The 57,671-nt window shown below is 52.0% G+C and carries 43 protein-coding genes (1 of these 43 running past the window's edge); 24 read left to right on the plus strand and 19 right to left on the minus strand.

Annotation, left to right across the window (positions count from 1 at the left end):
* Positions 1 to 402 precede the first annotated feature (402 nt).
* From JOD20_RS20905 to JOD20_RS20920, 4 genes are all read left to right on the plus strand, one after another.
* Entirely contained in the window at positions 403 to 4,503 is a 4,101-nt protein-coding gene (locus JOD20_RS20905) for an Eco57I restriction-modification methylase domain-containing protein (protein WP_204757138.1), read from the plus strand.
* A 16-nt stretch (positions 4,504 to 4,519) separates the two neighbouring features.
* Positions 4,520 to 5,170, plus strand: coding sequence for a hypothetical protein (locus tag JOD20_RS20910; protein ID WP_204757139.1), 651 nt, complete (start codon positions 4,520 to 4,522; stop codon positions 5,168 to 5,170).
* A 22-nt stretch (positions 5,171 to 5,192) separates the two neighbouring features.
* Positions 5,193 to 5,792, plus strand: coding sequence for a hypothetical protein (locus JOD20_RS20915; RefSeq protein WP_204757140.1), 600 nt, complete (start codon positions 5,193 to 5,195; stop codon positions 5,790 to 5,792).
* Between the two features lie 75 nt (positions 5,793 to 5,867).
* Positions 5,868 to 7,622, plus strand: a complete 1,755-nt coding sequence (locus tag JOD20_RS20920) for a DUF4268 domain-containing protein (RefSeq protein ID WP_204757141.1) — start codon at positions 5,868 to 5,870, stop codon at positions 7,620 to 7,622.
* A gap of 47 nt (positions 7,623 to 7,669) precedes the next feature.
* Here JOD20_RS20920 and JOD20_RS20925 read toward each other — a convergent pair whose 3' ends face one another.
* Positions 7,670 to 8,269: an RloB family protein gene (locus tag JOD20_RS20925; RefSeq protein ID WP_204757142.1), complete on the minus strand. Its 600-nt coding sequence runs from the start codon at positions 8,267 to 8,269 to the stop codon at positions 7,670 to 7,672.
* Positions 8,262 to 9,560, minus strand: a complete 1,299-nt coding sequence (locus tag JOD20_RS20930; RefSeq protein ID WP_204757143.1) for an AAA family ATPase — start codon at positions 9,558 to 9,560, stop codon at positions 8,262 to 8,264. Before JOD20_RS20930 ends, JOD20_RS20925 begins: the two co-directional genes overlap by 8 nt.
* A 175-nt stretch (positions 9,561 to 9,735) precedes the next feature.
* Between JOD20_RS20930 and JOD20_RS20935 the strand changes: the two genes are divergently transcribed.
* Both JOD20_RS20935 and JOD20_RS20940 read left to right on the plus strand, forming a co-directional pair.
* Entirely contained in the window at positions 9,736 to 10,344 is a 609-nt protein-coding gene (locus JOD20_RS20935; RefSeq protein WP_204757144.1) for a hypothetical protein, read from the plus strand.
* A gap of 33 nt (positions 10,345 to 10,377) precedes the next feature.
* Positions 10,378 to 11,580: a PD-(D/E)XK nuclease family protein gene (locus JOD20_RS20940; protein WP_204757145.1), complete on the plus strand. Its 1,203-nt coding sequence runs from the start codon at positions 10,378 to 10,380 to the stop codon at positions 11,578 to 11,580.
* A 317-nt stretch (positions 11,581 to 11,897) separates the two neighbouring features.
* Here the strand turns inward: JOD20_RS20940 and JOD20_RS20945 are convergent, their stop codons facing one another.
* The gene (locus JOD20_RS20945) at positions 11,898 to 12,089 is read right to left on the minus strand and encodes a hypothetical protein (protein ID WP_204757146.1); all 192 of its coding nucleotides are present in this window, start codon (positions 12,087 to 12,089) and stop codon (positions 11,898 to 11,900) included.
* Between JOD20_RS20945 and JOD20_RS20950 the strand changes: the two genes are divergently transcribed.
* Genes JOD20_RS20950 through drmC form a run of 4 tightly spaced genes read left to right on the plus strand, consistent with a single transcriptional unit; the run spans position 12,080 to position 18,618 of the window.
* On the plus strand, positions 12,080 to 12,478 hold the full coding sequence (locus JOD20_RS20950) for a hypothetical protein (protein ID WP_204757147.1): 399 nt from the start codon (positions 12,080 to 12,082) through the stop codon (positions 12,476 to 12,478). The genes JOD20_RS20945 and JOD20_RS20950 overlap by 10 nt on opposite strands.
* A gap of 33 nt (positions 12,479 to 12,511) precedes the next feature.
* Positions 12,512 to 15,958, plus strand: a complete 3,447-nt coding sequence (gene drmA, locus JOD20_RS20955) for a DISARM system helicase DrmA (RefSeq protein WP_204757148.1) — start codon at positions 12,512 to 12,514, stop codon at positions 15,956 to 15,958.
* Entirely contained in the window at positions 15,955 to 17,811 is a 1,857-nt protein-coding gene (gene drmB, locus JOD20_RS20960; RefSeq protein ID WP_204757149.1) for a DUF1998 domain-containing protein, read from the plus strand. Before drmA ends, drmB begins: the two co-directional genes overlap by 4 nt.
* A gap of 3 nt (positions 17,812 to 17,814) precedes the next feature.
* Entirely contained in the window at positions 17,815 to 18,618 is an 804-nt protein-coding gene (gene drmC, locus JOD20_RS20965) for a DISARM system phospholipase D-like protein DrmC (RefSeq protein ID WP_204757150.1), read from the plus strand.
* Positions 18,619 to 18,721: 103 nt separating this feature from the next.
* Here the strand turns inward: drmC and JOD20_RS20970 are convergent, their stop codons facing one another.
* Positions 18,722 to 19,921, minus strand: a complete 1,200-nt coding sequence (locus JOD20_RS20970) for a hypothetical protein (protein ID WP_204757151.1) — start codon at positions 19,919 to 19,921, stop codon at positions 18,722 to 18,724.
* A gap of 239 nt (positions 19,922 to 20,160) precedes the next feature.
* On the opposite strand from JOD20_RS20970, the gene JOD20_RS20975 reads away from it, so the two are divergent.
* Together JOD20_RS20975 and JOD20_RS20980 are read left to right on the plus strand one after the other, a co-directional pair.
* Entirely contained in the window at positions 20,161 to 20,649 is a 489-nt protein-coding gene (locus JOD20_RS20975) for a DUF1579 domain-containing protein (protein WP_204757152.1), read from the plus strand.
* 96 nt (positions 20,650 to 20,745) lie between these two features.
* A complete protein-coding gene (locus tag JOD20_RS20980; RefSeq protein ID WP_204757153.1) occupies positions 20,746 to 21,321 on the plus strand; it encodes a dihydrofolate reductase family protein in 576 nt (191 codons plus the stop codon).
* A gap of 64 nt (positions 21,322 to 21,385) precedes the next feature.
* Here the strand turns inward: JOD20_RS20980 and JOD20_RS20985 are convergent, their stop codons facing one another.
* Together JOD20_RS20985 and JOD20_RS20990 are read right to left on the minus strand one after the other, a co-directional pair.
* Complete coding sequence (locus JOD20_RS20985; protein ID WP_204757154.1) at positions 21,386 to 33,634, minus strand: non-ribosomal peptide synthetase/type I polyketide synthase; 12,249 nt, start codon at positions 33,632 to 33,634, stop codon at positions 21,386 to 21,388.
* Positions 33,635 to 33,797: 163 nt separating this feature from the next.
* Entirely contained in the window at positions 33,798 to 34,220 is a 423-nt protein-coding gene (locus JOD20_RS20990; RefSeq protein WP_204757155.1) for a hypothetical protein, read from the minus strand.
* Between the two features lie 193 nt (positions 34,221 to 34,413).
* Here JOD20_RS20990 and JOD20_RS20995 point away from each other — a divergent pair, with 193 nt between their 5' ends.
* Entirely contained in the window at positions 34,414 to 35,706 is a 1,293-nt protein-coding gene (locus tag JOD20_RS20995; RefSeq protein WP_204757156.1) for an NAD(P)/FAD-dependent oxidoreductase, read from the plus strand.
* A 242-nt stretch (positions 35,707 to 35,948) separates the two neighbouring features.
* Here the strand turns inward: JOD20_RS20995 and JOD20_RS21000 are convergent, their stop codons facing one another.
* Complete coding sequence (locus tag JOD20_RS21000) at positions 35,949 to 36,275, minus strand: hypothetical protein (protein ID WP_204757157.1); 327 nt, start codon at positions 36,273 to 36,275, stop codon at positions 35,949 to 35,951.
* 139 nt (positions 36,276 to 36,414) lie between these two features.
* Here JOD20_RS21000 and JOD20_RS21005 point away from each other — a divergent pair, with 139 nt between their 5' ends.
* Both JOD20_RS21005 and JOD20_RS21010 read left to right on the plus strand, forming a co-directional pair.
* Positions 36,415 to 36,894, plus strand: coding sequence for a MarR family winged helix-turn-helix transcriptional regulator (locus tag JOD20_RS21005; RefSeq protein WP_204757158.1), 480 nt, complete (start codon positions 36,415 to 36,417; stop codon positions 36,892 to 36,894).
* Positions 36,863 to 37,216 carry a VOC family protein gene (locus JOD20_RS21010; RefSeq protein ID WP_204757159.1) on the plus strand — a complete coding sequence of 118 codons (354 nt, stop codon included), beginning with the start codon at positions 36,863 to 36,865 and terminating at the stop codon, positions 37,214 to 37,216. Before JOD20_RS21005 ends, JOD20_RS21010 begins: the two co-directional genes overlap by 32 nt.
* A 32-nt stretch (positions 37,217 to 37,248) precedes the next feature.
* On the opposite strand, the gene JOD20_RS21015 is transcribed toward JOD20_RS21010, so the two are convergent.
* The gene (locus tag JOD20_RS21015) at positions 37,249 to 37,692 is read right to left on the minus strand and encodes a hypothetical protein (RefSeq protein WP_204757160.1); all 444 of its coding nucleotides are present in this window, start codon (positions 37,690 to 37,692) and stop codon (positions 37,249 to 37,251) included.
* A 19-nt stretch (positions 37,693 to 37,711) separates the two neighbouring features.
* Positions 37,712 to 38,140, minus strand: coding sequence for a hypothetical protein (locus tag JOD20_RS21020; protein ID WP_204757161.1), 429 nt, complete (start codon positions 38,138 to 38,140; stop codon positions 37,712 to 37,714).
* 382 nt (positions 38,141 to 38,522) lie between these two features.
* On the opposite strand from JOD20_RS21020, the gene JOD20_RS21025 reads away from it, so the two are divergent.
* Both JOD20_RS21025 and JOD20_RS21030 read left to right on the plus strand, forming a co-directional pair.
* Positions 38,523 to 39,239, plus strand: a complete 717-nt coding sequence (locus JOD20_RS21025; protein ID WP_204757162.1) for a sigma-70 family RNA polymerase sigma factor — start codon at positions 38,523 to 38,525, stop codon at positions 39,237 to 39,239.
* Positions 39,240 to 39,297: 58 nt separating this feature from the next.
* Positions 39,298 to 39,972, plus strand: coding sequence for a hypothetical protein (locus JOD20_RS21030; RefSeq protein WP_204757163.1), 675 nt, complete (start codon positions 39,298 to 39,300; stop codon positions 39,970 to 39,972).
* A 30-nt stretch (positions 39,973 to 40,002) separates the two neighbouring features.
* Here JOD20_RS21030 and JOD20_RS21035 read toward each other — a convergent pair whose 3' ends face one another.
* On the minus strand, positions 40,003 to 41,901 hold the full coding sequence (locus JOD20_RS21035) for a CHAT domain-containing protein (protein WP_204757164.1): 1,899 nt from the start codon (positions 41,899 to 41,901) through the stop codon (positions 40,003 to 40,005).
* 3 nt (positions 41,902 to 41,904) lie between these two features.
* Complete coding sequence (locus JOD20_RS21040; RefSeq protein ID WP_204757165.1) at positions 41,905 to 43,287, minus strand: hypothetical protein; 1,383 nt, start codon at positions 43,285 to 43,287, stop codon at positions 41,905 to 41,907.
* Between the two features lie 193 nt (positions 43,288 to 43,480).
* Here JOD20_RS21040 and JOD20_RS21045 point away from each other — a divergent pair, with 193 nt between their 5' ends.
* The 3 genes from JOD20_RS21045 (at position 43,481) to JOD20_RS21055 (ending at position 48,043) form a co-directional block, all read left to right on the plus strand.
* Positions 43,481 to 44,281 carry a sigma-70 family RNA polymerase sigma factor gene (locus tag JOD20_RS21045; protein ID WP_204757166.1) on the plus strand — a complete coding sequence of 267 codons (801 nt, stop codon included), beginning with the start codon at positions 43,481 to 43,483 and terminating at the stop codon, positions 44,279 to 44,281.
* 79 nt (positions 44,282 to 44,360) lie between these two features.
* Complete coding sequence (locus tag JOD20_RS21050; RefSeq protein ID WP_204757167.1) at positions 44,361 to 45,179, plus strand: hypothetical protein; 819 nt, start codon at positions 44,361 to 44,363, stop codon at positions 45,177 to 45,179.
* A gap of 23 nt (positions 45,180 to 45,202) precedes the next feature.
* Entirely contained in the window at positions 45,203 to 48,043 is a 2,841-nt protein-coding gene (locus JOD20_RS21055) for a CHAT domain-containing protein (protein ID WP_204757168.1), read from the plus strand.
* Between the two features lie 69 nt (positions 48,044 to 48,112).
* Here JOD20_RS21055 and JOD20_RS21060 read toward each other — a convergent pair whose 3' ends face one another.
* On the minus strand, positions 48,113 to 48,301 hold the full coding sequence (locus JOD20_RS21060; protein WP_204757169.1) for a hypothetical protein: 189 nt from the start codon (positions 48,299 to 48,301) through the stop codon (positions 48,113 to 48,115).
* A gap of 233 nt (positions 48,302 to 48,534) precedes the next feature.
* Here JOD20_RS21060 and JOD20_RS21065 point away from each other — a divergent pair, with 233 nt between their 5' ends.
* Both JOD20_RS21065 and JOD20_RS21070 read left to right on the plus strand, forming a co-directional pair.
* Positions 48,535 to 49,101, plus strand: a complete 567-nt coding sequence (locus JOD20_RS21065) for an RNA polymerase sigma factor (protein WP_204757170.1) — start codon at positions 48,535 to 48,537, stop codon at positions 49,099 to 49,101.
* A complete protein-coding gene (locus JOD20_RS21070) occupies positions 49,091 to 49,831 on the plus strand; it encodes a hypothetical protein (protein WP_204757171.1) in 741 nt (246 codons plus the stop codon). The genes JOD20_RS21065 and JOD20_RS21070 overlap by 11 nt, the downstream gene beginning before the upstream one ends.
* Before the next feature lie 124 nt (positions 49,832 to 49,955).
* On the opposite strand, the gene JOD20_RS21075 is transcribed toward JOD20_RS21070, so the two are convergent.
* The 4 genes from JOD20_RS21075 to JOD20_RS21090 form a co-directional block, all read right to left on the minus strand.
* On the minus strand, positions 49,956 to 50,624 hold the full coding sequence (locus tag JOD20_RS21075) for a Type 1 glutamine amidotransferase-like domain-containing protein (RefSeq protein ID WP_204757196.1): 669 nt from the start codon (positions 50,622 to 50,624) through the stop codon (positions 49,956 to 49,958).
* Between the two features lie 365 nt (positions 50,625 to 50,989).
* Complete coding sequence (locus tag JOD20_RS21080; RefSeq protein ID WP_204757172.1) at positions 50,990 to 51,817, minus strand: hypothetical protein; 828 nt, start codon at positions 51,815 to 51,817, stop codon at positions 50,990 to 50,992.
* 32 nt (positions 51,818 to 51,849) lie between these two features.
* Entirely contained in the window at positions 51,850 to 52,920 is a 1,071-nt protein-coding gene (locus JOD20_RS21085; RefSeq protein WP_204757173.1) for an anti-sigma factor family protein, read from the minus strand.
* The gene (locus tag JOD20_RS21090) at positions 52,917 to 53,429 is read right to left on the minus strand and encodes an RNA polymerase sigma factor (protein WP_110514504.1); all 513 of its coding nucleotides are present in this window, start codon (positions 53,427 to 53,429) and stop codon (positions 52,917 to 52,919) included. The genes JOD20_RS21085 and JOD20_RS21090 overlap by 4 nt, the downstream gene beginning before the upstream one ends.
* A 230-nt stretch (positions 53,430 to 53,659) precedes the next feature.
* On the opposite strand from JOD20_RS21090, the gene JOD20_RS21095 reads away from it, so the two are divergent.
* Positions 53,660 to 54,061: a hypothetical protein gene (locus JOD20_RS21095; RefSeq protein ID WP_204757174.1), complete on the plus strand. Its 402-nt coding sequence runs from the start codon at positions 53,660 to 53,662 to the stop codon at positions 54,059 to 54,061.
* A 65-nt stretch (positions 54,062 to 54,126) separates the two neighbouring features.
* Here JOD20_RS21095 and JOD20_RS21100 read toward each other — a convergent pair whose 3' ends face one another.
* The gene (locus JOD20_RS21100) at positions 54,127 to 54,606 is read right to left on the minus strand and encodes a PRC-barrel domain-containing protein (protein WP_204757175.1); all 480 of its coding nucleotides are present in this window, start codon (positions 54,604 to 54,606) and stop codon (positions 54,127 to 54,129) included.
* Positions 54,607 to 54,853: 247 nt separating this feature from the next.
* Between JOD20_RS21100 and JOD20_RS21105 the strand changes: the two genes are divergently transcribed.
* On the plus strand, positions 54,854 to 56,014 hold the full coding sequence (locus JOD20_RS21105; protein ID WP_204757176.1) for a metallophosphoesterase: 1,161 nt from the start codon (positions 54,854 to 54,856) through the stop codon (positions 56,012 to 56,014).
* Between the two features lie 207 nt (positions 56,015 to 56,221).
* Here JOD20_RS21105 and JOD20_RS21110 read toward each other — a convergent pair whose 3' ends face one another.
* Together JOD20_RS21110 and JOD20_RS21115 are read right to left on the minus strand one after the other, a co-directional pair.
* The gene (locus JOD20_RS21110; protein WP_204757177.1) at positions 56,222 to 57,385 is read right to left on the minus strand and encodes a vWA domain-containing protein; all 1,164 of its coding nucleotides are present in this window, start codon (positions 57,383 to 57,385) and stop codon (positions 56,222 to 56,224) included.
* Positions 57,382 to 57,671, minus strand: the end of a protein-coding gene (locus JOD20_RS21115) for an AAA family ATPase (protein ID WP_204757178.1). 709 nt of this gene lie beyond the right edge of the window; only the last 290 of its 999 coding nucleotides appear in the window; its start codon lies off the right edge, out of view; it ends in the stop codon at positions 57,382 to 57,384. Before JOD20_RS21115 ends, JOD20_RS21110 begins: the two co-directional genes overlap by 4 nt.

The raw sequence follows: 57,671 nt of genomic DNA on the forward strand, positions 1-57,671 counted from the left end.
AGAATTCCTCGGATCACTGGCTGCTGACACGTCCAGTATACGCGGATTCTCTGCCGTTTGTACATCGCATCGATTAACTACCTACCCTTGTAAGCCAGCCCCCTCTCCCACTGAACGCGGGCGAGGGGGAGCACCCGTTAGGGTAGGTTTTGATCGATTGGTCGGCGGTGGAGCATGCCCTCACCTCCCAGCCCCCTCTCCCACTTGAACGCGGGAGAGGGGAGCACTAACTCCGTGGTTCCCCCTCGCCTGTTCGACGGACGAGGAGGCTGGGGGGTGAGGGGATCAGTCCATGGTTAACGCAATGAACCAGTACATATAGCCTTCATCATTCATCATTCATAATTCATCCTTTACATATAGCCTTCATCCTTCATAATTCATCCTTTGCAAAGAGGTTCTATGTCAATTGCTCGTGATCATGCCGAATGGCTTTCGTTGGTTGAGGTATCGGGGCCGTTTCTCTCGATGCCGGTTTTGTTGCGCACCTTTCCGCATGGCCTCGATGCCGATGATAGTGGCCTGCGCCAAACTCTGCGCTTGGCCTACGAGGAATGGCGCGATAATCAGCAGGGCTTAGCACCCGACCCAGCCTTGCATACCGCATGGTGGCGCTATGTGGTTCAGGCGGTGCTTGGCATCGAACGCGATTTTTTGCATGTCGATCAGGCAATTACGCCAAATTTGCAAACCACCGTCGCCGAATATGGCGAGACGCTGCGCCCAACCTGGGTGCTGCACGATCAGCAGCGCGATGCTCAGCCGCGCTTATTGGGCATGGTTGTGCCCGCCAATCAGGCGCTAGAAAAAGCGTTTATCGGCAGTCGCTGGAAGGCCTCGCCCGTGATGCGCATGCTCGATTTGCTGCGCGCAACCAATGTGCCGCTCGGCTTGTTGACCAATGGCGAGCATTGGATGTTGGTCGTTGCTCCCAAAGGCGCAACCAGCAGTTTTATTAGTTGGTATGCAGAGCTGTGGCTCGATGAGCCATTAACCCTGCGCGCATTTCGCTCGTTGCTAGGCGTGCGGCGCTTTTTTGGGGTGGTCGAGGCCGAAACCTTGCCCGAACTCCTGCGCGCAAGTGCCGATAATCAGCAGGAAGTGACCGATCAGCTGGGGGCGCAGGTGCGTGCCGCTGTCTCGGTGTTGGTGCAAACCCTCGATCAAATTGACCTCGATCAGCAACGCCGCTTGTTGCAGGGCATTAGCGAGGCCAAAATTTACGAAGCAGCCTTAACCGTGATGATGCGCTTGGTCTTTTTGCTTTCGGCAGAGGAGCGTGGCTTGTTGTTGCTCGGCGATCAGCTTTACGATCAAGCGTATGCGGTTTCAACCTTGCGCGCCCAGTTACGCCAGCACGCCGACCAAGCAGGCGAGGAGGTGCTGGCCCGTCGTAGCGATGCTTGGTGCCGCTTGTTGGCAACCTTCCGCATGATTTATGCTGGGGTCTATCACGATTTGCTGCGCTTGCCTGCCTATGGTGGCACGCTGTTCGACCCCGATCGCTTTGCTTTTTTGGAGGGTCGCAGCGCTGGTAGTTCGTGGCAAACCAGCCCAGCTCAGCCCTTGCCAGTCGATAATCGCACGGTATTGCACTTGCTCGATGCGTTGCAGATGCTGCAAGTGCCTGTGCCTGGCGGTGGTTCCGAGCCGCGCCGCTTGTCGTTTCGGGCTTTGGATATTGAGCAAATTGGCCATGTCTATGAGGGCTTGTTGGACCATACAGCCAGCCGCGCCAGCGAGCCAATGCTGGGCTTGAAAGGTGCCAAAGGGCTGGAGCCAGAAGTTGCGCTCAGTCAGTTGGAGGCTTTGCGCCAACCAAATGGCCTCGATTGGGCCGCGCTCAGCGAGCTAACCGGACGCGCTACGAAAGCCATGCAACGCGAGTTTGCCCAGCAACCAGATTTAATGCAAAATGCCAAATTGTATTCTGCTACCCAGAACAACGAGGCGCTGTTGCAGCGGGTGTTGCCATGGCAGGGGTTGTTGCGCGAGGATAGTTTTGGCAATCCGGTCGTGATTCCCGCTGGCAGTTTGTTTGTAACCAGCGGCAGCGATCGCCGCGCCACCGGAACTCACTACACGCCGCGCAGCCTGACCGAGCCAATGGTGCAGCATGCCTTGGAACCCTTGGTTTTTGCTGGCGTGGTCGAGGGCTTGCCGCCAGAACAATGGCAGCTCCACAGCGCCGAGACCATTTTGAGCCTCAAGGTCTGCGACATGGCCATGGGTTCGGGGGCGTTTTTGGTGCAGGCCTGCCGCTATTTGGCCGAACGGGTGGTTGAAGCGTGGGAACAAGCAGAACAACGCCAGCCCAAATTGATATTAACCGCTCCAAGCGCCGACCCCAGCAGCGGGGCCTTGCAGGAGCAGCCCTTGCCCAGCGATGTTGATGAGCGGCTGGCGCTGGCCCGCCGCTTGGTGGCCGACCGCTGTTTGTATGGCGTAGACCGCAATCCGCTGGCGGTCGAGATGGCGAAATTGTCATTGTGGCTGGTGACGCTGCAAAAAGACCGCCCATTTACCTTTCTCGACCACGCGCTGCGCTGCGGCGATTCGTTGCTCGGGGTCGATCTTGCGCAGCTTGGGGTTTGGTCGCTGGCTGGCGCGGGCAATATTCCATTGTTTATTGGCAGGCTGGATCAGGCGCGACGTAAAGCCAGCGCTGCTCGCCAAAAGCTGCAACACTTGCCAGAGCTTGATATTCGCGATTTGCAGCACAAAACGGCGCTGTTGGCCGAGGCCGATGCAGCCATGCAGCGTTTGAAGCTGGCGGCAGATGTTTTGGCGGCTACGGCCTTGGTTCCGCCGCAGTTGCGCGCTGGGCTGAGCATCGAATGGTTGCAGCGCCTTGATGCCAACTTTGAGCGCGCCGATGACCAGCCGTTGCGCGAATTGCACGCCGAGGCCAGCAGCTACCTTGGCCCAAACAAACCCTTGCACTGGCCGCTGGAGTTTCCCGAGGTGTTCGATAGCGAGCAGCAAGCCCACCCCAGCCTTGAGACGCTGTTGGATAAAGTGAAGCACGATCAGCCAATTGCGCCGATTCGGCCAACCGGCTTTGATGCGATTATTGGCAACCCGCCGTTTATGGGCGGCCAGAAGATTACAGGCGCACTTGGTACGCCCTATAGAAATTATTTAATAGAGGTCATTGCTGAGGGCAAAAAAGGACTTGTTGATTTATGTGCCTACTTCTTTTTACGCGCCGCGCCACTGCTGGCGATCAATGGCATGCTTGGCTTGATTGCCACCAACACAATTGCCCAAGGCGATACCCGCGAAGTTGGCTTGGATCAACTGCTGAGCCAAACAATGAGCATCGTGCGGGCGATTCCTAGCCAGCCATGGCCAGGCACAGCAGCCTTAGAAGTAGCACACCTCTGGTTGCATCGCGGTCTCTGGCAAGGCTCGTATTATTTAGATGATCGGTTGGTAAGTGGCATCAATGCCTACTTAGCTGAACCAAGCGCCGTCAGTGGCAAGCCCAATCGCTTAGCGGCCAATGCTGCTAAATCCTTTATTGGATCGTATGTATTAGGCATGGGCTTTGTGCTTGAACCAAGCGAAGCCCATGCCATGATTGAGCGTGATTCGCGTAATCGTGAGGTGCTGTTTCCCTACCTCAATGGCGAAGATTTGAATACCAACCCTGATCAGTCACCTAGCCGCTGGGTGATTAACTTTCACGATTGGCCGCTTGAAAAGGCCCAAACCTATCCTGATCCATATAATATTGTATTGGAAAAGGTAAAATCACAACGTCTTGCTCAAAATGATCAATATGGTAGAAATAACTGGTGGAAATTTATGCGAACAAGGCCTGAACTCTACCAAACCATTGCAGGGATGGGGCGGGTTTTAGTTTTATCTCGTGTAAGCCAGCATTTTTGTCCTTGTTATGTGAAAAATAATCAAATTTATAATGAGAGACTAACAGTTTTTGCTATTAACCCTGAACTTTATTGTTTTGTACAATCATCTTTACATGAAAAATGGATGTTATTATATGGTTCTACTTTAGAAACGAGACCTATGTATACTCCATCCGATTGCTTCGAAACCTTCCCCTTTCCCGAAGCAATTGACGGGCTAGAGGCGATTGGCGAGCAGTATCACCAGTTGCGCCAACAGATTATGCTGGCCCACAACGAAGGCCTGACCAAAACCTACAATCGTTTTCACAACCCCGCTGAGAGCAGCGAATCGATTGTGGCCTTGCGGCAAGCGCATGTGGCCATGGACGAAGCGGTGCGCAACGCCTACGGCTGGGATGATTTGGCCTTAGAGCACGATTTTCATCAAACCAAACAAGGCTTGCGCTACACCATCAGCGAGGCAGCGCGGCGCAACGTGCTTGATCGCTTGTTGGCGCTCAATCATCAACGCTATGCAGCAGAAGTTGCCGCAGGCTTGCACGACAAAACGCCGAAAAAAGCCAAATCCAGCAAAAAGGCCAAGGCCGCCGCAGCCAATGACCAGCAACAGGGCATGGAATTTTAGCACGGGAGCAACAACGATGGCAGGCTATCTGATCTATCATCCCAAGCGCCAAATAATGGAGCATGCAGGCAAACTGATTCATCATGATTCGCTGGAGGGCAACCAAGACCCGTATATTTGGCAGGCGCAATTTCTGCACAGCTACTGCCATATTACCCAAATGCGTCCGCAGGTGGGTGACATCAATTTTTGGGTGGCTGGCGATACCTTTCCGCACTTCCAGCAGCTCTTTTGCGATTTAGTGTTTGTGGTTGCCAGCAAGCACTACTGGCCTGAGGCCAACCAGATCGCGCCCGATGAGCCGCTTGTCGATTCAGCGGCGGCCTATGCTGACCATTATCAATGGGCGCAATGGCAACATCAATTCAAACGCCGGCGGCGCTTCACGCTCAAAGCTGATCCTGCGCGCAGCTTTCAAGGCCTGAACCACGATTGGTCGCTGATTGATATTGTGCCTGGGTTGGCCGAAGCAGGGCTTGATCTTGAGCGATTGCGCAGCAAACTGCGGGCTGGCTTCAACTCGCAACCAATGGCGCTCAGCGCTGAACAGGCCACGGCGCTCTATCAATGGCTCGACGAACAAGCGGCGCAACGCTGGTCTGGTGCAGAACTAGCTGCGATTCGCAACCCAGCGCCTGCCAGCGACCCAAGCAAAGCCCGCTGTTGATCGCACGAACGAGGAATAAGCGATGGTCTACCCAACCCTTGATTACGCAACGATCACCACAATCCAGCCGTATTCGCTCTATCCATTGACCATGCTTGATCTGCTGACCGATGATCTTTTAGCGCTAGCCGAGCGCCTGCGGGCAGATGGCTATCATTGCGTTGTGCTAGATGGAACCGAGCTGAATAGCAAACTCGAATGCCATTTGGCCTTTGCCTACGGCTACGATTTTGAAGGTCACAACGACTATCATGGCATCCGCAACCCATCATGGGACGCGTTTATTAGTGAAATGCGCTGTGCGGGGAGTGTGATTGAGCATAACCAACTGCGCCAGCGATACCGTGGTTTTGTGTTGGTCTACTTACACCCTGAACGCTTTTTCAAGGCCGATGTGGTGAACTTTGCCATGCTGCTTGATATTCTAATTGGAACCGTTGCCGAACACTATCGCGCCAAAGGCATTCCCTTTAATGTAGTTCTTTCGCCGATCAATAAACGCATGTATCAATTTCTTAACACCCTTAAGATTAGCGACCGAACATCAGCAGCATTTAATCCCTTTCTAGAAGTATTTTTTGATCCAGCGACGTTTGATCCCTTTTCAGACGAAGATTTTTAAGCTTCAACGTGGAGCGGTGAGGGATTGCAATCCCCTATATGACTGATAAACGGTATGTGCCAAGGAGCAGGCCCAATGCGATTTAGTGTGCAACAACTTCTCAATGATCGTCCGCCACCGGTAACTGTTTCGCTGGCTGATACCATGGATACCGCCATCGATTTGATGCGGGAATATGATTATAGCCAACTGCCAGTGGTCGATGCGCAAGGCAAACCGATTGGATTAGTTTTTAGCGATGGGATTGTCCAAGTAGTCCATCATTTTCAAGTTAAGCCCCAGACTCTGCGGATTTCCGATGTTATGCAAAAACCTATGATTACGCGTGATGATCAAGAGCTATTTGATTTGCTAGATACGGTGCAAGCCAAAGGTTCTGTATTGATTGTCGACAACCAAGGTTTGTTAACGGGAATCGTGACGAGCTATGACACAACTGAGTATTTTCGTCGTCAAACCCAAGATCTAATGTATGTTCAAGATATTGAATTTCGGTTGCGCGATTTTATTCTTTCATTCTTGTTGCAGTCGAATCCAGAGCTTGAAGGAGGATCGGATACCCCGACAGTCGTGATTCCACGCGGCCAAGCACAGCGAGCTGATTTTATCAAAGCTGTTAAGGCGCTGATGGCAGACTCACAAGCTCCAACAATTAGTGATCGGCGCATTCTGAATGTCTTCGAAACCCACTTCGAGCAAACGTCTGATCCTCAGCCAATCGATCAATTAACGCTTGCGGAGATTATCCAACTCTTTCTCTCAAGGGACTATTGGCGTTATTATGGCCATGTATTTAGCGTAAAGCCAGAAGATATTCGCACGATCTTCGAAATTATTCGGAAAACCCGCAACGATTTAGCTCATCTGCGTGAAATTACAAACTATCAGCGCGAGCGATTGCGTTTTTGCAAAGATTGGCTGGCCCGTCATCAACCGCCACAGCTCGATACCTCCGCAATTGCTGTAATTGATGATGTAGCACCAATACAAGCGACCGATACAACGGAACCAGTTATTATCGAGTCAGTCCAGACACCTAGCGAATTTGAAGATCCTCCGTTGCCCAATGCTAGCCGCTACGATCGTCTTGCCCACTGGCTACGTAGCCAAAACCGAACAATCAGCCAAATTCAACTGAGTTTTGCGCAAATTGAAGATATTCTTGCGTTTCCGCTCCCTCCATCAGCACGAACCCATCGCGCATGGTGGGCTAACGATACCTATGGCCATGCACATTCAAAGAGTTGGTTAGCCGCCGATTGGAAAGTCAGTTCTATTAATATGGATCAAGAGAAGGTGAGCTTTAGCCAGATTCATGAGCGCCAGCAAGCCTATATTGATTTCTTCAGCCGGTTTGTGGCAGAACTGAGATCACGAGACAAGCGCTTTTTGCCAATGTCACCCGATGGCACCTCGTGGATTACAGTGGCACGGATAAAAGCACAACAGCGGTCAATTGCCGCCTTGAATGCCCAATTTACGCGCACCGGCTTCTTTCGGCTTGAATTGTATATTGATACCGGAAACGAAGCCCTGAATACCGCGATCTATGAAGCCTTGTGGCAGCTCTATTTGCCAAAGATGGCCAAATTGACAAGTCGGATTGGGACTGCCCCTGAGTGGGACACCATGCCACGCCGTCGCGCTTCACGGGTGACTGTTTCCCATCAGGGGGCAATTACCGCTAGCAAAGAGGAGCTTGCCGCCATCCGCCAGTGGGGAGTCGAGACGATGGTGATGTTTCATCAACTGTTTGCTGACGCAGGCCAACTCCTCGAACAGCACTATACCACTGGTGCTGCGCCGGAGCTAGCCGCCTTGTTTGCATAATGTCGTAACGCGGTCAATCCCTCAGCCATTCAATCGGTTGGGGGGCCTCACTCGCGTTCTAATTTGTTCAGCGCTTCGACCAAGCGAAAAACTGTGGTCGATGGGTTATCTTTTTCAGGGTTGACTGGCTGATACAGCTGAAGCAAGCGCTTGGCATGCTGAATGGCTTTGGTTTGGCGTGATTCAAGCAGTGCGTACATATCTGGCCTTGATTTGCGATAGTCGAAGCCAAGTGCTTCGCTCAGCAACCTAGGATATTCAGCCCGTTCAATCGCGGTTTGATAAAAATGAAAATGCAGCAGATACCAGAGTTCAAAGCATTCATTTGAATACGCTACCTTGATGCCATGCTGTTCTGCCTGTTGAAGCGCCGTATTAAACTGACCAGGCGGCACCGAATCGCGATCAAAGACACACCAAACCTGATCATACGTATGCGCTTGTTGTTCCTCACGGGCTTTTTTGACTAGATTTAATGGGCTATCACCTTCGCCAAGGACATGGATTTTTTTCGAGACGCGAAAACTACGAAAATAATTTGGTTCGGTCTTCTCACCTTCACAAACAATCAAAACAACTGCTTCTTCATCACGCTGATTGATGGGCCGGCGCAAATAGTCAATTCTACGACGCGCATGCTTATTCATCAGGAGCACCCATGATCCCCGCAATATCGCCTAAGAAGGGAATTGCCCCATAGCGACCCTCGATATAATTTTTCTCCAATGAGCCAGTATTGCCAACTTTATACTCAACCAGCGAATACAGTTTGGTTGCGCCATGGCGGGTTTTCTCGGTAAACCAAATCTGATCGCGCCGAAACAAATCGTGACTGAGCAAATTGGTATCATGCGTTGTAAAAATCAATTGCGCGTGATGCGGATTACTCGCTGCCGTATTAAACAGCTTGATAATCTCCCATGTAATTAAAGGATGAATCCGCGCATCTAGCTCATCAATCACCAAAATATAGCCATGTTTTAAGGCTTGAACAATCGGGAAGGCAAGCGCTAATAATTTTTTTGTACCATCAGATTCATGGGTTTCAATATCAAAATCTTCTACACCGACGAGGTTTCCATTCGCATCAAATTGCTCATGCAAGGTTTTGAGTTTTGAATAGGTAGTACGACTATGCCGCACAATAATTGTGCTGCCAGTCGGAGGTTTAGTTTGGGAGACGGGATAGTCATCGGGATTCAGATCCTCCACGATTCGCTCAACCTGAATATCAGCAATGCCCACATCAAGCGCTTTGACGAAATGAATAATGGCGGCTTGATCATCAGATTGTTCAAATTGCCCAAGGACATTTGTCCGACCCTGACGGTCATTAATGCTTAAATCGATTTGGAGTTGGGTAAACCACTTTAAAATTGTTTTGGCAATCTCACCATTAAACTGGGCAATGACTGAAAGAAATAAGGCATTATTGCGGGTAAATTGGCGCAGTTGATGAAATTCCTTAAACGGCTCAGCAAGCTCAATTTGCTCCCCTTCGCGCTCAAAAACCAGCGTTTCAGCGTCATTTTGGCTATGATAGAGCCATTCGCTGACCACTGCCTGAGGTGTAACCTCAAAGCCATAGCGATATTGGGTTGGCTCAATGATGAACGAGAGTTCAAAAAACGAGGGCTGATCGATTGTTGCGGTGCTCAACCGAAAACGCTCGACCTTAATTGGATCATCAATTTGCATACTGCGGGCAGAATTGATCACAAAATCGCGAATAAAGCGTAGCGCGCTGATAAAATTACTCTTGCCACTTGCATTGGCACCATAAATCGCTGCACTGGTAAGCAATGATAGCTTGGCAGCCTCAAAAACTGTCTGTTGATCAAGCGTTTTATTGCGCGAAGTAATGTTCGTGGCAGCCATCGAGAAGGTTACCACCTCATTAAATGATCGATAATTGCCAATACTCATTCCAATGAGCATATCGTACTACTTTCTGCCTAGAACATTTAATTGTTTGTATTTTTTATCCATAGATTAGTGTATTTGTTGGCTTTGCGCTTGTCAAATAGGCTGTTAATCAATGCTTGAGTTACCATTAAAGCTATGGTATAACAAACGATACCATTCATATCGTGCAGGATAATAAGGATCGTTCATGCCACACACTCCCAAAGCATGCATTACCAATTTGGCTATTCCCACGTCACTTAGCGAGTTTGAAGGGATGTTGGAGAAAAATACCAACGCTCAGGGGCAGCCTTGGACGGATCTGGAAACAGTGCTGTATCCTGGAACAGGAATACCATTAATGTGGTCTGGTTTATCGCAGATGCACGCCAGAGATTTCTTGTTCTTTTATCATGGGGTATCTTCGGTTGCACGGCTGCGAACGTTACTCCGAACCGCCCAGCGCCAAAGGTCTGATCCAAGTTTAATTGCGATTCTTGAACGCTCCCTCGTCTTAGCGCAGCGCTATGGGGGAACAATCTTTGGCTGTGGATTGGTGGGCGGAACAACCGAATTTCATGCTCAGCCACCGCAAGGGGAGTTTCATTTTTATAATCGTCAGTTTGCCCCAATCGAGCGTGTTAATTTGTTCGATAATCCTTTACCCTATGCTCAATTCAAGCATAGCGTGCCTATTAGTCGCTTTCAAGCGGTAACGCGCTTGACTACTGAGCGACTAGCAGCGTTGAAAGCAGCGTTTCACGCATCCCAAGAAGTATTACCAGCCTATATCCGTGAGACGACCATCTTGGGATAATTGCCGCCTATTGATGATGAACGAGGTGCTGTTATGGCGAAGAATTCAGCCGACTACTTAACTGCCATCTTATCGTTAATCCACGATCCACGCTTCGTTCAATTTGAAGCAGAACAAACGGCCCCCACTATTTTTAATGCAGTAGGGCGAACCCATACCGAAACATGGCACAGTGCGCTTTTGGGCTGGCTTCTTGATCCCATAGCCAGCCACCAGCTGGGGGTCTACCCGCTGCAACGCTTTTTATTGCTGCTGGCCAACAATCAGGTCACCAATCATGCGGCAGCATTTGATCTGCAATGGTTATTGACATTTGTGAAGCTTGCCGAGGCCAATGTTCGGCCCAATGAGCGTGATCCAAACGAAGTTCGGGTCAATGATACAGGGCGGTTTGATGTGTTTATTGATCGTCTCAAATTTGAAACAGATCTTCCGCCACCATGGAAGGAAGTCCAGATTTTGGTTGAGATGAAAGTCGGTGCAGCGATTGATATTGGTCAGTGTACGCGCTATATGGCGCATATTTATCGCCTTATGCAGCAGGGTATTTTCACGATTCCTGTGTATCTTGCTCCGAGTCATGCATTTGTCAAAGATACAGCATCGTTGCTGGGTGATGATCGTTGGATTAGGATTGATTTTCAAGACCTCTATGAAGAGGTGATTGAACCGTGTTTGCATGCGCCAACCGTGTCGCCCTTTGGCTTAACCATGCTGAATGAGTATGTCAAAACTCTGCGCTATCGCTTGAAAGGTGGCTCACCATTGATTATTACCCAACGCGATCAGGATCTGGTTCGTCAATTATTTGCTCAACATGAATCAGCGATTACTATGCTCTACCAAATTTTATCGGAACAATTCACCAGTGATTCGGCTGATTTGGCAGAGAAAAAATCGCCAATTCAGGCACTTAGTGCTGGCACGCAACCAGTCAAAATTACCATTCAGATTGAACAAACCATCTTTCAGGCGAAATCTATGCGTGATTTATACCAACAAGTCTTAGGGTATCTTGATCAGCATGAATTGCTTGCAACATTACCGCTTCCGATTGCTTCTGGATCGAAGCGCTATTTACTCGCCACTGAACCAATTCATCCCACAGGGAATGCGTTTATCTTACCAGCTCGGTATCGTGATTATTATATGGAAGCGAATAAAAGCCGCGATGGTGGGCTGAATGATCTTGGGAAGCTCTTGGGTTTTTGTGGATTACATTTTGCGGTGCTCTAAATTAGCCTCTTAGCTGACCCATGCTACTACTCCAAGAATGGAGGATGATCGTGAGTAAGCGTCGTACAGTTCCTGCGCCAAAAATGGTTTATTGCCCTCTTTGCAAGGAAGCAATTCAACATAATCGTTTTCACTTGCATATTGAGCGGTATTGCGGATTTATTGTCAATGCGTCTCAGCATACAAATGCTGTTGCTTGCCCCTATTGCCAACAAGCTTTTCCGGCGCAACGGCTTCGTGCCCACTTTTAGCGGGCTGTGGCAAAACCACTGCCGAATTGCGTCCTGTAGATTCAATCCAATGTCCCGATTGTGGGGTCAGTATTCTTCAAAAGCGCTTAGCGAAACATCAGCGCAAATGTCCAGCCCGCCGACCAGATAAACCTGCTCTTCAGCCTGAACAAGCTGAGGCGCGTTCGCTGATTTGCCCTGACTGTCAAACAACCATTCTTCGGAAGCATTTTGATCGACATCGGCACGAGCGTTGCCCGCGACGAGCAATGCAAGCAACAGCAACGCTGACTGAGGAAACAAGAACCCTCGAGAAGTGTCCAGATTGTGGTCTGATCATGAGTTCGCATTTAGTAGCGAATCACCGACAGCAGCATGCGCGTAGTCGTAAGGGGCAATCGGTTGAACTTGTAACCTTGCCGCCGACACCTGCGATTGCTGGTGATACCCGCCCACGCACCAAAGAAGGGTACGTCATTGAAACCTGTTCGACATGCAGGAGGCGGGTTTGTGTGGTTGAAGGCCCAAATACGTGGTACGAATTTAATATTGTTGCTAATATGAGAGCCGATCGGCATGTGTGTGATGGTGAATATTATGGCTATCGTGAATTTATTTTCGGGACGCGCCATGCCAATTACGATCGCAAAAACCGTAAAAAACGTTAAGCTCGGCTGTTAGTTGATAGTTGAGGAGCAATGATGGCTGAATCTGTGCTGCCCCCACCCCATCCATTTACCATTCGTGATGAGCTTGAAAGCCTTATTCTGCGCGATTTGCTTGGCCCTGCGGGCGGCGAGCAGGAAGAAGTGCATGAAATTAGCGTGCGTGATCGCTATTTGGTTGGCATGTTAGCCCCGCGTAAACAGCAAATTCTGCCAGAATTACACGACGATCTTGAGCGTAGCGCCCTAACCAGCGACGAGCCACCGCTTGATGTTGGCACAACCCAAGCGCCATCGATGTTTCCTTCGTCGATGGGCTTAACTTGCTCGGTCAGCCCGCACGCTGAAACCCTCTTGGTAAGCATGACGTGGGGGAAATATCAACGGATTAGCCAAGAAACTGCCGATGGCAACAGCACGCGAATCTGGCAACGCGAACCACGCGGCGGTAGTTGCCAGCTTGCGCTTCAGCCAGGCACTCATACTTGGCAACCAGACCCAGACGAACCGCATGTCCAAGGTCGGGCGGTTGTGCGCCAACGGGCTGAAGGCTGGAGCGTTAGTCTTTTTTTACATAATATGCAAGATGAGCCACAGCGCATGCGTGATAGCGCTTGGATTTTTCAACCACAGATTCGGGTAACTGATCCTGCTGGTGCGCCAATTTTCCGCCAACGGATGCGAGCTACGCTGCCAAGCGATCGCGAGGCGCAAACGGTGGCCATGCGCTATCGCAGCGTGGTTGAGTTTGCGGTTGGGCATGGCGTGAGCGTGCAAGCTACCCGTGATTCGGCGCAGCCGCTGTGGGCAACCATGCTTGAAACGACAGTTATTCCCTCTGCTGATGTCCCAGTCACCACCGAGCCAAGTCATGCAGAAGCGCCCGAACTTGCCCACTTGGTCGTTGATATGGATACGTTGAGCCGCACATCGATGGGCCAGTTTGCAGCAGCTTTGCAACCACTGTGTCAGGCCTATGCGCGTTGGATTACAACCCAAACTGGGCGCTTAACCACTGACCCAAGCCTTGCACCATGGGATGATGTTGCGGCTGATACGGTTCGCCAGTGGCAGCAAGCCTTAACCCGCATGCAAGCGGGCATCGAGCTGCTTGATCGTGATCCGCAGGCTGCTGAGGCGTTTCAATTTGCCAATCAGGCCATGGCGCGGCAACGCATGCAAAGCTTGTATGCAGAGGCGCGGCGGCGGGGCCAAACGGTCACCAGAGAAACCTTTGATCAGCCGCACTATCGCTCGTGGCGCGCCTTTCAACTTGGCTTTTTCTTGCTCAACTTGCCGGGATTAACCGTCCTGACCCATCCTGATCGGGCTGCAAGCTCTGAAGCCTTGGCGGATTTATTGTGGTATCCGACTGGTGGCGGTAAGACCGAGGCCTACCTTGGCTTGACCGCCTATACCTTGGCAATTCGGCGCTTGCAAGGCGTGGTTGCTGGCCGTTCGGGTATGGATGGCGTAGCGGTGATTATGCGCTACACGTTGCGCTTGCTGACCTTGCAACAGTTCCAACGCGCCAGTGCCTTGATTTGTGCCTGCGAGACCTTGCGGCGCGAAGCGGCGGCCCAAGGCGATCAGCGTTGGGGCACGACTCCGTTTCGGATTGGGCTTTGGGTTGGGCAGCGCACAACGCCGAATACAACTACCCAGAGCAAAGAAGTGTTGAAAACCCAACATCGGGGTGGTTATGGCAGCTTTGGCGCAACCGGATCGCCAGCCCAACTGACCAATTGCCCGTGGTGTGGCAGCGCCATTGAGCCAGGCCGTGATATTAGTGTTAACGAAGCTCGTGGTCGAACGCTGATTTATTGTGGCGATCCACGGGGCGAATGTCCATTTAGTCGGCGTAATGCCAACTATGAAGGCTTGCCAGTGGTTGTGGTCGATGAAGAAATTTATCGGCGTTTGCCAGCGCTGATTATTGCCACGGTTGATAAATTTGCCCAATTGCCATGGAATGGCCGCACCCAGATGTTGTTTGGCCATGTTGATCGCTATTGTGAACGTCATGGTTTTGGCTCGCCTGAACTTGGCGACGAAAGCGCTCATCGGGCATTGCCCAACGAAGGCTTGCCCGCAGTCAGTGTGCGCTCTCATGGCCCTTTACGGCCCCCCGATCTGATTATTCAAGATGAATTACATCTCTTGAGTGGCCCGCTGGGAACGCTTGTTGGCTTATATGAGACCGCGATAGATCGGCTGTGTACATGGACGGTGCAGCAGCAAGCGGTGCGCCCCAAGGTTATTGCCTCGACCGCCACTGTTCGGCGCGCCGATCATCAGGTGCATGCAGTATTTGTGCGCAAATTAGCAATTTTTCCGCCGCCAGGCTTTGATGCCAACGATAGCTTTTTTGCCATGGAACGGTCAATTAGCGCCAGCACGCCTGGCCGTCGCTACCTTGGCATTTGTGCGATTGGCAAGCGTCAAAAAGCTGTTTTAATTCGGGTGTATGTGGCGCTCTTAGCCGCAGCCCAAACCTTATATGAGCGCTATGGCGAAGCTGTCGATCCGTGGATGACCCTTGTTGGCTATTTTAATGCAATGCGCGATTTGGGTGGGGCGCGGCGCTTGGTTGATGATGATATTCGCACGCGGCTCGGCAAAATGAGCCAGCGCGGCTTGGCCAATCGGCGGTCGCCCAGGGTCGAAGAATTAACCTCACGCAAAAGCGCCGAAGATATTCCAGTCTTGCTTGATGCCTTGGAAATTCCGTTTCGGACTCAGCCAACGACCAAGCAACCACTTGATGTTGTGTTAGCGACCAATATGTTGTCGGTTGGGGTCGATGTTAAGCGGCTTGGGGCGATGGTGGTTAATGGGCAACCAAAAACAACCGCCGAATATATCCAAGCGACCAGTCGGGTTGGGCGCAATACCCCTGGCTTGGTGATAAGCATCTTAAACTGGTCGCGACCCCGCGATTTATCGCACTATGAACAATTTGAGCATTATCACGCCACCTTCTATCAACATGTCGAGGCAATTTCGGTTACACCGTTTGCAGCGCGAGCCTTAGATCGCGGCTTAGCAGCGGTTTTGGTCAGCCTGATTCGGCTGTATGGCCATACCTACACCGAAAATTTGCAGGCTGGCCATATCGATCGGGAGAATCCCGTAGTCGAGGCAATGATTAAGGTACTAACCGAGCGAGCTGAGTTGGTAACGGGGCAAACTGGAGTCGCAAACCATGTGCATGCCGAGATCAATACACGGCTTGATGATTGGTTGAACAAAATTCACTATCGCCATGCAGGGGTGCGGCTTGGGTATCAGGGCAAGAATGATGGCCAAACCGAAGGCTTACTGCACATGCCGAATGCCGACAAATGGGGCTTGTTCACCTGTCTCAATTCGCTGCGCGATGTCGAGCCAACCACCAATTTATTGTTGCATGATCATGGGTTTGAGCAAGATAGTTTGCGTCCGTGGGCGGGGGCGCTTGGACAGGCGGAGGATGGCGCATGAACAATCCAAACCTTAGTGTTGGCGATATTCGGCCAAGCCAAGTTGTTCAGAGTTTTGGCATTGGCTCGTTAATTGATTTGCCGCATCTTTCGGTGATGGTCTTAGGTTTAGATGATTGGGTGGTGGATAGCAGAAGTGAGGTGAGCGAAGCACGCTTGCTAGCGGCAGTTCAAGCTGAACTTGGCAGTCAAGTGCAGCGGCTGATGCATCCGCCAGTTGAGACGACAGCGAGTTCGGGCATGGTCTATTCGGGCACGCCGTTGGTTGGGGTTCCCGTCGCAACCTTTCCGCGCTGGATGGTTTGCCCACTCTGTCGTCAGTTGCTCGCGATTGAAAGTTCGTTGGTGCAGCTGAAGACCGATCCGGTGCGGCCTGATCGGGCGCGCTATGTTCACGCAAATTGTAGCAAGGCCAAAGCCCCGCCAACGATGGTTCCGGCGCGGTTTTTAGCGGGCTGTGAGCATGGCCACCTTGATGATTTTCCGTGGAGCTACTTTGTGCATGGCCAGCAGGTTGGCTGTGCTGGGGTCTTGCGCATCCTCGAAGCTGGCGTTACTGGTGAAGCGGCAGAAATCTATATCGAATGCGATGGCTGCCACCATGGCACTGCGGGCAAATCGCGCCGCCCGCTCTCCGATGCCTTTGGCGAAAAAGCGCTGACCAGCTTGCCTGCCTGTCGTGGTCGCCATCCGCATGTTCGGATGTTTAGTGATGAGCCATGTTTGAAGCCGCTCAAAACGCTGGCGCTTGGGGCTTCGAATACCTGGTTTGGGGTGATGGCATCGGCTTTATCGTTGCCTCAAGCAGTCGATCCGGTTGCCAAAATTGTCGAGGAGCATTGGCTCCAATTCAATCGGGCAACCTCGATCAACGATCTGGAGATGATGCGGCGCTTTAATGTGATTCCGCCGTATCCAACAATTACAGATGCTGCTTTTTGGGCTGCGATCGAGGCCCGTCGTCAAGGGCAGAGCATTGAGAACCCAAAAAGCTTAAAAACGCCAGAATGGCAGACCCTACGCCAGCCGTTGCAAGCGCCGAGTTCAGGCCATTTTCGGGCTGTGCCAACTGGCGTACCCGAAGGCATGGCGGGCATGATCCAGCAAGTTGTATTGGTAGAACGCCTGCGCGAAGTGCGGGCACTGTTGGGGTTTACCCGCATTCGCGCTTTTGGCGATCTTGAAGAGACGACCAGCGACGATCAAGCCATGGTTGGGCTAAGTCGAGGCAAACCAACGTGGGTTCCGGCAACCGATGTCTATGGTGAGGGTATTTTCTTGGAGTTTGACGAGGCTGCGATCCAACGCTGGTGTCAGCGGGCTGCTGTTCAGCTGCGGCAACGTCAATTTCAAGCAGCCCATCGGACATGGCGCAGCCAACGGCGGCTTGATCCGAATCAGGGCTATCCTGATATTCGCTATACCTTGCTGCATAGCTTAGCGCATGCCCTAATTCGCCAATTGGCGGTTGCCTGTGGCTATGCCATGGCGAGTTTGCGCGAGCGGATTTATGCTTTAGAACCGACAGCTGATGATGGCCCAATGGCTGGGATTTTGATCTATACCGCCGCCGCTGATAGTGAAGGGACTTTAGGCGGCTTAGTCCAGCTTGGTCAGCCGGATACCCTTGGCTACCATCTGCGGGCTGCCTTAGAAACCTTGCAAATCTGCGCCTCCGATCCGCTCTGTGCTGATCATGAGCCACAAACCGAGCCTGGTTTATTACATGGCGCTGCTTGTCATGCCTGTTTGTTTTTGCCTGAAACATCGTGTGAACGCGGCAATAAGTATCTGGATCGCTCGCTCGTTATTGCAACGGTCGAACGAACTGATTTGGCATTTTTTGAGGAGTAATCCATGCTGGCGAGATCGTTGCAGACTGAACTCTATCGTTTGCTCCAAGCTGTGCCGACCGCCTTTATTCCGCAGATTGCCCGGCTCTTGGCGGCTTTGGATGCTGCACCTGATGCACGTGGCCAAGCCCAACTGCTGGCTGCATTGCCTGCCAATGATGCGTTGCGCCAGGCAGTTGCGCGCCTGCTGACATGGTGGTGGCATGATTCTGCCGCGTATTCTGGGTTGCGCCTGAGCGATGCGCTCACCACAGGCGCGTATATTTATGCCAAAGAGCGGGCGCAATCGCAGCTTGATTTGGTCTGGACTGGGCCGGCAAGTCGCGAAGCAGTTCGCCAAACGACCCAAGCCTTGCTCAAGGTGATTCATAGTGCCCAAACAAGTTTGTTGCTCATGGCCTTTGCGATCTATGATATTGATCCAATTTTAGCTGAATTGGGGCAAGCACTTGCTCGTGGAGTCAGGATCGCCTGGATTATCGAACGCTATGATGGCCATCAAACCCAGCCGCATGCCTTTCGGCTTCCTGGGTTACAGGCACTCCAACATGCTAATTTTAAGTTCTATGAATGGCCACTCGATCAACGCTCACGCACTGCTGAAGATCGCTATGGTGTGATGCATGGCAAGTGTGCGATTGCTGATGGGCGGCTTGCGTTGATCTCGAGTGCAAATTTTACCCGTTATGCGCTGCACGATAATATTGAGGTTGGTGTGCTGATCAATCATCCGACGCTGCCCGCAACCCTTGCCCGGCATATTCAGCAATTGATCGCGCAGGGCATTTTTCAACCGATCCAGCGTTAGACCAACGTATGAGCTATAAACGCCGCACCACGCGGGCCGAGCAGTTCATGCCCGACCCGCGTGGTTGTGTGATTTCGTTTGTGATTGCTTGGATTGCTTGAACTTAGTTGTATTGCCAGAGTTGATGGCTATCTTGGCCATTGACAAAGCCGTCAATCATCAAGAAGAAGCGATCATCGTTTTTGACCAAATCGAAGTCATCAGCTTTGTTGGTCAGGGTCTTGATGGGATTGGCAAGGCTCAGATTGCTGCCATCGAACGTGTAGGTGATAAAGCGCATCGTTTGCCAATCGTTGTCGTCGGTTGCGCTCGCAGTTTGGCCAACTACCACCACTTCGTTGCCTTGGTCGACAAGTTGAACTCTGCCCGAGAAGTAGACTGGCACCGTTGCTTCATCTTCGTAGACCAAGACATTTGGTAGTGGCGCGCCGCTCCCAGCTGCTGCTACTGTCCAGCGGGCAACTTCGGCGGTTGCTAATGGCGAGGCGGTGTTGGTTGCTGCGGTGTAAATCCGATTGCCTGATAAGGTAATATCGGCAAAGACTATCACGCCACGAGCACTTTGCGCCAATTTGATCAGATTGCCGTTGACATCGACCTGCCAGAGCGTCACGATCATGTTGTCGTTGGCATCTTGGGCGGCCATCGCAAAGTTGCGCGAACTCTTAATATAATCGGCGCTCATCGCGATGCGGCCAGTTTGGCCAACCGAAATCCTGGTTGACTTATGGGTAAAGGTCTGGCCATCGGAGCTGAGGCCCCATACATCAAAGCGGGCGCGGCCATCGCTGAGTTGAACAGCCGATACGATTGATGGATTGGTGGTTGGGCCAACCCGTATGACGTGGACATAATTGACACTGGCTGGAATCGTGGCCACGCCAGCAGTATCACCAAGCCGCTCTAGCCGATTGGCCCCCGTGCCATTGGTTTTGAAGGCAATCAATTTGAGCTGATCGCTGGTAATTGCGGCCACCACGACGATGTTATCGCGATATTCCGTCACATCAACATCTTGAATTGGACCTGCGGTCAACGCATAGTTGGCGCTAATCGCACCGTTGGCATCTGTGTAAATCCCATTGATCCGCAGGGCATTGTTGTTACTGGTTTGTTTGGTCGCTGCCACATAGACCCTGCCACCATTGTACGTTCCCCCATTCGCGGTCGAGACATTATCAACCGCAGTTGCGTTTTGGCTATCCAACAGGTCGAAATCGGCGGTGGCCGCAGCGGGCAAAATGCTGAGGGCCATCAGACTGAGAACCGCCACAATCCGCATACTGAGTCGTCGAACGTCCATACATACCTCCATACAACCATACTCTTGATTGGATTTAGCATAGCGGATTGCAGGGAGCAAAAAGTCTCATTGTGGGCCTAAAAAGTCTCATGCATAAATATATTGAAAACATTAATAAAATTAACATGCTTCTTGAAATACAAACATTTGTGCTACAATGTATGAGATTTTTGGCTGCCAGCGTGGGCGAAACAGGCTAGTTTCGTTCAAGCTGGCAACCTCGGGTAAGGAGCATAACGATGACTGATCAACGTACACAGGCGATCGAACAGATTTTGCAAAGCGTGGTTGGGCAGTGGCAGGGAATAGCCCGCACATGGTTTGGGCCAGAAACGTTGGCCGACGAATCGCCAATTCGTGGCAGTTTGCGCCGAATTGGCACCAGTCGCTTTGTCATTCACGAATATGAAAGTGCGTTTGAGGCCACGCCACTCCATGGCGCAGCGATCTATGGCTATAATCAATTGACCGCTAGCTTTGAGGGGGCTTGGGTTGATAGCTTTCATATGCCGACCAATATTATGCTCAGCACTGGCAATCCCGCTGATTCTACGCTGAATGTGCTTGGTAGCTATGCGGTTGAAGGCAACAGCGATTGGGGTTGGCGCACCGAAATTGTTGCTGATGGCCCAGATCGGTTGTTGATTACGGCCTACAATCGCCAACCTGACGAGCCTGAAGCCAAAGCTGTTGAGATCATTTATACTCGCGTTAACGAGACTGCTTAGCACGTTTACCCAAACCCTGCGCCCAATCAACCACAGCTTCAGCCTGCGCCATGCTATACTCAAGCATCAGAAGCCTAGTTGCTAAGGAGGTTGTGTGTGCGTAAATTAGTCTATTTTGTGGCGTGTACCGCCGATGGTTTTATTGCTGACGAAGCTGGTGGCTTTGATTTCTTTCCGCTGACTGGCGGCCATATGGATTACATTCGCCAAGAATACCCTGAAACCATGCCAACCCATGTGCTGAGCATGCTGGGGATTCCAGCTGAGCAAAAGCGCTTTGATACGGTGCTGATGGGGCGGCATACCTATGCGGTTGGCTTGAACGAAGGCGTGACTAGCCCCTATGCGCATCTACGTCAGTATGTTATTTCCTCGTCGCTTGGCAAGCTGGATAGTCCCGATGTGACGCTGGTTGCCCAAGATCCGCTGGGCTTGGTTCAGAGCCTGAAACAAGAGGATGGCCGTGATATTTGGCTGTGTGGTGGTGGCTCGTTGGCCAGTGCCTTAATCAGCGAAATTGATGAGCTGGTGCTCAAAGTAAATCCCGTCATGATTGGCCAAGGCATTCGCCTATTTGCTGGCTTGGGCCAACCAGTTCAGCTCGAATTGCTTGAACATCAAGCGTTTGAGGGCGGGGTTGCTGTCCATCGCTATGGGCTGAAGCAGGCATAAGCAAGGTTGGGCATGGAGTTTTTCCATGCCCAATTGTTCTTTTTAATCTGGTTGATGTTTTTAGTTACTGCTGGTCGTTGTTTTGAGCCATTTCATGCTCCGCGAGCAGCTGCGGGTTGGGCAAAAAGCCTTGTAAATGCAAGGGTGCTGGGCCAAAACCAGCCCTAATCACTGCGTCGCGATAGCTCAGCGCTGCTTCAACCTCAACCAATCCCCTCGTCAAAGGTAGCGTTGGATCTGCTGCCCATAACAGGGCTTCGAGCTGACAACTCGCGGCAGCATCGGGCACAATCTCGGCCAGAATTCGCTCGCGCACGGTTTGGTCGCCAAGTGGCAGATCGATTGTGCGCTGGCTTGGCCCGCAGGCCAACTGTCCACCGCCAACAATCAGCACATCGCCACGCGTTTGCATGCGCGCAATCGCGCGCTTGGGGTCAAGGCATGGCGGAAACGAATCATCGACCAGAATCGTGCCTGCGTGCAAGCGCTCAACCTCGATAATGCCCGCCGTGCTGGTGGCCGCAACAATGATTTGGGCTTGATACACGGCCTCGGGCACATCGCTCGCGGCTGTAACAATCTCGATCGAGCCTGTATAGCCGGTTGTTTGCCGAATTTGCGCCGCCAAATCGACCAGCCGCTGCTGATTGGCTGCGGTATCGCAGAGCACCAACGAGCGTGGATGCGGCAAGCTGCGCAAGATAACCTGCAAGACTGATTGGCCAATTGAACCAAGCCCAAGCATTGCCAAATCGCTGTCTGCGAGCTGTCGCCTGCTGGTCTTGAGCGCAGCTTCGAGGGTTTGGCTCACTGCAACCACGGTTGTCGCATGGCCGGTGGTTAATGCTGGCCGTGCTTGTTGGTCGCTCTCTAGTGTTCGCAACACCCCAAAGCCATAGCCCGTCAATGCTGGCAACATCCCAGCCAGCGAGACGCAGCGCGCGCCCCGCGCTTGAGCGAGCAGCATGCTAGCGGCAATCGCACTTTCGAGATCGGCGGCATGCTCTGGCCGTAGCTCCTCTGCAAACCAAGGCAAACACAGCATGGCCGAAGTGCCAATTGGGGTCTGAAGCAGTTCAACCCAACGCGGCTGCCCATCGGCAAATAGCAACTTGCGCAGTTGTTCGCGAATTGTTGACGCAGGGCCTTTGAGGCCGAGGAGCGCGGCGATGCTGCTGCTGGGCGGCAAATAGCCAATTAATGCTGCATCTAAGGGAGCAGTTTGCACGTCGTGCTGGCGATTAGCAAATTGAATCATGCTGCTGGCACTGTGGCTTGGTTGGGTAATTAGCAGCTGAATATCGGCGAGCATGCCAGCTAACACATGCTGGAGCATTGCAGCATCTAGCTTACTTGGGGCTGCTTGCAGGCTCAGCCGCAACTCGCCATTGGCAGCGCGGGCGGCAAACAGCAACTCGGTTGCGCCGAGCGGCGGTTGAATTTCGGTTTGCGAGTTGGCCCAATCGAGCGTGAGGGTTTCACTGCTGAGGGTTCCTAGCGCATCAAAATCGAGAAAGGTGAAGAAGAATTGTGCTCCCGTCGCAGTTATGGCTGCGTTGCCGTTATTAGGGCCAATCAGGCGCGCGATCTCGCTTGGGGCCAGCGCATGCTGATAGGCGTTGCGAAAGGCCTGCGCGACTGGGATTAATAAAGCCTGTGCCGACTTAGCAGCCTGATGGCTGAAACGAATTGGCAGCGCGGTCGCAAAACAGCCAAATATTCGCTCAATATCGGGCAGGGCTTGGTCGCGGCCAGCATGGGCAGTGCCGATCACAAGGTCATCAACGCCAGTTAATTGGCGCAGTTGATGAATAAACACGCTCAACAGCACCAGATAGGGCGTTAGGCCCACTGCTGCTGCAACGTGGCGGAGTTGGCCGAGAATTGTTGCTGGCAGCACATGGCTCTCAAGCAACGGCGCATTTGTTTGCGCTGGATTGCGTGCTTGTAGCAGTGGGCGCTGATAGGCTTGGCGAAATATGGCGCGCCAATAGCTTGCCGCCGAAGCATTGTTTGATTGTTGAATAAGATTGACATAATCTTGAAAGGTTGAGCGTAACCCTGGCAGCTTTGGGGTTTTGCCAGCCACAAGTGCATCATACAGCTGAAGCAATTCTTGGCCAAAAACCCATGCGCTCCAACCATCGCCAATAATATGATGGGCTGCGATCAGCCAGATATGGCGCGTTGGCGCGAGTTGCAGCACCCGCATTCGCAGCAGCGGCAATTGCTCAAGTTCAAAGCGTTCTGCCTGTTCTGCATGCCAATAATGCTCGATCAGCTGCGTTGCATTCGCCCCAGCCGCCAACGCTGGCAGCAAGTCGTTGAAGCTGATTTGGATTGGTTCAGCGTAGACCTCGACTTGTTGGCGCGGCGGGCGTTGCGCGACCAACATTCGCGTTCGCAACATGGGGTGGCGCTGTACGAGCATGTTCAAGGCTTTCTGAAGCAGGCTTCGATCGAGCGGGCCATTGATTGCTAGCCGCGCGCACCACGTCGTTGGTGTCGCAGGATCGAGCGTTTCGGTCAGCAGAAAGCCAATTTGGGCTGGGGTCAGCGCAAAACTTCCATGTTCAGTTTGAGCCAAATGATGAATTTGCTCGGGCTGCTGATTGCTATTTGCTGCATCTAAAGCTTGGGCAAAGCTGGCGAGCGTGCTGTGTTGATACAAGGTAGCCGCTCGTGGCAGCACTGGCACGCGGCCTTCCAAGCGGGTCAACACTTGCAGTAGCAGCAGCGAATCGCCGCCCAATTCAAAGAAATCAGCATCGCGATTGACGCTTGGCAGTTTCAGCACCGTTTGCCAAATTTCGGCAACCAGCAGCTCGCTTGGTGTTTGCGGCAGCGCGCCATGCTCGACGCTGCTTGGCGCAGGAATTGGTAATTGGCGCAGTTGACCACGATCGATCTTGCCTGAACTGGTAGTTGGTAGGGTCGCTAATTCAACAAAACGCTGCGGAATCATCTGCGGCGGCAAGCGCTTTGCCAACCAGCGCCGCAATTCAACCTCGCTTGGCAAGCTTGCCTTGGTCTTCACATAGGCGATGAGGGTCGGTTGCTCAGCGTCAGTTGTGAGACAAACGGCGGCCTTGGCAATCGCGGGGTGCTCATGCAGCGCCGCTTCAATTTCGGCTGGCTCAATGCGATAGCCACGCAGCTTGATTTGCTCATCGGCGCGACCGATAAACACCAAATTGCCATCCGCAAGCTCGCGCACCAAATCGCCAGTGCGATACAAGCGCGCGCCTGAACCCAATGGATCGGGCACAAATTGGCGTGCTGTGAGATCGGGCCGCCCAAGGTAGCCCGTCGCCAGCCCAATTCCACCGATATACAACTCGCCAGTGGTCAACGCTGGGCAGAGATTGCCCTGCTGATCGAGCACCCGCGTGATAGCTCCGCTGATCGCTTTGCCAATCGGAATCTGGGTGCTCGCCGCGCTAGGCCGTTGTTCGACCAGATAGGCGGTTGCGTTGATCGTGGCCTCGGTTGGCCCATAATGATTCACAATTTGCTGGTGCTGACCGTACATATCTATCCAGCGGCGCACATAGCTGGCGGGTAGCGCTTCGCCACCAATGCCAATTAAGCGTAGCTCGGCCAAGGCTGGGGGCGCTTGACCCTCGGCGATTCTGCGCTCAATTGTCGTCATGACGCTTTCCCACAGCGCTGGCACCGAACGCCAGATCGTTGGGCGTTCCCGCTCAAGCGCTTCGAGTAAACCAATTGGATCACGCACAACCAGCGGCGCAAGCATAATGACGCTGCCGCCAGCAGTGAGCGGGCCAAGCATTTGGCTAATTGCAGCATCAAAACTTAAGGCAGCGGTCTGGAGTAGGCGATCGTTGGGGCCATAGCCAAAGCGTTCTACCAGCCAAGCAAGATAATTGGCAAGTGAGCGCTGGCTAATTGGTACGCCTTTTGGCGCTCCCGTTGAGCCAGAAGTAAACATAACATACGCTAGATCGTCTGGTTTGGGGCTGGCGATCTCGGGCGTTAACGTTGGCTCCAACGGCGCTTGCAACAGCTGATCAAGATCAAGCAACGTAAGCTGGTTTGCTGCGCTGGCTTGCAGTTGGTGGGCTAGCTCGGCAGTTTGCTGGTGGTAGAGCAACAACTGTACGGATACCTGATTAAGCTGGGTTTCAAGTTGACGTAATGGGTAACTCGTATTCAAGCCCAGCCATGGCACGCCCGCCCAGAGTGCGCCCACAATCCCAACAACACTAGCGATTGTTGGCTGGGTAAGCAAGCCGACAGGCTGATTTGGCCGCGCACCATGCGCCACCAACCAGCGTGCAACGTGACTCGCGCTAGTTGCTAGTTGAGCATAGGTCAGGGTTGCGCCATCGGCCTTGACCGCGATTCGCTCCGGCTGGCGTATGCATTGGGCAAGAATGCGGGCTGGAGTCAGCAAGCTTGGCTTAATCTGCGGCAGCGATTCTGGCTCAACAGGCTGGAATGCTTGCTGGATTGTGGTTGGTTGCCCAAGCGCCGCCAGTTCCTGTTGATAGCTATCTGCAAGCTGTTCGATGGTTTGGGTTTGAAATGCTGCCGTTGCATACATCCACGTGGTTTGCAGCTGGCCATTGACTTCGGAAATAAGCAACGAGAGTTTGGTTGTTGCGGTGGCCGTACTGGCCGTCAGCACTTCGATGGCAATTGGGCAATCGGTGGGCAAACTCGCAGGAAAACGGGCCAGACTGAACGACGCTGCACCCGGCGCACGCGGCCCTGTTTGCTCGCGAACTCCCGCCATTCGCGCTAAATCGAGCGCCGCAACCGTAGCATGCTGTTGAATTTGTGTCCATTGCTCGCGAATGACGATCGCGAGATCGGTGATCTGCTGGTTGGCTGTAAGCTCCAAGGGCAAGGGCAGATGGTCGGCGCAACAGCCAACGATCTGCTCGATTCCCGTTAAGCGAATGCCCCGCCCATGCTCGGCCACGTTGATCGCGATGGCATTGGTTTGGCTCCAAGCGGCCAATTGACGGGCATAAATTGCCAACAATAGGTGAAAGAGCGAAACATCGATGCTGGCTGCATGTTGGCGCAGTTGCCTGCTCGTTGTTGCAGCCAATTGGCGATAGACGCTGCCGATTGGATGTGCGCTTGCTTGCTCCGCAGGGGCATCATTTGGCAGCGACCAGGCGAGGGCGGCGCTATGCTGGCGCAACAGGGTTTGCCACCAAGCACGATCAATGTTTGCTTGCGGGCTGGCGGCTATTTGCAAGGTTTGAATGACGTATTGTTCAAAGCTCGTGGTTAGTGCAGGCAACGCAATTGGCTGCTTTTGAAGCAGCTTGGTATAGACCTGCCAAAGCTCATCAAGCACAATGCTGGTGCTCCAGCCATCAGCAATACTGTGGTGCAGCAGCAGATACAAATGCCAATGCTTGGCTCCATCGCTGCATAACACAACCCGAAACAGCGGCGGGTTAAGCAGATCAAATTGATAATGCGCCAAGCGTTGTTCGAATGCAGCTCGATTAGTTGGAGCCTCGCGTTGCTCAAACCACAGGCTAGGTGGCAGTAGATTTGGATCGATGAGCCGTTGGCGTGGTTCAGTTTGGGCCTGATCAACCGGCTCGAATTTGGCCCGCAGCATAGGATGCCGCGCCACCAAATAGCTGAACGCAGCCTGCAAAACCGTAGGATCGAGCAAGCCCGCAATCTGCTGGCGAATCAGGGTAAAAGCTGGGCTTTCTGGATACAACTGATGGCCAACATAAAAGGCAATTTGGGCTGGGGCAAGCGGAAATGTTGGTTCATTGCTGATTTGCGGAATGGTCTGCGGAACAGTATCAACAATTTGAGTTGCAGGTCGCTCAGCGTTGAGCAGGGTACTCAAATGCACCGAAAGCTCGCGAATTGTCTGAAACTCAAAGAATAGCGTTAATGGCAAAACCGTGCCGGTGACTTGTTCAAGCTGCTTAACCAAATCGACAGCTTGCAGCGAATCAAGGCCCAGCGCCAGAAACGAAGCATCAACCGCAATCTGCTCGGCTGGCAATTTGAGGGCTTTGGCAACCAAGGCCTGAATTTGCTGGCTAAGCTCGCTTGAATTCAGGGTTGCCACCGATGATTGTTGGCGCTGTGGTTGGCTGGTTGCTTGGGGCTGAGGGTTGGTTTCAGCAGGAGCCACAATCACAATCTGGCTCTGATCTGCATACAGCACTTGCTCGAAGGCATGCAGCGCTTGGCTGGGTTTCAGCGGTGGCAAGCCTCGTTGGCGCAGATGCTCGACCAACATTGGGGTTGCCGCCAAGCCGATTCCATCCCATGCGCCCCAATTCAACGCGGTCATGGCCCGACCTACTTGGCGCTCGCTGGCGGCAAAAGCATCGAGAAAGGCGTTGGCCGCCACATAATCGGGAATGCCACCGCCAAGGCCCGGCACAACCGCCGCGATCGACGAGCAATTCAGAAAGAAGGCTGGTTTTTGCTGATGACGCTCAAGCGCCCGCGCCAAGAGCCATGTGCCCTTAACTTTTGGCTCAAGTACCGCCGCAAATTGTTCAGCGCTTTTGGTATGTAGCGAAGCAACATCGGCAATGCCTGCTGCTTGGATTACGCCAAAAATTCCGGTTTCGGTTGCTGCTAGCTCAGCGATAAGCTGCTCGACCTCGTGGAAATTGCAAATATCAACTTGGCGATAGTGCGCGCTTGCCCCCACGGCTTCAAGCTCCGCAAGTAAGGTTTTGCGTTTTTGATCAAGCGCCGAGCGGCCAAGCAGGATTAATCGTGGTTGGTTGTTGCTGGCCAAATGGCGCGCCAACTGTGCGCCAACGCCGCCTGCACCACCAACAATCACAATGACGCGGCCTGGCGTTTCGGCTGGTTTGCTGCTCGTTGTGATCACTGGCAAGGCTGTTAATTCACGGGTTAAGCGCTGGCCGCCACGCCACGCCAGCACGCCGTTGCTTGGTTGTGCTTGTAATTCATGGGCAAGCGCCTGGAGTTGCGCCGCGGCCTCAGCATTCAGCGCCAGATCAAGCGCCACGCATGGAATCCCAAGGTGCTGATCGGGCAAGGTCGCCGCCAAACCTGCAATTAATGCTTGTTCTGGGGCAAGTTGCTCTTGCTGCTCAATTGGGTAGGCTCCGGCAGTAACAACCCACAAACCAGCTGGCTGAGTTGCTTTGGGCTGGTCTAGCAGCAATTTGCTGAGTGCTAAGAGGTCTAACACGCCAGCAATCGAGGGCCGATCGGATGTTGCTGCCCAATCAGCCAACACAATCAGTCCATAGCGTTGCGGGTTGAATGTTGCCAGCTGCGTTGCCAGCGATTCGCTGCTGACGAGCACGCAGGTTTGATTGTTGGCGTTGAGCGTTGCTGCAAGCTGCTTGGCCAGCCCATGATCTGGATTGGCGACGAGAATCCAGTTCTCAATTGGCTGTTCAGCTGTGGCTGGGAGTGGAGCTGGTTGCCAAACCAGCTGTTGCAATAAGGCTGACGCAAACGCTGGTTGCGAGGCTTCAGCGTTGCGCAAATCGCTTAGGTCGAGCAATATCTGGCCATCGGCGGCCTTGAGTTGCAAGCGATAGCCGTTTGCGGTCGCTTGCAAGCTGACTGTGCTGATCTGCTGGCCGTGCAAATGGGTTGCTTGGTCGGCAGCTGGGCGTAGTTCAAGCGCTTGCTCTTTGAGCAGCAGCCGTTGGGCAGTTGGCAACCAATGGCGCTCCCGCGCAAAGGGATAATTTGGCAAGCGCACGCGGTGGCCAATTCCGTTCGCCAGTGCTGGCAAATTGAAATCAACGCCATGGACCCACAAGCGCCCGATTGCGTTGCGAATTGTGGCGTAATCATCCTCGCCACGGTGCAGCAGAGCCTCAACACTCCAGTCAGGCTCGTGGTTTGCCAGCATTTGGCGTGCAAAAGCTGCCAAGGTGCTGCCTGGCCCGATTTCAATAAAGCTATCGAAGCCTTCAGCAATCAGCCGTTCGAGCGCAGGCGCAAAACGCACAGGCTCAACCACTTGGGCGGCCCAGTAATCAGCGTCGAGTTTCGCAGGGCCGCGCATCCATTCTACGCTGACGGTGCTCAACAATGGAATTGCTGGATTAGCTGGCTCAAGCGCACGCGCGGCCTCGGCGATGGCTTGGACAGCGGGTTGCGTCAAGGATGAGTGATAGGCCATGCTCTGATTAACGATGATTGCATGAACACCATCACGCTCTAGCTGCTCTAGGGTGCGTTTGACTGCGCTGCTCGTGCCTGAGATAACCACTTGATTTGGGGTATTGTAGGCAGCGATGCTTAGTGGCGCTATTTGTTGGGCCACCAGCGCCGCAACCAACGCTTCAGGTGCAAACACTGCTGCCATCATACCTGGCTCTGCCAAGCTTGCCATGAGTTGCCCGCGTGCTCGTGCTAGACCCAAAACTGCCTCAAAACTGAGCACGCCTGCAATGCATGCTGCTGCCAGCTCGCCAACACTATGGCCTACAACTGCATCGGGCTTGAGTCCCCAACTCAGCACCAGCCGTGCTAACGCAACTTCAAAAGCAACCAGCAGCGGTTGGGTAACTTCAGTATCAGCTAACTCTGCATTTTTCACTTCAGCCGCAAAACACCATTCAAGAAGGGTTCGACCTTTGATTAGGCCAAGTTGGGCGGAGGCTGCATCGAATGTAGCCTTAAACACTGCTTCTCGCTGGTAAAGCAGCGCCCCTTGTTGCGGATATTGCGCGCCTTGGCCTGCAAACATCAGCACTACTTTGCGCCGTTTGGTGACGAGCGGCCCAACTAGCAAGCGTGGTTCAGCAACGCCAGCGGCATAATTCTCTAAGCTTGTGGCCACCGCTGCCAGATCAGCGCTGATGATGGCTGCCCGCTGAGCAAACACTTCGCGCTCTGCAAGACTGAAATACAAGTCTGCCAAACATAATGATTGATCAACTTGAATACGTTCAGCCAACCCAGCAGCAAGTTGGCACAATGCTTGTTCGTTGCACGCCGAAATGGGAATGAGCTGTAGCGTAGCCTCGCTGCTTTCAGCGACTGGCGCTGGCGGCGGCTCCTCAAGAATGATATGCGCATTCGTGCCGCCAAAGCCAAAACTATTGACTCCAGCGCGTAGTGGTTGCGGCCCCTGCCATACTTGAAGTGTCGTGTTAATCGCCATGCCAGCAGGCTCCAGTTCTAAGCGATGATTGGGCGTTGTATAGTGCAGGCTTGGCGGAATTTGGCGCTGCTGTAGCATCAAAATCACTTTGATCAGCGCAGGAATACCTGCGGCGTTGAGCAAATGGCCCAGATTGGTTTTGACTGAGCCAATGAAGCGTGGCGCTGCGTTACTCGCAGGCGGAAAGATTTGAGCCAATGAGCGCGCCTCAGTTGGGTCGCCAATTGCTGTGCCTGTGCCATGAGCCTCGATATACGAAACACTCGCCGGATCGATTTGGGCCTCGGCGTAGGCTTGGCGCAGGGCTTCTGCTTGGAGCAACGGATTGGGAGCCATTGGGCTGAGCGAGCGGCCATCATTATTAATTGCCGAGCCGCGAATCAATGCCAGCACGCTATCGCCATAATGTTGGGCCTTGCTGAGCCGTTCAATAATCAAAATCCCAGCCCCTTCACCAACCACAATGCCATCGGCTGCATCATCGAAGGCCCGACAACGCCCGCTTGGTGAGAGTGCGCCAGCCCGCTCGAGCAGCTGAAATGGCGTTTCAGTCAGGTTGAGGTTTATCCCGCCAACAATCGCCAAATCGCAATCGCCGACCAAGAGGCTAGTGCGCGCCATGTGTAGCGCAACCAACGTCGATGAGCAGGCGGTATCGATCGCTAGCGCTGGGCCGTTCAAATCAAGACAGTGGGCGATCCGTCCGGCAATCAGGTTGCGCATATTGCCAGTTGCCGTCGATGGGTGTAATTGTTCGCTATTGGCGACGAGCGGCAGCAACAGCTCTTGATACGATGCCTCGCCAACGCCGATAAATACGCCAACCCGCCGCTGTTCCCGCCGCTGGGCGGCATAACCAGCACGCTCTAGGGCATGGTAGGCCAATTCCAACAGGATGCGCTGTTGCGGGTCCATCGCGGCAGCTTCAGCAGGGCTAAGCTTAAAAAAGCTGGCATCAAAATAGCTCACCGCATCGAGTTGGCTGCCCCAAGCTTGGCCTTGTGGCGCAGGGCTGGTGAGGCCATCGAGCCGTTGGCGAGGCAGTTGCCCGACGCTATCCACTCCAGCCACTAAATTGGCCCAAAATTCTTCAGGCGTTGCCGCATCAGGCAGTCGACAGGCCATGCCAATAATTGCAATTGGCTCAGGTGTGGTGCTAGGCTGGCGCTGGATTGGCTCCTGTGCTACATTTTGATTTGACATAATTGAAGTTTGTGCCTGCAACCACGCAGCGAGGCCAGCAGGGGTTGGCCGTTGACGCAGCGCTGCAACATCAGGCTCCACATTAAAGCGATCGCCAAGCGCCGCCAACAGATCCATTAATTGCAATGAGGTAGCGCCAAGATCAAAAACTGAATCGTGCAGCCCAATCTGACTGGGATCAATACCGATGATCTGACTGCATAGCGTGATGATTGTTTGTTCGATGCTGGCAGGAGCCATGCTGGATGCTGGCTGGTTGTGTTCGGCCAATGCCGTTTGGACGGCGGCAATCAGGCTGCTAAACTCGCCTGCTTCATAGCGTTGACGCAACTCTGTGCGCCTGATTTTGCCGCTGGTTGTGCGCGGAAACTGGCTGGCGCGCAGCGGCACAATCTCAATCGCAGTCGTGCCGGTGGTGCGGCGCATGGCACGAATCAGCTGATTAATCGCTGGCAGGGCTGATTGCCAAGCATTCAGCGCCAAAAAAACGATGACGCGCTCTTGGCGATTGCCAAGGCCGCCAACGCCACAGACGGCGATTCGTTTTGGATTCAGCCCTTTGATGCTGGTTGCAAGGGCTTCAAGGTCGGGGGCATGGTGCTTGTGACCATTAACAATCACAATTTCCTTGGCGCGCCCAGTGATGACCAAGCGTCCGTTGTGCAGAAAACCAAGGTCGCCAGTGCGCAGCCAACCAGCACAAAATGCTGCCGCTGGATCGTTGCTGCGATAATAACCGCGCATCAACTGCGGCCCTGCAACCTGAATATGGCCAACATGGCCAGCAGCAAGCGGCTGATCAGCAGCATCGACGATTCGCACATGGCAATCAGGAATTGGCACGCCAACATCAACTAGCTCTAAATAGCGTGTTTGATCGTTTGAATTGGGCTGTTCAGTGACGAAACTCGCCCGCTCTTCGTGAATCAGAATCTGGCGATCAATCAGGTGAGTCTGCATGCCAGTGCCAAGCGGCGATAGCGTAACCCCAACACTAGCTTCAGCCAAGCCATAAACTGGCAACAAAGCTTGTGCCGCAAAGCCTGTCGCAGCCACATGGCTGAGAAACGCGCGACAACGCTCGGCCACAATTGGCTCTGCGCCAACAATCAACAAGCGCACACAGCTCAAATCAAGCCCAGCCAATTGTTCTTGCTTAACTCGTCTCGTTACTAAATCTAAGGCAAACGGAGCTGCTGTCAATAATGTGGCTCGATGGCGATGGGTCAGTTCTAGCCAGCTGGCTGGGCGGCGAGCAAAATAAAATTCATCAATTTTGACCTGTTTAATTCCAGCTGCCAGTGGCAACAAGTGAGCGGCAATCAAGCCCATATCGTGATAATAGGGCATCCAACTGACGACGCAATCGTCGGCGTTGATTGCGCAGGCACTGCCCATTTGGCGCAAATTGGCCAGCAGCCCAGCGTGAGTTAGCTCGATGCCTCGTGGCTCGCCAGTGCTGCCCGATGAAAATTGCAGATAGGCGAGATCGCCTACTGCTGGTGATGTTGCCATCGCTGTGACGTTTGAGCGAAACAATTGAACTGTTGCAGTAGGCCATGGTCCAGCAAGCGCCTGCTGTTCGTGCTGCAACGGCGAAGATTGGGCTGCCAATGCCTCACCAACGGCGGCGCTAGCAAGTAACGCTGGTTGTTCAAGCGTCTGCCAGATTGCGCGAATTCGTTCTGGTTCGGCGGCCAGCGGGGCGGGAATCAATCCAGCGAGGATTGCACCCCAAAAGCCAGCCAGAAAATCGGCACTTGCTTCGAGCGCAATTAACAGCACTTGGCCTGCAACCAACCCATTGCGCCCTAGCTCCGCCGCGACTTCTTGTGCCGCTATATACAGCTCGCGATAGCTAATCGCCTGTTCGTGGTCAGCAGATGCCCGATGAATAATTACTTGGTTGGGTGTGGTTTCTGCGCTAGCTCGCAGCAGATCAGGCAGCGTCCGAATAGTGCGCGACAACAAATCAGCAACCATGCGGCATTCTCCAGTAGAGCCTTCCTCGAAAAGACGTTGATAACAGGATTGCCGTTCTCATGGAAATGACCAAGGTTCTGGACATGTATCAGCGTACAATGGGCGGCGCAGCGTTTTTTTTCGTTAAGAGGATACCACAAGCTCACCGATGAGTGGTGTCTCTTTAAGGCAGCGTAATTTTGCGAATTGGCCCAGGCCCGGCTTGGCGCGGCCCTACTGTCTCCCAATCGAGGAAATAATAGCTGCGACTATCCGCACTCCATGCATTGTAACAGCCCTCGGTATACGATTCGTTTGGCAGATCAATCACGACTGCTGCAGGCTCCCCGGTTATCGGATCGCGTTCCCAAAGCGGAATCGTGATCGCCTTGGTGGTGGTCAGATCGATAATCTGACTTTCATAGCCACGTTTATAGCCATCGTCATTGGGGTCATAGATATGGGCAATCACATAGCGATGGGATGGCGAAAGCGCGCAGACACCGACATGGACATTCGGAATGACAATTGGCGCAAGCCGATCACGCTCCGAAGCACAGCCACTAACTAACCCAAACAGCAGTATTCCAAGGTAATACCAGCGCATGTTTGCCCCTTTCTTCGGTTATCTCAGCGTAGTAGCCTAAGTATAGCGCTCCTTGGCGTAAAAAATGCCTTGTTCAAAGCACACGAGCCGATATTGCTCTCAAATTATGTGAAAAATCGTACAAATTACCTATTGTTATTTACTTCACAAAGGTGTAGAATCGACAACGTGCGGTAACAACAGGAGGCCCAAAATGCAAAAAGTGATTATTATTGGGGCTGGGTTTGCTGGCCTGCGGGCTGCCAAAACCTTAGCGGGCAAAAACCTCGATGTATTATTAATCGATCAACAAAATTATCATTGTTTTCAACCGCTGCTCTATCAAGTGGCAACTGCTGGCTTGGAGCCAGAGCAAATTGCCTACCCCGTGCGCGGCATTATGCACAATTGGCCGGGTGTGCGCTTTTTGATGGCTCGCGTCGAGCACATTGACCGCAGTGCCAAACAGGTGCAAACCACAATGGGCAGCTTTAGCTATGATTATTTAATTGTCGCTGCTGGCGGCCAAACCAACTATTTTGGCAATCGCGAGCTTGAGCAATATAGCTTTGGCCTAAAAACCTTAAATGATGCTGAGCAGTTGCGCAACCATTTATTAAGCACCTTCGAACGCGCTGCCTACGAAGCCGACCCCAAGGTGCGCCAAGCCTTACACACCTTTGTGGTGGTTGGTGGCGGCCCAACCGGAGTCGAATTGGCGGGCGCGATTCGCGAATTGGTTAAGCATGTTTTGGTGCGCGATTTCCCCCAACTCGAAAATCGTCAAGTCCAGGTGATTTTGCTCGAAGCCACCGATAAAGTGCTGGGCATGTTTCCAAAACGCTTGCAGCAAAAAACCTTGCGCCGCTTGGAGCAAATGGGTGTCGATGTGCGCTTAAATACAGCGGTCGAGGGCGCTAGTGCTGATCAGGTGCAACTTAAAGGTGGCGAGGTGATTCCTACCCACACCCTGATTTGGGCGGCTGGCGTGCAAGGCGTTACCTTGGCCCAAAGCCTTGAATTGGCCCTCATGCGCGGCAATCGCGTCCAAGTGCAGCCCGACTTGAGCCTCGCCGATGATCCAGCGGTCTATATTGTTGGCGATTTGGCCTATATCGAACAGGCAGGCAAACCCTTGCCCCAAGTTGCGCCGGTGGCGATTCAACAAGCGGTGACGGCGGCAAAAAACATTCTGCAATACAGCGAAGGTCGCACAACCAGCAACTTTGTCTATCGTGATCGTGGCTCGATGGCCACGATTGGGCGTAATGCAGCAGTGGCCTATATTTTTGGGCTTCAGTTTTGGGGCTTTCCTGCTTGGGTCGTCTGGCTGTTCATTCACCTGATGAGCTTGGTTGGCTTTCGCAATCGTGTGGTCGTCTTGATCAACTGGGCCTACAATTACTTCTTCTATGATCAAGCGATTCGTTTGATTACTGCCAATCGCAAGCCAGGCGATGTTGATTTGGCCCCAGCGCTTGAGCATATTCAAGCCACAACCAAATAATCGAGTGTATCAGCGCCAACTGATTGATGTTGGCGCTGGTTTTTTAAAATTTTCAACAGATATTCAGTAATCGAACAGCGTTCAGTGCAATAAATTAGCTAAATAGCGCAATTAAATGGCTTGAAGCTTGGTTTTGGCTGCCATTACAAGCAAAATGATGGCTTTTCGCGATGCTTGATCAAAAATCGAACAATGATCAACAAATGCCACAGCTTGGTTTTTTGCTCCAAGCTGCGACACTTTTAGCGCAGCTGCATCCAATAGAGCCAAAGTAGTCCAATCGGCAAGAGCCAGTAAATCCGTTCGCGCAGCATCAAACTCCGTCGTTTGGCTAATGAATAAATTGCTAAGCAAAGTGCTAAACCTAATTCAACATATTTTAGATAATGCCATTGTTGATAGATCGTCAGGTGTGAGCCAGTAAGCGCTTTTGGATCGATCCCATACCAGCGTTGATCTTCGATTACTACCCAGATGATGATGCTCACAATGAATACTACGAGGGTTAATACATCAGTTAAGAGGAGCAGCCAGCTTGGGTTTTTATCAGCGTGCGGTACGTTGTACATAGTATTTCCTTCCCTTCTCAATGAATTTAATCACTCATCCGTTGATCGCCAGCTGAGTATACCAAATTTGCAGCTTGAGCATGGTATTTAGATTGACAGTAACCTGTCATAATAGTAATATATTGTCATTATGCAAAATATGAATCAACAAGCTGAGATTTTTACCAACCTCATTCTTGAGCTATTTCGCTTGAACGGGGTATTATTGGCAGTTGGCGATCGGTTGACTGGGCCGGCTGGCTTGAGCAGCGCGCGCTGGCAGGTGCTTGGAGTAGTCGAACATGGCCCAATCTCGGTGGCGCATGTGGCCCGCACAATGGGGCTGACGCGGCAAACCGTGCGCCAAACCGCCGAGGGCTTGTTCAAAGATGGCTTTATTGTCTATGCGGATAATCCGCATCATCGCCGTTCGCGGCTGATGGAGCTGACACCTAAAGCTCGGGCAGCGCTGGATTATGTGGCTCAACGCCAAGCCCAATGGGCTAGTGCTGTGGTCGCAAATCACGACCTCGCCAGCTTAAACGAGACGTTTAATACATTGTACCAGTTGCGCCAAACGCTGGAAACCTATGAGGAGACAAACGCTGATGAAACTCAATCATCTGAATCTGACGGTTGATGACGTGACGGCGGCGCACCAGTTTCTGCAAACCTATTTTGGCCTCCAAGACCTTGGCACCAACAAGAATATGGGCTTTCTGACTGACGAGTCGGGCATGGTGCTTTCGCTGACGCATATGAAACTAGCCAAGGAAAGCGAAGTCCGCTATCCTGGCTCGTTCCACATTGGCTTTATTCAGCCAAGCGAAGAGCGTGTCAACGAGATCAACCAACGCCTGCGCGACGATGGTTTCGAGGTCGAAGCGCCGCACAAGGCCCATGGCTCGTGGACATTTTATTTCACCGCGCCTGGCGGCTTTGTAATTGAGGTTCTTTGCTAAGCAGCTAGTTTAATTGATTGCTATCCAGCAGATTAGTTGCTAGCTGAAATATGGGTGGCAAACCAATAGGGCGGCGGACATGGCGGATTATGCTGCTGCACATGAGCAAGATACTCAGCGCCCACACTGCCGCCGCCCAGCGTTACCGACTTCCCAAGCTGGATTTGAATCTTCGTTTGCAGATCGCTGATGTTGCTGCCGTCAAAGGTTATGCTTGCTTTCCAAATTACCGCATAGCCTTGGGGATTGTGGGGCGAAACGAGGCGCATGCAGCCGTCCTGAATATTTAGTACGCCACTCGTAAGCGCTGCTGGCTCTGGCCATGACAAGTTTGGTTGCAGTTGCAGAAATAGCGCTGCTGGAATTGCAGTTACGAGTGAGGGCGTTGCTTGAAGTGCTTGCTCGTGAGGTTGGCAAGCACTCAGGCTCACGAGCAAGCAGCTAAGGCTCAGCCAACGCAGATATTTATTTGACATAATTGAAAAATTCATGCAATTAAACAACTGACTCAGGCATAGCAAACGCTTGAATTGCGTTGATGTAAGCTGTGCGCTCAAATTGCCAGATTGTAGTGCTATCCATCCATTTAATTGAATCAAGTCGCGAGGCTGGCAGTTCATCCAGTGTTTCATATGGTGTTTCACCAACAGCATAGCCTACTCGTGGCCAGCTAACGGTGGTTGCACTTGCGCTAACTTCGATCACGACGATCGTACACGAAAAATCACAATCATCGGGGCACATCAAGATAGGAACGATGGTTGGGATTTCATTCATTACTCGAACACGCTCCCAGACCAATTGTTGTTCTGCCTTTGTTTCAAGCCATCCAGCGATTAAGGTTGGCACAAGTCCCTCAAGATTTGAATCTTGGCAGTGCAAAGCTAGAACCTGATCGAGCGGCTGGCCGTCGATCAGCAGCATCAAATGTGGCTCGCCTGCGTAGCGAGTTTGATATAGTTCAGTGCTAATGTGGTGCATGGTAACCTCAATCTCTGCTCAATCAATGAGTTGCAAGCCACGTTTTGAGTTGCTTGATGCACTATAGCATACAGCACTCTTGTTCAATAGCTCATTAAACTGGCAACGAGTGCTTGTGCAACGTATCTTTACCAGAACCTCGCTTGCTCTATTGCAAAATCTCAATATATGGTATTGTTAGGCATTATCACGACAATTGTTCAATAATGGCTTTGCTGGCCAAATTGATGCGCAAGCTTGCTACGTTTTTGCTCAAACGCCCTCTTTCCTAGCAAGTAGCTACTCAAGCGTCGTATCGTGTTGAAATTGAAGGAGTGTCGAAGCGATGCCTAGCAATCTTGCAGCGCAAATAGCAGAAATCTGGCAGCAGCTTGTCAACCATTTTCACTGGCAATACACCCCTCACGCTAGCGCCATCATCGATCAAACGCATACATGGTGCATAACCGAATCGATTAATGATCCAACAATCATCAGGCGGCGACTAATCGCGCACTACAACGAAATGCTCTACGCTGGAATGCAAGATCAGGCGGAGGATGCAGCCCGCGATCTGCAACGAGCGTGCATGCAAGCCGGACGGCGCTCACACTATTCAGCTGACGAATTAGAAGAGTTTGCCGCCGATGCGGTGATGATTGTGATTCGCAAACTGGGCGAGATTCAGCCGCAACGCATTTTGGCCTATGCGTTTGCCTGTATGCGCAATGCCCCAAAGGCCTTAGCCAATGAGCCAAAGATGGTGAGTCTTAATGATGATTATGATCGCAACAATGGCTATCGTGATCAGTCGATCCAGCAGGTTGAGCAAGCAATAACCGAAACTGACTTGCAGCAGGTGCTCAAAGCAAGCTTGCCCAATCCGCTCGAGTTTGAAATTATCTATCGCAGTTACTTTTCCGCTGAGACACCGCGCGCGATTGCCGCCGCATTGGCGCTGAAACCAGAACAAGTGCGGTTGCTAAAAAGTCGGGCACTCAAAAAATTGCGCGAGCATCCCCACGTTAGACAGCTGTTTGAGCAACTCTTGGTGGAATCATAGCGCTTGCTGGCTTGCTCGATCGTGTATGATAATCCTGTCTATACCCAATGAGGTTAGTATGAGCTACCAAGATTCTCAGAACCCAAATGCGCGTAAGCAGCAGTTGTATAATCGCTTAACTGCTAAGCCTGAACCATGCGCCAACTATCATGACCTGCTGCTTCAAGCAGCCCAGTTAGAGGCTGATGAGGTTGATATTGATACCGATCTTCGGTTTAGCGAATTGTTTGAACACCTTGATCTCTGCCTCGATTGCGCCGAGGAATATGCTGAGGTTGTGGCAATGCTGCGTGTATATGCCAACCAGCCGCAGCCGGTTGAATTGCAAAAGCAGCGCCCATTTTTCCCCAAGCCAGCCCCAACCGCCGAGCGCAAAGATTCGAAAAAATGGCTGAAACTGTGGCAAGCAGCCAAACGCCAGCTTGAGCTAAACCTGCCCACAATCAGCCTTCAGCCGATGCTGCCAACAATGACGACAACAGCGCTGTACAATAGCCAATTAACTGAATTTACTGGCAAACCATTTTTCGTTGTGGCGCTGATCGATACCCAAAACCCGCCAGTGCTCAAGGTGACCTTACGCGAACCACAACCCAAACAATGGCAGGTCACTGTGCAAACCACCAAACAGCGCTATAGTCAAACCACAAATGCGCAAGGCAACGCTGAGTTTACAACGATTCCTGCAGCAGAATTAATTCAAGGTATTGTATTAACCTGCACTGAACTCTAAACCAGTAGCCATGCTTTACTCCAAGCATGGCTACTCGTCTTCCATCGTGCTCAAAACCATAAATAAACTTAGCAGTGACATCAGTATCGCCAAGGATGGAACTGCCAGCATCCACTGCAGATGCTTGAGTGCATAATTAAACAAGACCGGAACGAGCACCAGAAACACGAGCGTCATACACAGAATAATGATGTGGTTGAGCGTTTGAGTTTGCGGCGAATCATAGGTGCCTAAAGCCCATTGATTGCGGGTAAAGCGACGCATAAAAATAGCGCATCCAAGACTATTGCAGCTTATAAGCAACAGCAGCAGCAGATAGTTATAGGGCTTTACTCCGATTGATTGGCCAAACATAATAAAGCTGAAACTGTAGGCTGCAACCAGCAGAATATAACTCAACCCGTAGCCAAAATAAGCGCCCAAAAATTTGGTTATGCGTAAAAATCGGCTGGTTGCAGGTTCCATATAGCTCGGCTGAAAATAGGGCCGATAAAAAATCGCTAAAATTGTAGGAATAATCAACCCAAGCCAACTGAGCGTGTTGATCGTGGTTGATGCACTCTCTGCAATCTGCACTAAACTTGCATTTGGATAGTAGAACGGAATCACGATCGCGATACTTAATCCAAGCACCGCTACGCCAATCCAGCTGGTTTGAAACCAATGCAGCACCTGCGGTCGCTCTATCAGGCGTTGGCTGCGATCACCCAAGCGCATATAGTTGGTGTAGGCATCATTTAGAATCGCACCCCGATAAATGACCGGCAAGCTCCAATCGACCACAGCTGCAGGAATATGCGCTGTAATGGCTAAACGAGCTTGGGTTACTGCAAATTCGAGCGGCACACCACGATCAAGTTGGCGATACAACACTTGGCTAAAAATAACCGCAGCATCTTGGCGAATTTCCCCTTGAAACGCCACCACAAACGGGATCCCTCGCCGAATCAAGCCTAATGCCACACCTTCAACCACGCCACGTTGCTGCTCTAAGCTAGCATCATCGGTTGCTGAAGCAGCTTGGGTTGCTGCATAACAGGCATGCAACACCACCAAGCGTAGCTCAGCGCTATTGCTGAGAATCGGAGCCAAATCGGCAGCCCCTACGCGCCGCACAAAGCCTGCTTGATGGGTCAATAATAAATCATAGCGCGTCAACCCTGCTTCGATTTCAACTGGCCCACCATGCGCCACAAGATGCACCACCCGCGGCTGATGGGCGTGCATGCGTTGCAGTAACTCTTCGAGGCTGCCGGCTTCGTCAAAATAATGCTCAGGTTCAAACAGCGCGCGAATTGCAGCGCGATTAATAATGTTAGGAGCACCAATTGGATGGGCAAGCAGCGCCTCAACTGGAAAAGGTTGCGCAATTGTGCTATCTGTTTGCACGCCAACCCCCTGAACCTGGCGGACTATGCTAATGTGTGGGTTCTGCAACAAAAAATCGCGCTCAACGAATTGATCAATCTGGTTGAGCGTTGCACTCGCAGCATCCTCCAAATCCAAGGCTGTGGTGATTAATTCCCACGGCACGGCGAGCAGTTCTAGAACATCGGGATAAAAATTCAAGACAATCCGCAGCTGATGCTTGACCCGATGGGTGCGATTAATGGCTTGGGCCAAACTGCGTCGCGTTGCCGCTGGTAATAAACTGGCAACCCGATTGCCAAACGTATAGAGGTCGTGCTTACTAGGGGTGTTTAGTGGGACTGCTGAATCGATTTGCAAACTATGGGCAAGTTCTAGGTATTCGCTATATTCTTGTTGAATCGCATGCAGTTGATCGGCCCGAAAGGCCTTTTGCGATGTTACCTGGAATAAGCCGCCAACAACCGGAATCCATGAGTGTTTGGTAATGACGTTATAGGGCAACGGACTGGTTGGATCGCTCAGTCGCTTGAAGGTTAGGGTGAATTCTTCAATCTGCATCGATTATCCTTGCTGCTTGGCTTGCTTCTGGAGAAAATTCAGCTGTTCGATGGTTGATAGCAGGGCATGGCGTGGCCAGCCACGCAACAACGCCCCAGTTGGCGGGAGCAGATGGGGCTGGTCGGGGGCACGTTGCGCGTTCGCTTGCAACTCGCTGATCGCCTGTTCAAGCAAGCTCTGCGCTTCAGCAGGATAGCGCTGAAGTGCAGCATAGGCTGGTTGCGCTTCGCTACAAGTAAGAATTGTGGCAATCAGTTCCAGACAAGCGCTGAGCTGGCGGAATGCAGGGTTGGTGGCATAGGCTTTTAGGGCTGGCTGCATTTTGGCAATCAGCAGTGGCCATGCTTGTGGTTCTGCAATCTGGCTACAGGCGGTCATGTGGTTGATTAATGGGTGTAAACTGCGTGCCCGCCGATTAAGTTGGTGGAGCAGCAGAATCCCGTGTTGGTCGGAGCTAAGTTGCCAAAATACACTGGCACTGGAGCGTTGATCGTGCAAGAGTTGCTGAATGGTGCGGCGGACAGCCGGACGTTGTGCGCTTAGACGATAAACTGCGATTAATGCCTTAAACCCGCGAGCTGGATCAAGCTGATAGAGTTGGCGTAAGCTCCAACTTAAACCAATCAAGGGCAATAGGGCTAATTCATCGTAGAGCGCTGGATGATAGCGCCACCAACGCCAAGGCTGGCCTGAAAACCGTACCAAACAGCCAATCCCGATGCTGACGAGCGACTGCCAGAGCCAACTTATAGGCCGCACGATGCCAATCCATAAACCAAGCGCAAAAAAAGCCAAGCTAAACCACAATGTACCGATCATTGGAATTAAGCCAAACTGCATCCACAGCAACATCAAACCAAGCCAAATCCGCGTCGTTAACATTGTGGGTAAGGCAATATGGGTTGTCACAAATAATGATCCCAGTGCACAGCCAGTTACGATCAAAAACAGCATCAACAAGCGGGGATCATTGGTCTGCAAAAATTGCAACATCACGGTCGAGAGGCCAAAAAATGCAGGAACCCATGCAAGCTGCATGCGCAGCGGCCAAAAAGCATAATACGAACGCTGCAAAAAAACTGGCTCGCTCAAATAAAGCCCATCGGCAACCCGATAACGAAATGCATTGCTGGTTCCCATGACGATTGCCAAGGCACAAATTACAACCAAGAAAAGTTGGGGCAAAAGCAGGCTGATGCCGAAAAGAAGCGGCGGAGTGTCAAGCATCAGCAGTAATCCAACGCCAATCGTTACCAACCAAAAGCCAAGCCACAACGCCAGTGCTAAGCCGAGTTGACGATAGCGATAGCGCTGGCGATGGAGATTCAGCAACAGCTGGGTTGGATGCAGCAATGCATCACGAATAATCGCAAACAAATCAAGCATCAGGCTATCCTCGATTCAATCAATCCTAACTATGTTTGCATGGCAGTAGTTTTGGTTTATCGGCTATTCTGGCGTATTATACCCAACAATTGCTGCGAGCGATTTGGCAACGATTGGATTGTATTCAGCCTTGCGATAACAGCTATACTAGCGATGAATTAAACCACATCTGCATGTTGACAAGGGATAACCCATGATTGTAAACCAAACCGATGATCTATCCCAATATCGGGTTCTTTTGGCTACACTGAATCGGGAGCACCATTGGCAATTAACCCAAACCGAACAAGATCGCTATCTGCAACAATTAAAGCCGTGCTTGCTTGCTACCGAAGGTGAACAGCGCTTAAACTCAATGCTCGCCAACTATCATTATGATCACGGGATCGTGGCCAAATTCCAGACTGGCCATGGCTTTGATCAGCAGGATTGGAAGGAATGGCTGCAAACGGTTCGCACTGTATTAGCGAAGAATGGCCTCGATTGGAGTCGCCAAATTGCCACTAGCCACGAAGATTTGGTGCAAATTGCGCTCAATGGCTTGCTCGAAGCCTTGCCAAGCTATTGCTATCGTAGTCGCTTTAAAACGTGGGCTTATAAGGTGTTTTTGCGGAGTGTGCTCCAACATTTACGCCTCTTTCAGGCAAGTAAACGGACAGCTGAAATCCTTTCGCTCGATCAAAGCATCAATGATCAGTCCAGCCTTGAAGTTGCCGATAGCCACACCCCTGATCCTGCCGAGCAGACGCTGGCGAATACGCTGCAAAGCTTAATTTATCGGGTTTTGCAGCAACATAGCGATCAACGGCTGCCAGAAATTTTTCGCTTGGCCAAGGAAGTTGATCTGACGGTTACCGAAATTGGGCAGCGATTTCAATTAAGCCCTGGGCGCATCTCCGATCTGCTCAAACAAGCTCGGCACTTGCTCCAGCAGCATCCAACGATCCGCGATTGGTATAATCCAGATTCAGCACCTGATGAAGCATTCAATTAAACGGGGCGCGATCAAACGATGTTGGGCTTTTTGCTGCCGATAGACAAACCAGCGTGTATCGATTGATAGGAATTATGGCATGATCAATTCATCAATTCATCAAGAGCTTCAACTATGGCTTGAACACATAATTCAGGAGCAGGCCATTCACCAGCCGCACGCACAGTTGTATCAGCATATCGCTACATGCGATCACTGTCGCGGAATGACGATTTTAGTAACCCAAACGTATCCACAGCTTTTTCCTAGCCCTGTGGCTTGGAGCTGTGATGATGCATGCGATGAGCTGGAACTCTTTATTGAGACAGAACGCGTTGATGCCCATCAAGCGGTTCATGAGTTTCCTGCTGTGTGGTGGCATATACTTAGCTGCGAGGAATGTGCCGCGCTGTATACAAGTTTACGGATTGTGGATCATGCTGAATCGCTGGGAGCGATAGCTACGCCACCGCTATTTAGCGCCAACCAACCAAGCATGCCCGCAATGCTTGCTGGTCAATTGCTGCAAGCAACGTCGCCAACCTATAGCATTACATTCGAGCGCGAATTTCTCAATCGTGCGCTCCAGATTAGCCAGCAACCGACGGTGCGGCGCTATCGATCCGAGCATGCTGAAACGGTCAAAATTTTAGAAGATAACCCGCAACTCCAAATTGACGATGTGCAGTATCACTTCACCGTTTTGCTCAAAATAGGCCGGAATGGGTGGAGTTTGGTTGCAACCTTAGAGCCACAATTCGCTGGTTGGCTAACTGTTCAGCTTGGTCAGCAACAGTATCGCCAGCAATTTGATCAGACTGGGAGCGCGAGCCTGAACAATCTTGCGCCCGATCATTTATTGCTCATCGATGGGCCAGATTTAAGCATAACGCTTGATCCAGCGCTATTAAATGCCTGATCGTCAGGATAGAAGGATGCTGCATGTTTATCCCAAGTTCTGTTCCGTCGGCCTATCGGAGCTGTTTACAGCTTGCAGATACCAACCCTCGGCAATCGGTGCTGCACGCCAAGCATGGGCTACTGCAAACAAGCAGCAATGAACCTCTGGCGCAAGCTTGGGCGTTCTATAGCGTGGGCTGGACACTCTTTCGCTGGGAACGCTTAAGTGAGGCCGCCACGTATTTTGAACAAGCGCTTGACTACTTTCGCTCCATAGAGGATGCTGCTGGGCTGCTCCATTGCCGAGTTGGCCAGGTTTTTATTGGCTGGATGAGCGGCGCAGGTCGTAGTTTACAGCAAGAATGGCAGAGTTTGGTTGCTGCCTATCAGCTGCTGGGCGATGAGCAGGCGGTTGCTCAATTGCAAATCTATCAAGCTGCGCATTTGAATATGCTTGGCGATACAGCCCACAGCATCGCTCAATTAACCACGTTGGCCAGTAATACTTTACATAATATATCGCCGAGTAACCTCGCTCGACTCCAGCGAATCTTGGGAGCAGCCTACCTCAATCAAGCCGATTTCCCAACTGCTGAGCGCTACTATCGGGACGCGTTGCAAACCTTTCGCCGCTTAAACTGGCAACCTGAGATTGCCAAATGCCTATTTGAACAAGCGCGCTTGGCTGAACAAAGGGGCAAATATCGACTGGCAATCTCGCTGCTCCAAAAAGCGCGTGATCTTGCTGCCCAGCATGAATTAGTGCTGCTCAAATCCCAATGTGAGAAAGGCTTGGGCCTTATCTATAGTCGATTGGGCTATTATCAACAAGCGATCGAACTTTTGGTGACTGCCCGAAGTTTATTTATTGCCAACCAACGCCTCGATCAAGCAGCCCAATGTGATCATAACCTTGGGATTATTTTCTATTATTATGGCCTTTTTGATTTTAGCCAAGCATTCTATCGTCGAGCACAAAACAGCTATCAAGCGCTGGATAAAACCCATGATCTGTTGATCGTCCAACGCAATCAAGCATTAATTGTACGTCGTCAAGGCCAGCCTGAAGCAGCGCTCCAGCTCCTGCAACATTTAGCTGAAGCTGCCCAGCAGACCAATGATCTTGGCGAGTTGGCGGCAATTTTTCAGGCGCAAGCCCAATGTTGGAATGATCAAGGGCGACATGAGCAAGCACTGGACGCGATCCAACAAGCCTACGCCTATTTCACCGCAATCCAGCATGCTGACGCAATGGGCGAATGTTTGCTGGAGTATGCAACAACTGCGCTATTATTAAATAAGTATGGCCAAGCCCGCGACTATTTTCAACGAGCCAAGCGCTTGCTAAACAAACGCCCGATGTATATGTGGTTAGCGGTGTATGGTCTTGGGCGTTGTGCTCACGCGCAAGGGCAGCTTAAAAAAGCGCGTATGTACTACCAAAAAGCGCAGGCGATTGTGCTTAATATGCGGCGCTCAGTGCCAAGCGAGCATGCCTCAAGTGGCTTCTTTAGCCAAGCTCAAGCGCTCTATGGCGATAGTCTGAGCGTTACAATGACCCTTGGCGATGCAGCCGCCATCTTAGAAGTTGTTGAACAACATCGGGCCGTAACCTTGCAGCACTATCTCAACCAACCAGCGGCGCATATGCCATTAACCCTGCGCCAGCTGTATCAGCAACGCCGTGAGACCTTACAACACCTCATCAATGCCGCTGCTCCTGAGCATAATATTAACGAGGCACTCCAAGAATACCTCTTGCTGAGCCTTGAATTACGCCATATTGGCTTCGTGCCAGCAACGCCAATTGCGGATCGGTTTGAGCTTGATCGCATTCGGCAGCAGTTTGATCTTGCCTATGGCACGGGGTGGATCTGCTTGATTTATAGTTTTTATGGCGAGCACTTATTGATATTCAGCTTAACCACGACCAGTTTGGCCATGACTCAACAGCGAATCACGCCCCAAGCACGTCATCTTTTAAACCAACTGACCAAACCAGAATATCGCGAATTTACCTACGATGATTATGCTTATGCGCATGGACGCAGCGCCAAACGTTGGTCGATTTTGCACCAAGCCCAAGCCTTGTTATTGCCAAGCGAGATTGGGCAATTAAGCGATCCTGATCATCACCTCTTGTTGCTTCCCGATGAGTGCCTGCACGATTTGCCATGGGCGGCCTTAGCCTATCGGTCGCAACGCCTATGCCAACATGCTGTGTTACACCAGATTCCTGCTTTGCAACGCATGCCAAGCATTGAGCGAGCGGGCCGAAGCCCAAACCTTTTATTTATTGGGTGTAGCTTTCGCGACAGTGAAGATCCATTAATCTATGTGCTTGATGAGCTAGAACAGGTTCAGCAATATTGGCAGCATCCAATCGAAATTTTGTTGGATGAAAGCGCATCACGGCAACGCATCGTGCAACCTACGCCGCAAACCACGCTGGGCGATTATAGCCATATTCATATTGCAACCCATGGCCAGATGACCTCGCAACAAGGCTTACGCGCCTACATCAAACTCCATGATGGCGCTATTTTCTATGATGAAATTTTGCAACTGCAAATAGCCGATGCGTTGGTTATTCTGTCGGTTTGTCAGGGCGCTGATGGTGATGTGTTACCGGGCGCTGAGGTATTAAGCTTAAGTCGGGCTTTTTTAGGGGCTGGTGCGGCGGCGGTTATTTGTCATTTGTGGTGGGTAGACGATGAGTATGCGGTCGCAATGATGGATCGATTGTATCAACAGCTTCGCTTGGGCTATGCTGCGCCAACTGCGTTAGCCTATGCCCAACGCCAATGGATTGAGCAGCAACGCGATTTAACTACTGAGCAATCATCAGCCATCTGGAGTGGCTGGTCGGTTATTGAGCGTTAAGCAGGTCTCCGTTAACCAGTGGTGGTACCACGTCCACTGATTAAGCCAACCGTGCCTGAGCTTTAGATCCTAGCCGCCACCATTTCCACCGTTTGCGCCACCAGGATCAGCCATCAATACTGGCTCATCAGTTGTGAAACTTGTTGTTTGGGCAGCATCCACGCTTGGTTGGTTGCTTGGCTTGATCGCAACGTGACTAACGATTGCCCCAATGGTCATCAAGCCAATGACCAACCCGTGTACGATCTGGCGTTTCATCAATGAACTCCTTTCAATCAGCGATCCATTTGCTGGATTCGCCAAGAAAGAAGGAGTTTTGGCTAAAACGTATCAAGGTTGGATCGGTTTATGGTGGTTAATAAGTGAAGCAGGCAGGATTACCACGTGGTGATCCTGCCTGCTTCTTTTTGGGTGGGCTGCTATGTAAGATTTTTGTTGTTGCTGCGTTTCCTTTTATATAACCTACTCAATGCATCCGAGAAGGAGCGCCTATGGATCTTATTACGCGGGTTCGTGATGTGTTTGGCGTGGCTCATCCGCTGGCAGACCCAGCCAGTTTTGCGCTGTTCTATCAGCAAACCCATGCCGTGGTTTTTCGCTATGTGTATATGTTGCATGGCTCACCCAAAAGCGATGTCGAAGATTACACCGCTGAGGCGTTTGCGCGGGCATGGAAGCAGCGCCATCGCTTCAGTGGCAACGATGAAGCAGCGCTTGGCTGGATTATTACGATTGCGCGGCGGATTGTCATTGATCAACAACGGCGAGTTTCGAGCGCAGCAACACACCAACTAGACCAAGCAGATCTGCCGTCCACGCCTGAACAACAAGCCCTGTTGCGTGAGCGGCAGCAGTTGGCGCTCGAATTGCTCAATCATGTTTCATTGAACCAACGCGATCATCTGATTATGCGCTACTTTCTAGGCTGGCGCGTGCAGACAATCGCCCAACACCTTGGCTGTTCCGAGAGTTCAGTGTCGGTCAGTATCCATCGAGCCTTGAAAATTCTGCAAAACCGCTATCCAACGTTAGCAGAGGAGCTGTTCCATGACGCATAATCAATTAAACGACCAGGTTCAACCAGCAGCCGAGCAAGCGATTAGCGCATTGTTGCGCGACTTTGGCGAGCATCCGAGCAAGGAATTTCATGCCCGCCACGCTGATGCACCATGGATGCAAGCCAGCGCGCCGAAACAACGTCGACCCTTTGGCTGGCGCGGTATGCTGATGGCCAGCTTAACGTTGTTACTCGTAACGCTGTGGTTTGCCGCTCCAAGCGGCTTCGTGGCAGCACTGAACGAGTTCTTCGGCTTGTATCGTGCCCCATCAGATACGGTCGAATCAGCAACTGGGCCGTTCCTTACGCCACCAACGGTTGCAACGATTGCAGAAGCCGAGGCCCTGGTTGGCTTTGATATTCTGACTCCGGCCCAACTTCCACCTGAGATCCATGGCACCCAAATTATGGTCGATGGCGAACACCCAAATATGTTTGCCCACATCAATTATCTTGATGCAGGTGACAATTCGCGCGTCTCGTTGAGTGCCCAATATGGCCCGCTCTATCTTCAGATTGGTGCGACTGCTGAGGTTGAGGTCGTTCAATTGGGCAATGCCAGTGCTGAATATTTCCAAGGCGGCTTTATTAATAAAGGGACAGTTGCTGAGTGGGATTCGAACTATCCCAATAAAACGCTGCGCTGGCAGGTTGGCGATATTTCTTATATGCTTTCTTCAGTGAACCTCTCCAAACAAGAATTGATTAATTTTGCGCTAAGTTTGCAATAACGGTCGTAACGATCATCAAGCCCCCATTTCCTAATCAACAAGGAAATGGGGGCTTGATACTTAACGATTTATATACAAAATAGTATGCTGAACAGAATAAACATAAAAAATAGACGAGTGCTGATTAACCAAATTGCTGCCACTGACCTTCAGAAACAACCTCAACCGCCGAGCCAACGACTTTGATTGCTGTTTGATCGTCGATTGCATAGCTTGGCCCATTCAGGCTGGCGGCCCATGTTTGCGCATTGGCCAAGGTATTGTGCGGCAAGGCTGGATGCTCAAGGTGTGGAAAGATACTAAAATTTACCAATCCCAAGGTTTTGTCGTCGCCCCCATGCGGCGGAGTCCAATTGACAAAGAATTGACCAATCGCCGGAGTCAGCACCATACTGCCAGCACTCAGCCCAACATACAGGGTTTCGCTCAATGTTGGGAGTAATTCAGCCAAGCCCGATTGCTGCATCCAATAGTGTAAATACAGCGGATCACCACCGCCGACCAAAAGCACATCGCAGGCTTGAACCTGCGGCAACCAATGCGCCCGACCAAGGCTGGGCAAGGCCGTTAGTTCTAAAATCCCCAAGGATTTCCAGCCCAATTCGCACATCGGCGTTTGCGGCTCGTTGCCGCTACTGAAGGCCCAAGCTTGGCCAAAGCCGCCACGATTGGCATAGCTTGCAGTTGGAATACACAGCGCGTTTGATTCAGCGATTGGTTTGCTTAACAAACTAACAAGCGCCGCATGAATACTGGGGTTAGTCATGCCTGCCGAAGTAAGCAGATACTTCATCATTAACACTCCAAATAAGCTCATCCGTTCTATTGTAAATGTGTTGTCAAGCGTGGATGGCCGCATTGGAAGCCAGCTGGCGGTCGAGTTGATCATTAAAGCTAGCAGCAATAGCCTGCGGAAAATGATGGGGTGCTGGAATGGTGCCCCGACTAAGCCCGTATGGTCTCAGATGGGCGAACGACGATCCTATCGCTATGAATTCGCACCAGCACTATCGCTATGAATTCGCAGCATAATTGTAGCCGTTCGTATGCGCATTATCGATGAGCAGCTATCGAAATTAATATTTAAATTGACATAATTATTATAGCGCAGTGCCGCGTACTTGATTAAACCAAGTACGCGGCGTTGTAGCTTCAGGATTAGTCCACGACCAAGGTCAATTCCGAGCCACCCACAGTTGAAACTTGGTAGCTGCCCGGATTGGTGGTGGTTAGCACGATGAACGTCACTTGGCAGCGATTGGCATAACAGCCAAGTTGGGCCACAAGCGTGCCATCGAGCATTAAGTCGAACGAGCGCGCCGATTCGTTATACAGCCCACCACTACAGTGAATATAGCCACCATTGCCAACGACCTCCACCGAGCCACCAGCCGCAACGCTGCTTGGATTCAAACTGACTAAACTGGGCGGAATCAGGGTTGCGGTTTCGTTAGCAGGGCAACCACTGAGGCCGCCGACTGGTGGCATAAAGGCCGCACTGGTTGCTAGCCCATTGAACACTGTTGGCAGGAAGGTTGGCCGTTCGTCTTGTACGTCGAGCCGCAGCTGCGAGCCACCAACAGTCGAGACTTGGTAGTTGCCGGGATTGATCGTGGTTGGCACGACGAACGTCGTTTGGCAGCGATTGGTATAGCAACCAAGTTGAGCGACAACCGCACCATCGAGGGTTAAGTCGAACGAGCGTGCCGATTCGTTATACAAGCCACCACTACAACGAATATAGCCGCCATAACCGGTGACTTGGACTGTTTCGCCTGGTAGCGGATTGGTTGGCGTGAGGGTGAGCAAGGTTGGTTCAATCAGCTCTTCGGTCTCGCCTGGCGGGCAATTGAGCGGAGCGAATGGGCTAGCTTGGTTGGTGGCGTAGGCCACTGGCATGCGCATAAACGCGCCACCAAGAGCAATAATGGCCATCATGATCCAGACGCGAAGCAATGGGCGCTTGCTGAAATGAGTGCTGTGCATTGGGCTTCCTCCTAATAACAATAACAATAAAATTATGGGGTTGCGGTTGGTAACGACGGCGTGCTGGTTGGCGGCGGCGTTGGTGGCAAGGTATCGGTTGGCGTTGGCGCAACACTGGTCGCTGTTGGGGTTGCAGTCGCTGGCGGCCCTAGAGTGCCAATCGCCGTCAGCGGCGGCAACGACGGTTCGGTCGGCGTTGGCGAGCCTGGAATCACAGTTTCGGGAGGGCCTTGGGTTGGAACCGTGGTTGCAATCGGCGGCATGGTTGGCAATCCTTGGGTCGCGCTTGCTGTCGGCTGCGAGCCAGTTGTTGGCACAGGGCTGCTTGGTGGCACGCGGGTTGGGCCAGTTTCCTTGGTCGGCGCTGGAACGTCAGTTGGCTCGGTGCTCACTTCGGGCATGGGCGTGGCTGATGGCAGCGCATTGGTCGCTTGCGGTGAAGGTACTGGCTCATTGGTTGGCACTGGAATGGTGGTGGCCAATGGCGGTGAGGCCACCGGAATCGTTGGCGGATTGGTTGGCACGCTGGTTGGTTGCACCTGAACGCTGGTTGGCACGACTGGGATTGAACTTGGCAGTGGCTTGGCGACCATGGTTGGTTGGTTCGATTGGGTTGGCGTGAGCGCTGGTTGGCTGGTTGTTGATGCAATAGGCAAGGTTGTCGCGCTCGGCTGCACGACGCTCAAGGTTGGCGTGGCTTGCACAACTGCAACAGCGGGCGATGCACTTGCCAGCGGTGTTTGCAGCTGGGCAATCGTTGCAGGCTGCTTGATGGGCATTCGATTGAGGGCTTCAATGCCGAACCATGCCAAAAGCAGGGCCATTGCCGCCAGTTGGAGCAAGCGCGCAGAGCGACGTTGCCAAAAGCGGGTTGGCTGGGTTTGGCCCAGAATCTGGGCGTGAATTGCGGCGACGGTTGCGATTGGCGGGCGGGCATCGCTCTGCACCAGTAGCGCAAACGATTGCTCGGTTTGGGCCTCTAGCTCGGCCAAGAGCGCATTGCATTGCTGACAGGTTGCGAGGTGCTGCTCAAAAGTGGCGGCATCCGCTGGAGCCACATCCGCAGCCTGAGCCAATATGGTTTTAATCTCAGCACAATTCACAATTCACTCTCCCCGGTATACAAGTCTCGAAAGCGATGGCGGGCACGATGCAGGCGCACCCGCACGGTCGAGACGTTTTCGCTGAGCAACTCGGCGATTTCGCTGGGGCTAAGGCCAACGCAATGCGCCATCACTAAGAGTTCTGCTTCACGCTGGTTGAGCCGAACCAAGCAATCACGCACGTCTTGGGCGGTTGCAATCGCGTGTTCATGCGAAGGTGTGCTGGTCTGAAATGGCAGCCAGCTCCAGCGGCGTTTGCGTCGCAGCATATCAATCACCAGATTGCCCGCAATGCGGCAGAGCCAAGCATAGGGGTTATTTGGCAAGGCTTGGGTGCGGAGGGCAACAAGCGCCTTGGTAAAGGTTTCTTGCAGCAAATCAGCCGCTTGTTCCTCATCGCCGATCAAGCGCACAAGATAGCGAAAGATCGCGAGGTTATATTGGTCAAACCACGCGGCCAAGCGTTCTCGCACGGCAGCCTCGGCCAGAGGCACTGAGTCAACCACCATACACAATCCTTACATCCAGATCAAAAGAATTGCCTTTAAAGACGAATAAGCATGCCCTAGCATTTCAACAATGCAAACGAATTTCAAAAATTGCTCAAAATCAGTGGTTTTCGGTGATATTTCGTGCGCGAATGGCACATTTGAGGCGTAAGTAATGTTTGCTGCATAACCCAAGTATGCTACACTCAATTTGAGTCAATCATTGGAGTAACGAGGGAGCAGCAATGGGAATGAGACAGATTAAGGTTGATCGTAATTGGGTGTTTTATTCAATGATGATTCATACTTGGACACCCTCAGAACAGCAGCTTCCCGACTCACTCTATCTTGATGATCGCCAGAATCAAGCATTGTTTATCCGTCATTTTATTCAACCTCGCTTTGAACCCGCCACGAATCCTGCTGAAGTGCGTGCCCAATATCACATGAAAGAATCGCTGCGTTATTGTCTCAATGTCTATGATGAGCGGATGAATTATGACTTCAATAAGGTTTGGCTGCAATTGATTGAATGGACGCTTTCGCCCACTGATCGCTATAAATTTTTGTGTCATGCGTGGGAGCTGTTATTTCCTGATGAGCCGTGGCAGATGGATGCATTAACCATGAGCTGGTATGTTGAGGTTACTTAATAAACAAAACCTGCCATGGACTGAGCATGGCAGGTCAAATTGATCTGTGTTACAGAGCTTTCAGTTTAGGCTTGTGGTGGCTGTTCAACAATAATCGCATCATTGCCAAACGAGCGAACCTGCTCAACGGGCAGCAGGCTGCGGCCCCGCAAATCTTGAAAGAAGCCTTGTTTAATTTGATAGCCAAGGATTGTGCCGCGCTCATCGATCGATAAATCGGCAACGGTGCCAATTTGGGTTCCATCAACCGTGATGATCGTTGTGCCAGTAATTTGATGGGCTTGTTTAATCAGCGCTGCTAATTCAGGATCTTCTTTAATCGTTGTATAGAGCGGATCGCCACTTACCAACACAATATCCCCAAGGCTAATGACTTGCTCCCAGCGAATAACCCGAGCGCTGGATAACAAGCCACCAATATCGATCAGCAGGGCAACAACCCGCGTTGGTGGTTGATCGAGCACCACATCTTGCACGCTGGCGATGCGCTCTCCGGTTGCTTGGGCGATAACTGGTTTGCCAAACAAACTGTTGACCGTATACATATCCAAAACTCCTTGTAGCTAGGTTGATTGTTCTGAAGCCACTCCAAAGCACATCCCATTCCAAGGACGAAATTGAGGATGCGATTGCATTGACAGCCCTACTGTACCTGCCTATCATTCTTGTAGCATGTTCGATCGAGCTCGATTGAATGTTGCTCAGCGCTGCGGCTGCTGAATCAGCTCAGCTGCGTTTTTTGGCCTATTCGCATCGCCATAGGCCTATGGCGATCAGTGAGAAAGTATTGGCATGACCTTCGTCTTCTTCGCGCTCGTCTTCGTGCTGTACGGCGGTATCAATCTGTATATTGGTCGGCGGACATGGCAATGGTTGCAGGCCATTGCTCCCCAGCGAATTCCGCGCTGGCTCTTTTGGCTCAGCTTTTGGCTCCTCGCTAGCACTCCATTTGTAAGCCGCTTCATTGCTGGCCGCGTCCCAACGAGCCTGATGGCCCTACTTACGCCAATTGGTGGCTATTGGATGAGCATTTTTGTCTATGCAGGCATGCTGCTCGGCCTCGTTGATCTCATTCGCTTAATGGTGCGTTTGACTGGTAGCGCTCCCAAGGGCGTGGGTTATTCGCGGCGCACGCTGCTTGCCGCTGGTGCAACGGTGATTGGGCTGCTGGTGGGCTTAATTGGCTATGGAACCTGGCGCGCACGCACTCCAGTCGTGGCCGAATATACGATTAGCGTACCCAAACAGGCTGGGCCAGAGCGTGAATTAAGCATCGTTTTGGTGTCGGATACTCACCTTGGCTACAGCAATAGTGTTGGCCGCGTGCAAGCAATGGTGGCGATGGTCAATCAACTTAAGCCCGATATTGTGCTGATTGCAGGCGATATTATTGACGACGATTTGCAACCATTTAATGATCAAGCGATGGCGAACGAGCTGAGCAAGCTTGAGTCGCGGCTGGGCAACTACGCGATTATGGGCAATCACGATGTGCGCGCCGATGAATTGGCACTCTTTCGGGCCGACCTCGCGCAGGCTGGGATTCAGATGTTGGTTGACGAGTGGGTCACGGTCGATAATAGCTTGCTGTTGGTTGGCCGCGATGATATTGGCGGGCCACGCACCTCAGGCGATGTGGTTGGCGTGCCCTTGACTGAGATTCTGCAAGGCGCTGATCGCTCATTACCGCTGCTGATTATGGATCACAATCCAAACCGTTTTGATGATTCGGTTGCGGTTGAAGCCGCACTTCAGGTTTCGGGGCATACTCATGCTGGGCAATTATTCCCCTTCACCTTAATTACTGGCCTGAGCTATGAGCAACAATGGGGCCAATTGACCAAAGGCCCAAGCAATCTGGTGGTTTCATCGGGCTTTGGCACGTGGGGGCCGCCAATTCGGGTTGGCACGGTTCCCGAAGTTGTGCAGATTAAGCTGCGTTTTGAGCCATAGGCTAAGCAATAAACCCATTGCATAAACAAATGCCTCCGATTTGATTCTGGATGGTGCAGAGGCTCCACTGACTCCAGCCCAATGGCGCTTGGCCGAGCAGATGAAGCAGTACTGGGCCAACTTTGGAGGATGCACAACATAAGGGATGTGCATCCTCCTCTGCCTTCGGCGTATATGCTGCACAACCATAACCAAGCGGTGTTTTGTTTATTCAAGCAGCAGCCGAATGGCCTCGCCAAAGGGAAAAGCTTCGCTATCCAGGCCGCCAGCAACGACTACCCACAAGAATGGATATTCAGGGGGTACTGGCGGAAAACTGCCATAGCCATCAGTCAAATATACCGCCACCACTGGCATATATGGACGGATTAAGCCCTCAAGGGCCGCAAAAAAGGGTCGGAAATCGGTGCCACCACCGCCGATTGGCTCAGGAATTGGGCTGTGGGCGGTGAGTTGAAATGGCCCATGCGCTTCAGCATCAACATAAAACAAATCGCAGGTGATATGCGGATAGGAACGTAAAATCCCCTGCACCTCATCCATAAAGAGCTGCAAATGGCGCTCGTCGATTGAGCCGCTGGTATCGACCGCCACAAAAACGTGCAGACTCTCGCCAGCTAAGGCATCGAGGTAGAGACCGCGACTCAAAAAACGCCGATCAAAGCCGACAAAATCGGTGGGCGTTTGCACCAAATAGCGCCATAAATAGGTCCGCCAATCGAGTTTCTCAGGGTCGGTGTTGCGCAACTCACGACGCATGCTGCTTGGCAAACTGCCTTGGGCGACCATCAGCGCAATCAGATCAGCTTGGTGCCGCGCATTGCGCCAATGAGCTTCTAGCACTGCATTGCGTTTGGTGCCGCGCGTCTCTTGTTCAAAACCGCCTTGGCCACTCAGACCCGATCGATCAGCCTCGGTTGCTTCGAGTAAATCAAGGCTGTCGGTCAGGGGGTAGCGGCTAGGGTCGCGGACTAATAATTCGTACACTTCTTCGACGCTGAATGCTTCAAGCTCAGGGTCGCGCTGGGTCATGGGGTCGCAGCCAATGCCCTCGATCGTGCTGATAATGCCATTCAACACAATATCGCAGGCCGTGTTCCAAATCCGAGGGTTGCGGCTACCACGGCGGGGAAGATGCAGCAAGGCCGCATGCAACACCTGATGTACAATCAAGCGATCTTGATCCTGCTGGCGGAGAGTGGCGAAATAATCAGGGTTGACATACACCCGTTCACCATCAGTTGCCGCTTGATTCACATTCGTGGCCGCAACCACGGGCGCAAATAACACCAAGCTCGCAAAGTAGGCTGAACGGGTGCGTAGCCGCAGCACCGAAGCACTAATCATGCGCTCAAATTCGGTGGCACTCATGCCAACATCCGTTGATATGCTTGGAAGAATGCTTGCAATTGGGCATCGCCCTGAACATAGGTGGCAAAGGCTCCAATTTGGCCCTTAAGCCGTAACTGCCGCATTAGATCGGCAATAAAGACCTGTACCCATTCGGTTGGCGCTTGGGCCGCCATCCAACAAAAGGCTTGATAGGCGCTATCGGCGTTTGCAGCGCGTAATGTCAAGCCGATCGTGTTGGCATAACGTGCCCCAGGCTCGCTTGGAAAGGCGAGGTTTGCGCCTTCACCACGCAGAATCGCCTCAA

The sequence above is a fragment of the Herpetosiphon giganteus genome (assembly GCF_016907925.1).
Taxonomy (GTDB): domain Bacteria; phylum Chloroflexota; class Chloroflexia; order Chloroflexales; family Herpetosiphonaceae; genus Herpetosiphon; species Herpetosiphon giganteus.

Coding starts and splice junctions, on each gene's coding strand:
- JOD20_RS20905 (WP_204757138.1), top strand. CDS start 403: ATGTCAATTGCTCGTGATCATGCCGAATGGCTTTCGTTGGTTGAGGTA.
- JOD20_RS20910 (WP_204757139.1), top strand. CDS start 4,520: ATGGCAGGCTATCTGATCTATCATCCCAAGCGCCAAATAATGGAGCAT.
- JOD20_RS20915 (WP_204757140.1), top strand. CDS start 5,193: ATGGTCTACCCAACCCTTGATTACGCAACGATCACCACAATCCAGCCG.
- JOD20_RS20920 (WP_204757141.1), top strand. CDS start 5,868: ATGCGATTTAGTGTGCAACAACTTCTCAATGATCGTCCGCCACCGGTA.
- JOD20_RS20925 (WP_204757142.1), bottom strand. CDS start 8,269: ATGAATAAGCATGCGCGTCGTAGAATTGACTATTTGCGCCGGCCCATC.
- JOD20_RS20930 (WP_204757143.1), bottom strand. CDS start 9,560: ATGCTCATTGGAATGAGTATTGGCAATTATCGATCATTTAATGAGGTG.
- JOD20_RS20935 (WP_204757144.1), top strand. CDS start 9,736: ATGCCACACACTCCCAAAGCATGCATTACCAATTTGGCTATTCCCACG.
- JOD20_RS20940 (WP_204757145.1), top strand. CDS start 10,378: ATGGCGAAGAATTCAGCCGACTACTTAACTGCCATCTTATCGTTAATC.
- JOD20_RS20950 (WP_204757147.1), top strand. CDS start 12,080: ATGCAAGCAACAGCAACGCTGACTGAGGAAACAAGAACCCTCGAGAAG.
- drmA (WP_204757148.1), top strand. CDS start 12,512: ATGGCTGAATCTGTGCTGCCCCCACCCCATCCATTTACCATTCGTGAT.
- drmB (WP_204757149.1), top strand. CDS start 15,955: ATGAACAATCCAAACCTTAGTGTTGGCGATATTCGGCCAAGCCAAGTT.
- drmC (WP_204757150.1), top strand. CDS start 17,815: ATGCTGGCGAGATCGTTGCAGACTGAACTCTATCGTTTGCTCCAAGCT.
- JOD20_RS20970 (WP_204757151.1), bottom strand. CDS start 19,921: ATGGACGTTCGACGACTCAGTATGCGGATTGTGGCGGTTCTCAGTCTG.
- JOD20_RS20975 (WP_204757152.1), top strand. CDS start 20,161: ATGACTGATCAACGTACACAGGCGATCGAACAGATTTTGCAAAGCGTG.
- JOD20_RS20985 (WP_204757154.1), bottom strand. CDS start 33,634: ATGGTTGCTGATTTGTTGTCGCGCACTATTCGGACGCTGCCTGATCTG.
- JOD20_RS20990 (WP_204757155.1), bottom strand. CDS start 34,220: ATGCGCTGGTATTACCTTGGAATACTGCTGTTTGGGTTAGTTAGTGGC.
- JOD20_RS20995 (WP_204757156.1), top strand. CDS start 34,414: ATGCAAAAAGTGATTATTATTGGGGCTGGGTTTGCTGGCCTGCGGGCT.
- JOD20_RS21000 (WP_204757157.1), bottom strand. CDS start 36,275: ATGTACAACGTACCGCACGCTGATAAAAACCCAAGCTGGCTGCTCCTC.
- JOD20_RS21005 (WP_204757158.1), top strand. CDS start 36,415: ATGAATCAACAAGCTGAGATTTTTACCAACCTCATTCTTGAGCTATTT.
- JOD20_RS21010 (WP_204757159.1), top strand. CDS start 36,863: ATGAAACTCAATCATCTGAATCTGACGGTTGATGACGTGACGGCGGCG.
- JOD20_RS21015 (WP_204757160.1), bottom strand. CDS start 37,692: ATGTCAAATAAATATCTGCGTTGGCTGAGCCTTAGCTGCTTGCTCGTG.
- JOD20_RS21020 (WP_204757161.1), bottom strand. CDS start 38,140: ATGCTGCTGATCGACGGCCAGCCGCTCGATCAGGTTCTAGCTTTGCAC.
- JOD20_RS21025 (WP_204757162.1), top strand. CDS start 38,523: ATGCCTAGCAATCTTGCAGCGCAAATAGCAGAAATCTGGCAGCAGCTT.
- JOD20_RS21030 (WP_204757163.1), top strand. CDS start 39,298: ATGAGCTACCAAGATTCTCAGAACCCAAATGCGCGTAAGCAGCAGTTG.
- JOD20_RS21035 (WP_204757164.1), bottom strand. CDS start 41,901: ATGCAGATTGAAGAATTCACCCTAACCTTCAAGCGACTGAGCGATCCA.
- JOD20_RS21040 (WP_204757165.1), bottom strand. CDS start 43,287: ATGCTTGATTTGTTTGCGATTATTCGTGATGCATTGCTGCATCCAACC.
- JOD20_RS21045 (WP_204757166.1), top strand. CDS start 43,481: ATGATTGTAAACCAAACCGATGATCTATCCCAATATCGGGTTCTTTTG.
- JOD20_RS21050 (WP_204757167.1), top strand. CDS start 44,361: ATGATCAATTCATCAATTCATCAAGAGCTTCAACTATGGCTTGAACAC.
- JOD20_RS21055 (WP_204757168.1), top strand. CDS start 45,203: ATGTTTATCCCAAGTTCTGTTCCGTCGGCCTATCGGAGCTGTTTACAG.
- JOD20_RS21060 (WP_204757169.1), bottom strand. CDS start 48,301: ATGAAACGCCAGATCGTACACGGGTTGGTCATTGGCTTGATGACCATT.
- JOD20_RS21065 (WP_204757170.1), top strand. CDS start 48,535: ATGGATCTTATTACGCGGGTTCGTGATGTGTTTGGCGTGGCTCATCCG.
- JOD20_RS21070 (WP_204757171.1), top strand. CDS start 49,091: ATGACGCATAATCAATTAAACGACCAGGTTCAACCAGCAGCCGAGCAA.
- JOD20_RS21075 (WP_204757196.1), bottom strand. CDS start 50,624: ATGAAGTATCTGCTTACTTCGGCAGGCATGACTAACCCCAGTATTCAT.
- JOD20_RS21080 (WP_204757172.1), bottom strand. CDS start 51,817: ATGCACAGCACTCATTTCAGCAAGCGCCCATTGCTTCGCGTCTGGATC.
- JOD20_RS21090 (WP_110514504.1), bottom strand. CDS start 53,429: ATGGTGGTTGACTCAGTGCCTCTGGCCGAGGCTGCCGTGCGAGAACGC.
- JOD20_RS21095 (WP_204757174.1), top strand. CDS start 53,660: ATGAGACAGATTAAGGTTGATCGTAATTGGGTGTTTTATTCAATGATG.
- JOD20_RS21100 (WP_204757175.1), bottom strand. CDS start 54,606: ATGTATACGGTCAACAGTTTGTTTGGCAAACCAGTTATCGCCCAAGCA.
- JOD20_RS21105 (WP_204757176.1), top strand. CDS start 54,854: ATGACCTTCGTCTTCTTCGCGCTCGTCTTCGTGCTGTACGGCGGTATC.
- JOD20_RS21110 (WP_204757177.1), bottom strand. CDS start 57,385: ATGAGTGCCACCGAATTTGAGCGCATGATTAGTGCTTCGGTGCTGCGG.